Raw genomic sequence first — 55,793 nt, 5'->3', positions numbered from 1 at the left:
GCCGCCGGCACCAGCCCGGACGGGCGCACCATCAAGGGCGGTGTGGTGATGATCGAGGTGAGCTCCGGCCAGCCGAAGCCCGGCACCGGCACGGGCCCCGGCGGCCCGGCGGTCCCGCCGCCCGGCAACGGCAACGGCCGCGGACGACCGCGCGGCTGACCGGTCAACGACGAAGCGGGCGGGCACCCCACCAGGGTGCCCGCCCGCTTCGTCGTCCGTCAGAGACCGAGCTGCCGGCGTACCTCGGCGGCGACCCGGCCGCCCTCGGCCCGGCCGGCCACGGCCGCCTGGGCCGCCTTCATGGCCGGGCCCATCTGCGCCTTGCCGGTGAAGCCGCCCGCGGCGAGCGCCCCGGTGACCAGCTCGGTCAGCTCGGCGTCGGAGAGCTGCTTCGGCAGGTAGCGCTCCAGCACCTCACCCTCGGCGGTCTCCTTGCCGGCCTGCTCGGTACGGCCCGCGTCGGCGAAGGCCGCGGCCGCCTCGCGCCGCTTCTTCGCCTCCTTGGTCAGCACCGCGAGGACCTCGTCGTCGCTGAGCTCGCGCTTTTCCTTGCCGGCGACCTCGGCGTTGCCCACGGCCGCGAGGGCCATCCGCAGCGTGGAGGTGGTCAGCTCGTCGCGCGCCTTCAGGGCGGCGCGCATGTCGGCGGTGAGGCGATCCTTCAGCGTGCTCATGGACGGTCAAACTACCCTGAACGGCATGCGAAAGCGCACACTATTCCGGCTCGCCGCCGGGACCGTCGCCGCCGGCGCGGCCACCCTGGCGTACGCGTCCCTCGTCGAGCGCAACCTGTTCACCCTGCGGCGGTACGACGTACCGGTGCTTCCGACCGACGCCGAGCCGCTGCGCGTGCTGCACCTGTCGGACCTGCACATGATGCCCAACCAGCGGCGCAAGCAGGACTGGGTGGCCTCGCTGGCCGCCCTCGACCCCGACCTGGTGGTGGTCACCGGGGACAACATGGCGCATCCCGACGCCGTCCCCGGCGTGTTGCGGGCCCTGCAACCGCTGCTCGACCTGCCCGGTGCCTTCGTCTTCGGCTCCAACGACTACACCGGGCCGGTCTGGAAGAACCCGTTCACCTACTTCCTGCCCGACCGCGAGTACACCGAGGGCGTGCCGCTGCCGTACGAGGAACTGCGCGACGTGTTCACCGGCGCCGGCTGGGTGGACCTCAACAACGCGCGGACCACCCTGAAGGCGGGCGGCCGGGAGATCGAGCTGGCCGGCGTGGACGACCCGCACGTCGAGCGGGACGACTACGACGCGGTGGCCGGCCCGGTCAGCTCCGGGACGACGCTCTCCATCGCCCTCAGCCACTCCCCCGAGCCGGCCGTGCTCGACCGGATGGCCGCCGACGGCTTCGGGCTGCTGCTGGCCGGCCACACCCACGGCGGCCAGGTCTGCGTGCCCGGCTACGGCGCGCTGGTGACCAACTGCGGCCTGCCCCGCTCGATGGCCCGCGGGCTGCACCGCTGGCCCGGCTCGGACTCCTGGCTGCACGTCTCGGCGGGCCTCGGTACGCACCCCACCGCGCCGGTGCGGTTTGCCTGCCCGCCCGAGGCGAGCGTGCTCACGCTGATCTCCCGGTGATCGGCCCGCGCCCGGGGTGGGGGTACCGAGTTTGACCATCGGAGCGGGTGGGCTACTATTTGTCGGCACGCCTCGGGGTGTGGCGCAGTTTGGTAGCGCGCTTCGTTCGGGACGAAGAGGTCGTCGGTTCAAATCCGGCCACCCCGACCAGAGGTAAATGCATCAGGGCCCCTCCGTGGAGGGGCCCTGATGCGTATCTGTCATCGGCCCGGTGGCCGAGGACGCGATCCTGCCCACGGGCAGATGATCAATTTTCCTGGCAAGGTTGATGGCATGCCCGGCCTCATCCGCTCCCGCCTGACCGACTGGACCACCCTCGTACCCCTGATCGCGGTCCTGGTGCTCGCGGCCGCCTGGGGGCGCCAGCTGCCCGGCCCGTTGATCGCGGTGGTGGCCGCGCTGCTGGCCGGTGCGGTCCTGGCCGCCGTGCACCACGCGGAGGTCGTGGCGCACAAGGTCGGGGAGCCGTTGGGCTCGCTGCTCCTCGCCGTGGCGGTCACGGTGATCGAAGTCGGACTGATCGTCACCCTCATGATCAGCGGCGGGGACAAGACGGCGGCACTGGCCCGGGACACCGTCTTCGCCGCCGTAATGATCACCTGCAACGGGATCTTCGGCCTGTCGCTGCTGATCGGCGCGCTACGTCACCGGGTCGCGGTCTTCAACCCGGAGGGCACCGGTGGGGCGCTCGCCACCGTGGCCACGCTCGCCACCCTCAGCCTGGTGGTGCCCACCTTCACCACCAGCCGGCCGGGCCCGCAGTTCTCCCCCGCGCAGCTCACCTTCGCGGCGGTGGCGTCGCTCGCCCTCTACGGCCTCTTCGTGACGGTGCAGACCGGCCGGCACCGCGATTACTTCATCCCGGTCACCCACGAGGGAAGCGTCCTGGCCGTCGACGCCGACGGCGACGGGCACGCGGATCCCCCGTCGACCCGTACCGCTCTGGCCAGCCTGGCGCTGCTGCTGGTGGCGCTGGTAGCAGTGGTCGGCAACGCGAAGATAATCTCTCCGGCGATCGAGGCGGGTGTCTCGGCGGCCAACCTGCCGCAGGCGTTCGTCGGGGTGGTGATCGCCCTGCTGGTGCTGCTGCCGGAGACCCTCGCCGCGGCCCGGGCCGCCCGACGGGACCGGGTCCAGATCAGCCTCAATCTGGCCCTCGGCTCGGCGATGGCCAGCATCGGACTGACCATCCCGGCCATAGCGCTGGCCTCGATCTGGTTGGAGGGGCCGCTGCTGCTGGGCCTCGGCGGCACGCAGTTGACGCTGCTCGCGCTCACCGCCGTGACCGGCGTACTCACCGTGGTGCCGGGCCGGGCGACCGTGCTCCAGGGCGGGGTGCACCTGGTGCTGCTCGCCGCGTTCGTCTTCCTGGCGGCCAGCCCCTGAGCGGTCCGTCCCGCCGCCGTCAGTCGTGCAGCTCGGTACGCGCGACCTCGGCGAACGCGGCGGCCAGGTAATCCGCCAGCGGCCGGTCGGTGGCGGCCAGCAGGTCGGCGACGAGCAACGGCGCGTGCCGGGCGATCGCGGCCGGGTCGGGTGGCGCATCGTCGTCGCCGGGTTCATACACGCCGAGGGCGCTCGCCAGCAGGACCAGCAGCACGTGCGGGTCGACGTCGGGCCACCACGGCGCGGTGGACCGGACGCAGCGCTCCAGCACCTGGCGCACATCGTCCCCGTCCAGCCCGTCCGGGTGAGTCTGCTCCAGCAGCAGCCGGACCACCCCGCCGAGCACCAGGCCAGCCCGGTCGGCGGCGGCCAGCCGTTCCACCGCCGGCCGGTACGCCTCGGCGTCCCGCTCGCGGGCGGTGGCCACCGCCTCGGTGGCGGCCGCGGCGATCTCGCGGGCCGGTGCGGGCAGGTGGTGCCAGGTCACGGTCACCGGGCCAGCATGTCAGACAGCGTGTTCTTGCTCACCGACCGGCTCTGCCGAACGCGGAACCGGCCGAAATCCGCTCGCCGCCTGTCACACCCAGGCAACAGAATCCAGGCATGCTGCGCCGCGCCCTACCCGCCCGCCCGGAAGCCCGTCGGATCCTGCTCGGCACCCTGTTGTCGGCCATCGGGCGCGGTCTGACCCTGCCGTTCCTCTTCATCTACCTCACCGACGTACGCGGGCTCACCGACAACCAGGCCGGCCTGGTCATCGGTTGGTTCGGGGCGGTGACGCTCGCCCTGTCGCCGCTGGGCGGGACGCTGATCGACCGGTTCGGCGCCCGCCGGGTGGTGCTGCCCTGCCTGGCGATCGAAGCCGTCGGCACCGGCTCGCTCGCGTTGGTCGACTCGATCGGCACGGCCTTCGCGGTCAGCACCCTGATCGCAATCGGCGGCTCGGCACTCTGGGCCGGGCAGACGACCATCCTCGCCTCGTTGACCGGCGACGGTGAGCGGCAGCGGGTGTTCGGGCTCCAGTTCGCCCTGCTCAACCTCGGCATCGGGGTGGGTGGCCTGATCTCCGGCGCGGTCGTCGACATCGCCCGCCCGGTCACCTTCCAGGCCATCTACCTGCTGGACGCGCTGAGCTACCTGACGCCGGGCCTGATCCTGCTGACCCTGCCGCACGTCGGGCACCGGCTGGTGCAGGCCCCGACGGCGGCGGCACGGTCGGCCGGGGGCTACCTCACCGTGCTGCGGGACCGGCCGTTCCGGCGCCTGGTCATCTTCGGTCTGGTGCTCACCACCTGCGGCTACGCGCAGATCGAAGTGGGCTTCACCGCGTACTCGGTCCGGGTGGTGGAGGTGACGCCGCGGGTGGTGGCCTGGGCCCTCGCCTGCAACACCGTGATGATCGTCCTCTCCCAACTGCTGGTGATCCGCCGGATGGAGGGGCGCAGCCGGACCCGGGCGCTCGCCGGGGTGGGCGCGATCTTCGCGGCGGCCTGGCTGGTCCTCGGCGCGGCCGGCGTTGTCGGTACGGGCAACGCGCTGGTCGCGGCGCTCGGCGTGGTGGCCTGCTCGGCGATCTTCGGGTTCGGCGAGACCATGCTCTCGCCGGTGATGCCGGCGCTGACCAACGCGCTCGCCACCGACGAGCTGCGCGGCCGGTACAACGCGATGAGTTCGATGATCTTCGGAATCAGCGGGATCGTCGGCCCGGTCACTGCCGGCCCGCTGATCGGGGCGGCACACGGGCGGCTCTGGGTGGCCGTCGTGGTGGGCGGCTGCCTGGCCGCGTCGGCGCTGGCCCTGTCGTTGCGCCCGCTGCTGACCGCCGCCCAGGACGGTCGCACCGCCCCGGCCCCGGCGGCCCAGCCGCAGCCCGTCGTCGCCTGAGCGCACCCTCGGAAAGTGCGGCCTCGAGACCGCTGGAGTTGGCCCCGAAGTTGCCGCCCGCCGGCGGCCGCTTGAGGCGAGCGGAGGACCGGACGCGAACGGGCCCCGGAGCGGCTGCTCCGGGGCCCGTCGTGGTGCGGGTCGCCGTCAGGCGGCGGGAACCTCCGCGGTGGTCTGGATCCGGTCCAGCGCCGGCGGCGAGACCGGCGACTTCGCGGTCAGGTACGCGGTGAAGGCGTCCAGGTCGATCATGCCGGTGACCTGGTTCTTCCCACCCGGGAGGACGCTGAAGCCGTCGCCGCCACCGGAGAGGAAGTTGTTCACCGTGACCCGGTAGGTCGCGGTGTCAACGACCGGGGTGCCGTTGATGGTGAGGCTGCCCCGGACCACCCGGGTGCCGCTGCACGGCGCGCTGGCGGGCGCCGTGGTGCCGTTGACGTCGACGACGTAGTGCACCGTCGAGGACGCGTAGAGCACCCGGGCGACGGTGAACTGCTGCTCCAGCATGCAGTAGAGCTGCGCACCGGTCAGGTCCAGCGTCACCAGGTTGTTGGCGAACGGCTGGACGGTGAACGCGTCGGAGTAGGTGACCCGACCGGCACCGAGGTCGGCGCGGACCCCGCCCGGGTTCATGAACGCGGCCACCGCGTTCTGCTCGTTGTCGGTGGCGGCGAGCTGGGCGTCCGCGATCACGTTGCCGAGCGCCGACTCACCGGTCTGGTACGTCGGCTTGCCGTTGGCGTCGACCCCGGTCTGGTACAGGTTCTCCTGGCTCCGGGTGATCGCAGCGGTGGTCTCACCGACCACCTTGTCGGCGACCGGGCCGAGCGCGGTCTTGTAGTGGGTGATCAGGTCGGTGGTGGCGGTGTCCTTCGAGACGTCCCGGGTGACCACGACGTTGTTCGCCTTGGCGCTGATGACGTCCTTGGTACGCCGGTCGATCTTCAGGTCGATGTCGGTGACCAGGCGACCGAACGAGCTGGCGCTGGTGACCAGCTTGCCGTTGACGTTGCAGTTGTACGCGGCGTGGGTGTGCCCGCTGACGATCACGTCGATGGCCGGGTCCATCCGGTTGGCGAGGTCGACGATCGGGCCGCTGAACCCGGTGCAGTCGTTGATGCCGCCGCCGTTCTGCACGCCGCCCTCGTGCAGCAGCACGACGATGGCCTGCACACCCTGGGCCTGCAGGATGCGGGCGTACTTGTTGGCGGTGTCGGCCTCGTCGGCGAAGCTCAGGCCGGCGACACCCTGCTGGCTGACGATCTGCGGGGTGCCCTCCAGGGTCATCCCGATGAAGCCGACCTTGATGCCGTCGACCTTCTTGATGCCGTACGGCGGCAGCAGCGGCTGGCCGGTGGCGGTCTTGAAGGCGTTCGCCGAGAGGTACTGGAACTTGGCGCCGTTGAACGGGGTGCCGTCGGCGCAGCCGTCGACCGGGTGGCAGCCGCCGTTCTGCATGCGCAGCAGCTCGGTGGCGCCCTCGTCGAACTCGTGGTTGCCGACGCTGGTGAAGTCGAGGCCGGCCAGGTTCATCGTTTCGATGGTCGGCTCGTCGTGGAAGGCCGCGGAGAGCAGCGGCGAGGCGCCGATCAGGTCACCGGCGCCGACCGTGATGGTGCGCTCCCGCTCCTCCTCGGTGGTGCCGCGCAGCTTGTTCAGCTGGGTGGCCAGGTATTCGGCGCCACCCGCGGTCTTGCCATCGATGGTGCCGCTGGAGCCGGTCGGCGGCTCGAGGTTGCCGTGGAAGTCGTTGATGGCGAGCAGCTTGACATCAACCGGCTTCGGATCGGCCTCAGCCTGATTCGGTTGGACGGCGACCGCGGTGAACGCGGTCGCGGCGAGTGCGGCCAGGCCGACAGCGGCCCGGCGCATGCCGGGGACGGACATGGGACTCCTCGTGAGATACCGGCGCGTGGCGGGTCCGGACGATGGTTCGCCCGGCGACCCTGCTGTGTGCCGTGACAGGGGTCGGTCGGCGGACGGCGTGAATCGGGGGAAACGCCGCCCCGCCGGGGGCAAGCTTCTCATCCGCCGGGCGATCGGTCGACCGGGGCGGCACACCTGGATGCTGGACGGAGGCGGCGACGTGCACCGGTCTGCCCGAAGAGTCCGACATGACGGGCAGATGAATTCCTTCACGGCCCCCCGCAGTCCCGGGCCGGCAGTAGAAAGTAGCCATGACCTCGAACGGGACCACCTGGACGGTGGATACGGTGCGGTCCGCCGATGGCACCATGATCGCGTACGAGACCGCCGGGGAGGGACCGCCGATCATCCTGGTCGGCGGGGCCTTCAACGACCGCGGCACCACCCGTCCGCTGGCCGCCGCGCTGGCGTCCGACTTCACGGTGTACGGCTACGACCGGCGGGGGCGCGGCGCCAGCGGCGACACCGGGCCGTACGCGGTGCAGCGGGAGATCGAGGACCTGGCGGCGCTGATCGACCGGACGGGCGGCCGGTCCCACCTCTACGGCCTCTCCTCGGGGGCGATCCTCGCCGGGTACGCGGCCGCCGAGGGGCTGCCGGTCATCGCGCTGGCGCTGTTCGAGCCCCCGTTCCAGGCCGGGCCGCACGGCGGCCCCAAGCCGGGGCTGGCCGTACGCCTGGCCGAACTGGTGTCGGCGGGCCAACGCGACGACGCGGTCGGGCTGTTCCTGATCGAGGCGGTCGGGGTGCCGGCCGAGGCGGTCTCCGGCATGCGCGGCACGCCGGAGTGGGCCTGGATGGAAGGGCTGGCGCACACCCTGGCGTACGACACCACGGTGACCGGCGGCGGCGAACTGCCGGCCGCCCGGCTCGCCACGATCGCCGTACCGACGGTCGTGGTGGACAGCACGGGCAGCCCGGGCTGGCTGCGGGACGCGGCCGCCGCGACGGCCGGGGCGATCCCCGGCGCCACCCACCTCAGCCTGGCGGGTGGTTTCCACGAGGTGCCGCCGGAGACGCTGGCCCCGGCGCTGCGTGCCGCCCTGCTGCACTGAGCCGGCCGGCTCGTACCCGACGGACCAGGGCCGGTCCACGGCTTCAGAACCAGCAGGTCTGCCCGGCGGCGTGGCTGACCTGGACGGTGTGCGTGACACAGCCGCCGTCGGCCACCCGGTGCAGCAGGAAGGCGGTCGGCTCGGCGACCAGCCCGATCTCCTCGTCCTCGCTCATGGTCAGGCTGGCCTGCACCCAGGTGCTCGGCGCGGTGGTCAGCACCGTCCCGGCGAACGCGCTGGTCACCGCCCGGTGCAGGTGACCGGCGGTGACCCGGACGACATGGGGATGCCGCCCGATCACCGCGGCGAGCGCCTCGGCGTCGGCGAGCCGGATGGCGTCGGCGGCCGGGACGCCGACGGCGACCGGCGGATGGTGTAGACACACGACGGCGGGCGCGTCCGGCCGGCCGGCGAGCACCCCGTCGAGCCAGCCGAGTTGCTCCTCGCCGAGCCGCCCACCGCTGCCGCCGGGAGCGAGCGAGTCGAGCACCACCAGCGTCGCGTCCGGGTGGTCGACGTGGTAGTACGCCGAGAAGCCACCGCCCAGGCAGGGAGTGCCGCCGAAGGTGTCGAGCAGGGACTCCCGATCATCGTGGTTGCCGGTGGCGAGGTGCACCGGCAACGGGAAGCGCCCGATGATGTCGCGCAGCGCGACGTACTCGTCGGGGCGGCCGTTGCTGACCAGGTCACCGGTGATCACCACGCAGTCCGGCCGGGGTCGCAGGGCCAGGACCCGGCCGAGGGCGCGGTGCAGCCCGGACGCCTGCTCGGCGGCGAGCGGGCCGGTGGTCACGTGCGGGTCGCTGAGCTGGGCGATGAGCATCGACGCCTCCTCGGGCCCGGGACCCTCACGCTATCGTCGCGGGCCCCGCCGCGCGGCCCCGCCTTACCCACAGGCGGCGTCCACACCCTGTGGATAGCACATGTGTACGAAGGTCGGTGGACCGTCCGCTGAGTACCCTTGATCGCACCCCGGCCCCCCTTGACCAGGAACGACGTGGATCACGAGCGAGTCCTCCGAGACGTCACGGTCCGCCTCCCGATGGCGTCGACCGCCCTGGAGGCGTGCCGGTGGACGGTCACCGCGCTGGCCCGGCACACCCCGGCGGCCATCTCGATCCTGCTCCAGGTCCACGACCGGCTCCGCTGCGTCGCCGCGACCGGTGCCTGGCAGGTCTTCTCCACCGTGCCGCCGAAGACCGGAATCGTCGGCCGGGTGTACGCCTCCGGCGAGCCCGCCGTCGTCGCCGACGTCACCGCCGACCCCGACCACCTCCCGGTACGCCCCGATGTCACCGCCGAGGTCTGCGTGCCGCTGCGTGGCCCGACGGGCCGGCCGATCGGTGTGCTCGACCTGCAGTGGAGCGGTCCGGTCGAGCTGGACCGGTGGCGGGAGACCGCCGAGCGGCTGGCCGCCCGGCTGGGCGCCCGGATCGTGGCGCTGGACGGCCCGCCGGCCGAGAGCCGCAGCGAGAAGCTGCTCCGGCACGCCGCCGCGATGACCGCAGCGCCCACCGAGTGGGACCTGATGACCGCCGCGATCGCCGCGGCCCGGGACGTCTCGGGCCTCTCCGCCGCCGTGCTGGTTCTCGCCGACCGGCCGGAGCCGCGGCTGAGCGCGCCGACCGGCACGCCCGGGGAGCTGGAGTCCCGGCTCCGGGCCGAGCTGACCGAGGTCGAGCCCGCCGTGCTCGGCCGGCTGATCGCCGGGGCGCACCGGCAGGGCTCGGCGTACACGCTGGGCGAGGCGGGGCACCCGCCGACCGAGGACCACCTGCCGCTGGCCCGGGCCGGGGCGCGCACTCTGGTGACGGTGCCCGTCGGGCCGCCGGACGCCGGCGGGGTGCTGCTGGTCGCCGACGAGCGGCTGCTGCGCCCCGACCCGACCACGGTCAACCTGATGGAGCTGCTGGCCGGGCAGGCGTGGACCTGCCTCGACCGGTTGCGTACGCTCGCCCGGCTGCGCGAGCAGGCCAACTCCGACCCGCTCACCGGGCTGCGTCACACCGGGCCGTTCGGCCGGCGGATCGCGAGCGCCACGCCGGGGCGTACCGCCCTGCTGGCGATCGACGTGGACGGCTTTAAGGACGTCAACGACACCTACGGCCACCAGGCCGGGGACCGGCTGCTGGTCGGGCTGGCCCGGGCGCTGGAGGGGGCGTTGCGGCAGGGCGACGAGCTGTACCGGACCGGCGGCGACGAGTTCGTCGCGGTGATCGAGGTGAGCCGCCCCGAGGAGGCGGTCCGGATCGCCGAGCGGCTCACCGAGGCGGCCCGGCGGACCGGCCGTACGATCAGCGTCGGCGTCGCCCTGCCCCAGCCCGGCGAGTCCCCCGACCTGACCCTCCGCCGCGCCGACCAGGCCCTCTACGCGGTCAAGCGGCACGGCCGCGACGGCGTCCGCCTCGCCGCCGCCTGACCGCTCATGTCCGCCGCGCCCCGGCGCGATCCGCTCCACCTCGGCGAAGTGGCGGCATCCCCCGCCCCTGATCCACCCCCACTTCGGCGAGGTGGCCAGCGTCCGCTGCCGGCCGGTCGTCGCCCGCCAGGGCCGACGCTGGCGGCGCCCCGGGCCGGGTCAGGAGCGGGTGAGTTCGGCGGCGAGGAGCTCGGCGATCTGGGCAGTGTTGAGGGCGGCGCCCTTGCGCAGGTTGTCGCCGGTGACGAAGAGGTCCAGCGCCCGCGGATCGTCCACGGCGCGGCGGATCCGGCCGACCCAGGACGGGTCGGTGCCGACGGCGTCGATCGGCATCGGGAACTCGCCGGCGGCCGGGTCGTCGACCAGGATCACGCCGGGCGCGTTGCGCAGCGCCTCCCGGGCCCCCTCGGCATCCACCTCGGTGGCGAAGACCGCGTGCACGGCGATCGAGTGGCCGGTCACCACCGGCACCCGTACGCAGGTGGCGGATACCTTGAGGTCGGGCAGCCCGAGGATCTTGCGCGACTCGTTGCGCATCTTCAGCTCCTCGGACGACCAGCCGCCGTCGGCCAGCGAGCCGGCCCACGGCACTACGTTGAGCGCGAGCGGGGCCGGGAACGGGCCCAGCTCGTCGCCGACCGCCTGCCGCACGTCGCCCGGACGGGAGCCGAGCACCCGGTCGCCGGCGATCTTGCCGAGCTGGGCGTGCAGCGCGTCCACGCCGGCCTGCCCCGCCCCGGACACCGCCTGGTACGACGCGAGCACCAGTTCCCGCAGCCCGTACTCGCGGTGCAGCGGGGCGACCGCCACGATCATCGCCAGGGTGGTGCAGTTGGCGTTGCCGATGATCCCCTTGGGCCGGTTGCGGACCTGCTCGGGGTTGATCTCCGGGACCACCAGCGGGACGTCCCGGTCCATCCGGAACGCGCCGGAGTTGTCCACCGCGACCGCACCCCGGCTGACCGCGATCGGCGCCCACTCGGCCGAGACCTCGTCCGGGACGTCGAACATCGCCACGTCCACACCGTCGAACGCCTCGGGGCTGAGCGCCTGGACGGTGAGCAGCTCACCCCGGCACTGCACCTGCCGGCCGGCCGAACGCTCGGAGGCGAGGAGCCGGATCTCGCCCCAGACGTTGCGCCGGGAGGAGAGCAGCTGGCACATCACCGTGCCGACGGCACCGGTCGCCCCGACCACGGCGAGGGTGGGCAGCGACGGCATGGCCGGCTACCGCCCGGTGCCCGCGTAGACCACGGCCTCGGACTCGCCGCCCAGATCGAAGGCGTCGTGGATGGCCCGGACCGCCTTGTCGAGGTCGGTGTCCCGGCACACCACGGACACCCGGATCTCCGAGGTGGAGATCATCTCGATGTTCACGCCGGCCGCGCCGAGGGCCGCGAAGAAGCCGGCCGCGACGCCCGGGTGCGAGCGCATGCCGGCGCCGATCAGGGAGACCTTGCCGACGTGGTCGTCGTAGAGCAGGCCCTTGAACTTGACCACGTCCTGGATCTTGCTGAGCGCGGCCATCGCGGTCGGGCCGTCGGTCTTGGGCAGGGTGAACGAGATGTCGGTGCGGCCGGTGCCCTCGGTGGACACGTTCTGCACGATCATGTCGATGTTGATCTCGGCGCCGGCCACGGTGTCGAAGATCCGCGCGGCGGCACCCGGCTCGTCGGGCACCCCGACAATGGTGATCTTCGCTTCGCTGCGGTCGTGGGCGACCCCGGTGATCAGTGCCTGTTCCACAGGAAGGTCCTCCATCGATCCGGTGACCATCGTGCCGGTGTTGGTCGAGTATGACGAACGGACGTGGATCGGCAACCCCGCGCGCCGGGCGTACTCGACGCTGCGCAGGTGCAGCACCTTGGCGCCGCAGGCGGCCAGCTCCAGCATCTCCTCGTAGGTGATGTGCTTGATGTGCCGGGCGTTCGGCACGATCCGCGGGTCGGCGCTGAAGACGCCGTCCACGTCGGTGTAGATCTCGCAGACGTCCGCGTCGAGCGCGGCGGCGAGCGCCACGGCGGTCGTGTCCGATCCGCCTCGGCCCAGCGTGGTGACGTCCTTGGTGTCCTGCGAGACGCCCTGGAAGCCGGCCACGATGACCACCGCGCCCTCGTCCAGCGCGCCCTTGAGGCGGCCCGGGGTGACGTCGATGATCCGCGCCTTGCCGTGCACCGAGGTGGTGATCACGCCCGCCTGCGAGCCGGTGAACGAGCGGGCCTCGTACCCGAGGTTGTGGATGGCCATGGCGAGCAGTGCCATGGAGATCCGCTCCCCGGCGGTGAGCAGCATGTCCAGCTCGCGGCCGGGCGGCAGCGGGCTGACCTGGTTGGCCAGGTCGAGCAGCTCGTCGGTGGTGTCCCCCATCGCGGAGACCACCACGACCACGTCGTCGCCGGCCTTGCGGGCGGCCACGATGCGCTCGGCCACGCGCTTGATCCGCTCGGCGTTGGCGACGGAGGACCCGCCGTACTTCTGCACCACGAGTGCCACGACGGTGCACTCCCTCCCAGCGACGACCCTGAGCGTGCCGACGCCGCCGGATTCCGGTCCGGCGGCGTTTGTCAGACCTCCTCAGGGTATCGGGCGGCGCGCGTCACCGGGCCGGGTGATCCCACCATCCGGCCCGGCGTGGGGCGGCTCACCAGGGCCGGACACTCCGCCGGCGGGCCCCGCGACACGCCGGCGGAACAGCCGTACAGCGGGCTCCTCCGACCCGTCCGGCACCGCAGAATGTCCCGGTGCACGCTCACCTCCGCCCGGCCCGGCGGCTGACCGGTGCCCTGGCGATCGTCCTGCCAGCGCTGCTGGCCGCCTGCACCGCCGCCCCGCCGGAGCCGGTCCCACCCGGCGCCACCGACCCGCCCGCGGAGGTGGACGCGGCCCGTGACGAGCTGGCCGCCCTGGCGGCCGCCGCCCAGGACCGGCACCTCACCGCCACCTACACGTTGACCGGCACGGACGGCTCGGCCCGGACGGTCTCGGTGACCAGCGCGAACGACGGCACCTGGCGGGTGGACGTGCCCGGTTGGGGGCTTGGCGGCACAGTCGACGTGTCGCTCGCCGCCACCGCCGACGGGCTGTTCCAGTGCGCGCTGCCCTCGGCCGGCCGCCCGGAACCGGCGAGCTGCGTACGTCTTGGCGAGCCGGACGACGCCGTGCCCCGGAAGCAGGACGTCCGGGTGCAGCACCCGTTCACCGACTCGCTGGAGGTGCTCACCGACCGGCGGGCCCCGCTCGCGGTGTCACCGGCCACGCCGCCGGCCGGGGTCAGCGGCCAGTGCTACTCGGTCGAGTCGACCTCCGCGTCGCTGAACGCTCCGCTGGACGTGGGCATCTACTGCTACCGGCCGGACGGCACCCCGACCGCGGTCCGCGCCGCCTTCGGCACCCTGAAGCTGGCCGGCGAGCCCGGCCCGGCCCCGGCCACCGTGCGGTTGGCCGGCCCGGTCGCCGAGGGCGAGCCGATCGGCACCGACTCGCCCACCGTCGGCCCGAGCCCGGAAACGCCTTGACCCTATTGTCCGTTACGGGTGCTCTTGACCACATCTGACCGGCCCGGCCGGGGACAGCCAACACCCATCCGGAACGCTCTACCCCATGGCCGACCTCACACCGCTGCTCGCCTTCCGCTGGAGTCCCCGCGCCTTCGACCCGGAGGTCGAACTCGCCGGCGACGATGCCGCCTCGCTGCTGGAAGCCGCCCGCTGGGCGCCGTCGGCCGGGAACGCGCAGCCGTGGCGGTTCGCCCTGGGACACCGGCAGGACGAGACCTGGAAGCGGATCCTCGTCAACCTCCCCGAGCACGACCAGACCTGGGCCCGGCACGCCGCCGCGCTGGTGGTCGGCGCGCACACCGGCGGCGACCCGGAACGGGCCGCGTACGACCTGGGCCAGGCGGTCGCCCACCTGACCGTGCAGGCCAGCGCGCTCGGCCTGCACGTGCACCAGCTCACCCGCTTCGACCGGGCCGGCCTCGCCACCGAACTGGAGCTGGCGCCCGGGATCCGGCCGCTGGTGGTGGCGGCCGTCGGCCGCCTCGGTGACCCGTACGCGCTCCCCGCGGAGCTGCGCGCCCGGGAGACCGCGCTGCGCCGCCGCCACCCCCTCGCCGCGCTCCTCCTCCGGTGACCCGCGCCGCGCCGAAATCGTGCTCGACCCAGGAAGTAGTGCCCTCGGAGTGACCGGGATGCCACTCGATCCAGCATCGAGCACGATCTTGCAAAGCCGGGCGGGGGCGGTCAGCCGCCGCGGCTGGCGCGGAGCAGGGCCATGCCGGCCTCGGTGTTCCGGTAGAGGACGTGCCGGCCCTGCCGGGTCCGGGTGATCAGCCCCGCGGCGAGCAGCGCGGAGAGGTGCTGGGAGACATTCCCGCACGACATGCCCACCCGGCGGGCCAGATCGGTGGTGGTGGCCGCCGTGTCGAGGAGGTTGAGCAACGCGGCGCGGGCCGAGCCGACCACCCGGGCCAGCGGGTCGCCGGGTGGCACGGGGGACACCTCCCAGAGCGTCCCCACCGCCCGGACCGGGTACGTCCCGGCGGGCGGCGAGTCCTCCAACAGGTTCCACAGCACCCGGCGATCGGTGAAGATCCCCGGGTTGAGCACCAGCCCTCGCCCACCCAGGTCGAAGTCGAGCCGCCACGGATCGTCGCTGATCACGCGGTCGCCGAGCCAGCGCAGGGTCGGGTGGAGCTGGCCGAAGAACTGGCCCGCGCCGGCGTCGGCGAGCAGGGCGCCCGGTGGGCTATGTCCGCCTCCAGCAGCGCGCGGATCCGCGGCCAGTCCGGGGCGATCGCCTCGTCGTACCAGACCCGCAGGGCGGTGACGAGCTGCGGCAGCAGGGCACGGGGGTCGTTGAGCAGAGCCTGCCCGAACGGACTCAGCGGGCGCCTCGGCGCGGTGGCCAACAGGTCCCGGACCACCACATCCGGCGGGGTGGCGGCGATCTGTTCCAGCTGCTCCGCCAACTCGATGTCGGGGCGGGCCGCCGGTGGGGTGAGGAAGTCGGGCAGCCAGCGACGCGGCCGGGTCAGCTCGACCAGTGGCCGGACCCGGACCGCGACGTCCGGGCGGCGCAGCGCCGCCCGGGCCCGGTCGATCCAGGGCAGGTGCACCGCGTGCCGGACCGGGTCGTCCAACGCCCACATGCTGGAGACGGTCTCGCCGACCGGGGAGATGGCGAGGCGTACCCCCGCTACGTCGGCCGCACCGAACCGCAGCTGTGACATCACCACCCCCGTCGAGGATTCGGCTCAGCCTAAAAGGCTCGACCGGGCCGCGGGGGGCACGGTTTGCTCGACGCTCATGGGGGCCAGGGACACCATCCGCATCGCCGTCCGGCACGTCGTACCACCGGCCGGCCTGACCCGCGCCCTGGCCGTGCAGGCCATGGTGTACGCCGTCGGCCACGGCCTCTTCCAGGCCGGCAGCGCGGTCTTCTTCACCCGGGCGCTCGGGCTCAGCCCGACCCAGGTCGGACTCGGCCTCTCGCTGGCCGCCGGGGTGTCCCTGCTCGGCACGGTCCCGCTCGGCGCCGTCACCGACCGGTACGGCGCGCAGCGGGTGTGGCTGGTCGGCATGCTGGCGGAGGCGGCGCTCTTCGGGGCGTACCCGTTCGTGGGCGGCTTCGCCGGGTTCCTGGCCGTGGTGGTCGCGCTGGCCGTGGTGGACGCGACCACGGGGGTGGCCCGCCAGGTCTACTCGATCAACGTGCTCCGCCCGGAGGACCGGGTGACCGCGCTGGCCTACCAGCGCTCGGCGCTCAATGTCGGCTTCGGGCTGGGCGCGGTGATCAGCGGCGTGGTGCTGGCCGTGGACACGCTGGCCGCGTACCGGGGGATGGTCTGGTTCAACGCGGCGATGCTGCTGGTCACCGCGATCTTCGTGCACCGGTTGCCGCGGGTGCCGGTCGCGGCCGCACCGGCTGACGGGCCCAGTCGCTTCGCCGTGCTGCGCGACCGGCCGTTCATGGCGGTGTCCCTGCTGGCCGGGCTGCTCAGCGCGCACGGAACGCTCTACCTGGTGGTGCTGCCGCTCTGGGTGCTCAGCCACACCGACGCACCGCGCATCCTGATCGCGGCGCTGGTGCTGCTCAACACGATCCTCGCGGTGCTGCTCCAGGTACGCGCCAGCCGGGGCGCCGACACGGTGGCCGGCGCCGGCCGGGCCCTGCGCGTCGGCGGCCTGTTGATCGCCCTGTTCTGCCTGGTCCTGCCGATCTCGGCGGTGACCGGCGGGGCGCTGACGATCGTGGTGCTGGTGGTGGCGGCGGTGGTGCTCACCCTCGCCGAGCTGGTCCAGTCGGCTGGTGCCTGGGGGATCACCAGCACTCTTCCGCCCGCCGCGCACCGGGGCGCTTACGTCGGCGCGTTCCGGCTCGGCGGGCAGCTCCAGTACCTGGCCGGCCCGGCCGGGCTGACCGCGCTCGGGGTCACCACCGGCGGCTGGGGCTGGTTCCCGCTGGCCGCGCTCTTCGCCGGTGCCGCGGTCGCGGCGGTGCCACTGGTCGGCTGGGCGGCCCGCCGCCCCCGCCTCGGCGAGACCGCGCCGGTCGGGCCGGGCGCCCGTGCGGCGAGTGGACCAGAGGCCGACACGCCCACCCGCGTGCCGGGTTGATCAGGGGCCGGGCGGCGCGTCTGCGGTCGTCGAGCGATCCTGGATCCGTCCCCGAGCCCGCGCGCGGACGCTCTCCCGTGGCACGGCGGTGACTGGGATCCACGTCTCACATGGCGGACCCACCTACCACCGGGCCTCGTGATCACGTAGGGTCACCTTGTCATGTGGCAGGCGCACCTTCTCCTTGGCTGCCGCGACGAGGCCTGACCGGCCGGCACCTCGTCGCGGAGTTGAACCGCGCCGTCCAGCACATCCGAACTTCTTCTCGGCACCGCCCGGCAACGTCGCCCGGCATCTCGCCGACACCTTCCGATCTGCTGACGCCACATGCCCCCAGGGAGCATTCCGAGATGGCTGAATCCGCCACCGAAGCTGAGACCGATCCGATCGCCCGGCAGCGCCCCAGCCGGATGCCGTTCCACCGTTACCTGCCGTACCACCAGCAGTTCCGCCTCGACCTGCCGGACCGCACCTGGCCGACCCGCCGGGTCGAGGCCGCGCCGCGCTGGTGCGCGGTGGACCTCCGCGACGGCAACCAAGCACTGATCGACCCGATGTCGCCGGAGCGCAAGCGCCGGATGTTCCAGCTGCTCGTGCAGATGGGTTACAAGGAGATCGAGGTCGGTTTCCCCTCGGCCAGCCAGACCGACTACGACTTCGTGCGGCAGCTGATCGAGCAGGACCTGATCCCGGAGGACGTCACCATCCAGGTGCTCACCCAGTGCCGGGAGCACCTGATCGACCGGACCTTCGAGTCGCTGCGCGGCGCCCGCCGGGCCATCGTGCACTTCTACAACTCCACCTCGACGCTGCAGCGGCGAGTGGTCTTCGGCCTGGACCGGGACGGCATCACCGACATCGCCACCACCGGCGCCCGGCTCTGCCAGAAGTACGCGGAGATCCACACCCCGGACACCGACATCCACTACGAGTACTCGCCGGAGTCGTACACCGGCACCGAGCTGGAGTACGCGCTGGAGGTCTGCGCCAAGGTCATCGAGGTGGTCGACCCGACCCCGGACCGGAAGCTGATCGTCAACCTGCCGGCCACCGTCGAGATGGCCATGCCGAACGTGTACGCCGACTCGATCGAGTGGATGCACCGGCACCTGCCCCGCCGGGACAGCCTGGTGCTGAGCCTGCACCCGCACAACGACCGGGGCACCGGCGTGGCCGCCGCCGAGCTGGGCCTGCTGGCCGGCGCGGACCGGATCGAGGGCTGCCTGTTCGGCAACGGCGAGCGCACCGGCAACGTCGACCTGGTGACGCTCGGGTTGAACCTGTTCTCGCAGGGCATCGACCCGATGATCGACTTCTCGAACATCGACGAGGTCAAGCGGGCGGTTGAATACTGCAACCAGCTGCCCGTGCACGAGCGGCACCCGTACGCCGGCGACCTGGTCTACACCGCCTTCTCCGGTTCACACCAGGACGCGATCAAGAAGGGCTTCGACGCCCTGCACGTCGACGCCGCCGCGGCCGGCGTGCCGGTCGACGAGTTCACCTGGGCGGTGCCCTACCTGCCGATCGACCCGAAGGACCTGGGCCGCACCTACGAGGCGGTCATCCGGGTCAACTCGCAGTCCGGCAAGGGCGGCGTCGCGTACATCATGAAGAGCGAGCACCAGCTCGACCTGCCGCGCCGCCTCCAGATCGAGTTCTCCGGCGTGGTCCAGCAGGTCACCGACCACGACGGCGGCGAGGTCGAGCCGGCCACCATGTGGGAGATCTTCGCCCGCAACTACCTGGTCGACCACCAGGTCGACCCGGCGGTCGCCCTGACCAGCTACGCCATCGGCACCGCCGACGGCAAGGTCGAGATCGAGGCCCAGGTCGGCTTCGGCGGCGAGGTCCGCCCGCTCACCGCGGTCGGCAACGGCCCGATCGACGCGTACGTCAACGCGCTGCAGTCCCTGGGCGTGGCGGTGCGCGTGCTCGACTACCACGAGCACGCCCTCTCCTCGGGTGGGGACGCGCAGGCCGCCGCGTACGTGGAGTGTGAGGTGGACGGCCGCACGGTCTGGGGCGTCGGGGTGGACCCGAACATCGTGACCGCCTCGGTGAAGGCGGTCACCAGCGCGGTCAACCGCGCCCGCAACTGAGTGGCAGGGAAGGGTCCCCGGTTGGCGCCTCGGGCACCAGCGGGGGCCCTTCCCGTACGCCGGACCCGGCCGGCCGTTGACGCCCCCTTCCGCCATCGAAGACGTCGAGAAACGGTCCGTCCTTCACCGCTTGTCGGGCGGGGTGGAGGCGGGCAGCGACGGGCACGGCTGGGCGCCGGGCGCCTTCCTGGGCGGCCGGTGGATCAGCAGCCCGGCCATCGCGGCGCCGACCAGCAGCAGGCCGGCGCACCAGAACATCGCCGCCCGGAAGGCCCCGGTCAGCGCAGGCTTCTGCTCGTAGCCGGTGCCCGAGAGCCCGACCAACAGGGGCAGCGCGGCCACCGCCAGCAGGTTTCCCGCCCGGGAGGCGGCGTTGCTGAGCCCGCTCGCCACCCCGGCGAACCGGTCGGCCACCGAGGCCAGCACCGAGGCGGTGAGTGGGGCCACCACCAGGGTCAGCCCCGCCCCGAACAGGCCGACCCCGGGCAGCACATCGGTCCAGTACGACGCGCCCGGGCCGACCCGGCGCAACAGCAGCAGGCCGACCGCCGCCACCAACGGGCCGATGGTGAGCGGCAGCCGGGGACCGATCCGGGCGGAGAGCGCGCCGGCCCGGGGTGAGCCCACCAGCAGCAGCAGCGTCATCGGCACGGTGGCCAGGCCGGTGAGCAGCGCCGACCACCCGACGACGTTCTGCAGATACACGGCGAGGAAGAACGTGAAACCGCCGAGGGCCGCGTAGACCACCACGGTGAAGACGTTCAGCACCGAGAAGAGCCGGCTGGAGAAGAGGCCGGTGGGGAGCATCGCACTGTCCCCGCGCCGTCGTTCGGCCAGCACAAAGAGCACCGCCGCGACCACCCCGACCAGCGCCGTCGCGAGCACCGGCGGCGAGCCAGCGCCGCGCGCCGGGGCGTCGATCAGGGCGTACGTGACCCCGCCCAGGGCGAGCGCGCCGAGCAACGCGCCGGTCATGTCGAACCGCCGCCCGCCGCCGGTACGCGAGGCGGTCTCGTCCCGGCTCTCCGGCACCCAGCGCAGCGCGGCGAGCACGACACCGACCGCCAGTGGCAGGTTGATGAAGAAGATCCACCGCCAGGAGAGCGCGTCGATCAGCCAGCCGCCGAGGAGCGGGCCGAGCGTGGTGGAGACCCCGGAGAGCCCGGACCAGATGCCGATCGCCCGGCCCCGGTCGTCCGCGTGGAAGCTGGCCTGGAGCACGGAGAGCGAGCCCGGGGTCAGCAGCGCCCCGCCCGCGCCCTGGAGGACCCGGGCCACGATCAGCCAGCCGGTCCCCTGGGCCAGGCCACAGAGCACGGAGGCCGCGGCGAACCACGCCACCCCGAGCAGGAAGAGCCGCCGGCGGCCGAACCGATCGCCGAGCGCACCGCCGAGCAGGACGAACGAGGCCAGCATCAGCAGATAGCCGTTGACGGTCCACTGCAGATCGGCGACGGTCGCGTGCAGCGCGGAGCCGAGGTGGGGCAGCGCCACGTTGACCACGGTGCTGTCCAGAAAGACCATGCCGGAGGCCAGGATCGTGGCGAACAGGGTGCCCCGCCCGGCGGCGTTGCTGGTCCGGAGCGCGGGAGCAGGTGCCGTCATGGGTATCCACTCTGCCCGGCACCCCCACGCGACGCCACGAATCACAGAAACCGAGGCCGGGGTACTGTGCGGACTCGCCGGGAGCCCGCAAGCTGGAGAGGTGTCGTCTGTGCGTACGAGAGCATTGGTCCGTACCGGGTTGGCAGCCGCGCTCGCCGCGGCGCTCGCCCTCGTCTCGGCCGGTTGCGTGCCGCTGGTCGACGAGCCGGACGCGGCGCCGAGCGACGCCGGCAACGCCATCCAGCAACTCGACGAGCTGACCGTCGCCGCAGCCGGCTCGATGAAGGGCTACAGCCGGACCCGTTTTCCGCACTGGCGGGGTACGGGCAAGAACTGCGACGTGCGGGACAGCGTGCTGCAACGAGACGGGGGGAGCATCAAGCTCTCCGGGTGCAACGTGGTCGGCGGCCACTGGGAGAGCCGGTACGACGGGCTGGTCCTGACCGACCCGGCGGACGTGGACATCGACCACGTGGTGCCGCTGGCCAACGCCTGGCGCTCGGGCGCGGACGAGTGGGACGACTCGAAGCGCGGCGACTTCGCCAACGACCTGACCCGGCCGCAGCTCGTGGCGGTTTCCGCGCGCTCCAACCGGGCAAAGGGTGATCAGGACCCGTCCCAGTGGAAGCCGGCGAACCGGTCGTACTGGTGCCAATACGCCGCGGACTGGGTGACGGTCAAGCACTACTGGCGGCTGACGGTGACCACTGCCGAGAAGGCCGCCCTCACCGACATGTTGGAGGGCTGCAAATGAGCGAGCGGGGTGCCGGCATGAGCGAGCACGGGACGCCGACGGGGCCGGCCACGGCCGGGATGTCGGTGGACGGCGCTCCGCCCGCCCCCGCCGACGTGTCCGGTGCGGGCATGTCCGCGGACGCCGTTCCGGGAGCGCCTACCGGTGGCGCGCCGGCCGGGCCGCAGCAGCGGATCACCGACTTCACGGCCGGCCCGGGCGGGGTGATGACGGACGAGGTCGGTGTGGTGACCGGCGAGCTGACCCTACGTACCGAACTCGCCGGCGGTCAGGTCACCCTGTCCGTGCAGTACAAGGACGCCGACGAGTGGTACGCGGTGACCGGCGGCCGGGCACCGCTGGCCGACCCGGCTGGGCTGGACGCCGTGCACACCATCGCGGTGGCCCTGCTCAACCGGCCCGAGGGCTGACCCGAACTCGTCGCAGCTGGATAGCGGTCCGGTCGGGGCGGGTGCGGCCGATCCGCCATCTCGGGTCGCCGCTGCGGATCCAGTTGGCCGTACCCCCGAATGACGCGATCGGCGGGTGGGCCGGACGCTTGGTCCGGGCCCACCCGCCGGTTCGCGATGTGGCCGGTGGCCGACCCGGTGGGGATGCCCCGTCCGGGCCGGCCGACCAAATCGTCAGAGTGTCGGGATCAGCTCGCCGGGGTCGCCCGGCGCCGCGCCCTCGTCCGGCCGGACCAGCTCCGGCTCCACCTCGTGCGGCCGGATCCGGCCGGCCGCGATGTCCTCGGCGTAGTGGCAGGCCACCCGGTGTCCGCTGAGCACCTCGCGCAGCGCCGGCCGCTCGTCGGCGCAGCGGGTCGGCTGGGCCCACGGGCAGCGGGTGTGGAACCGGCAACCGGCCGGCGGGTTCGTCGGCGAGGGCAGGTCACCGGCGAGCAGGATCCGCTCCCGGCGGTCCTCCACCACCGGGTCCGGCACCGGCACCGCCGACATCAGCGCCTTGGTGTAGGGATGCATCGGCTCGCGGTAGAGGTCGTCGCTGGACGCCTCCTCCACCAGGCCACCGAGGTACATCACGCCCACCGTGTCGGCGATGTGCCGGACCACCGCGAGGTCGTGGGCGATGATCAGGTACGTCAGGCCGCGCTCGTTCTGCAGGTCCTCCAGCAGGTTGAGCACCTGGGCCTGGATCGACACGTCCAGCGCGGACACCGGCTCGTCGGCGACGATCAGGTCGGGGTCGAGCACCAGCGCCCGGGCGATGCCGATCCGCTGCCGCTGGCCGCCGGAGAACTCGTGCGGGTACTTGCTCAGCGCGGAGGCGGGCAGGCCGACCGCGGCCAGCGCCTCCCGCAGCTTCTTGGTGGTGGCCGCCTTGTCGCCGGCCAGGCCGTGCGCCTTGAGCCCCTCGACCAGCAGCGACTCCACCGACTGGCGGGGGTCGAGGCTGGACAGCGGGTCCTGGAAGATCATCTGCATCCGGCGGCGGGCCCGGCGCATCGACTCGCCCTTCAGCGAGCGGATGTCGGTGCCGTCGAAGACGATCTCGCCGGCGGTGGGCTCGACCAGCCGCAGCAGGCCCCGCCCGAGGGTGGACTTGCCACATCCCGACTCGCCCACCAGGCCGTACGTCTCACCCTTGTTGATCGACAGCGAGACGCCGTCGACGGCGTACACGTAGCCGACGGTGCGGTCGATGAACACGCCGCTCTTGATCGGGAAGTGGACCTTGACGTCGCGCAGTTCGACCAGTGGTCCGGTCCGCTCGGTCACGGCACCGCCACCTCCTCGGAAACGGGGTTGTTGCAGCGCAGGTCGCCGCCGGTGGCGGTGGGTTCGAGCGGAGGCGCGCCCTCCAGGCAGGCGTCCACCACGTTGTTGCAGCGGGGGGCGAAGGCGCACCCCTCGACCCACGGGATGTTGTCGGCGACGGAGCCGCGGATGGCGTGCAGGGGCTCACCCCGGGGCGAGTCCAGCCGCGGCACCGAGTTGAGCAGCCCGTGCGTGTACGGGTGCCGCGGCCGGGCGAACAGCTCGTGCCGGGCGGCCCGCTCGACCACCTTGCCGCCGTAGAGCACGTTGACCGTGTCGCAGAGGCCGGCCACCACGCCCAGGTCGTGCGTGATCATGATGAGCGCGGTGCCGGTCTCGTCGACGAGCTGCTTGAGCAGGGTCAGGATCTGCGCCTGGATGGTCACGTCCAACGCGGTGGTCGGCTCGTCGGCGATCAGCAGCCGCGGCTTGCAGGCCAGCGCGATGGCGATCAGGGCGCGCTGCCGCATGCCGCCGGAGATCTGGTGCGGGTATTCCTTGAGCCGCCGGTTCGGGTCGGGGATGCCGACCGCGTCGAGCAGCTCCCGGGCCTCCTTCAGCGCCACCTTGCGGTCCATGCCGCGGTGCCGCTCCAGCACCTCGGCGACCTGGACGCCGATCGGCACGACCGGGTTCAGCGAGGAGAGCGGGTCCTGGAAGATCATGCCGATGTCCCGGCCGCGCCGGTCCCGCATGTCGTTCGGGCGGAGCTGGAGCAGGTCGGTGCCGTCGAAGAGCACCTCGCCGGTGACCTTGTTGCCGCGCCGGGGCAGCAGGCCCATGATCGCCAGGCTGGTCACGCTCTTGCCGCAGCCGGACTCGCCGACCAGGCCCACGGTCTGCCCCGGCTCCACACTGAAGCTGACCTTGTCGACCGCGGTGAACGACTGCTCACCGCGACGCTGGAACACCACGCTCAGATCGCGTACGTCGAGCAGGCTCATCGGGTCACTTCCTCTCGCCGATCGGCGGCGGTCGTGCTGGTCTGACGCATCGCCGTCACCGCCGGTTCTTCGGGTCGATCGCATCGCGCATGCCCTCACCCAGCAGGGTGAAGCCGAGCGCGACCACGATGATCGCCAACGCCGGGTAGTAGGCCAGCTCGGGCCGGACCTCGAAGTAGCGGACGCCGTCCACACCGAGCATCAGGCCCCACTCGGCCCGGTTGATGTCCGGGTCGCCGAGCCCGAGGAAGGAGAGCGACGCGGCCTCCAGGATCGCGGTGGAGAGGGTCAGCGTGGCCTGCACGATCACCGCGGTCATCGCGTTGGGCAGCATGTGCCGCAGCACGATGGACCGTTGCTTCACGCCGAGCGCCCGGGCGGCCAGCACGTGGTCGCTCTCCCGCTGGGCCAGCATCGAGCCGCGCAGCAGCCGGGCGAAGATCGGCACGTTGACGATGGCCACCGCGAGGATCACGGTCCACTGGCTCGACCGGCTGGCCATGGCGACCAGGCTGATCGCCAGCAGCAGAGCCGGCAGGGCCAGCATCACGTCGGTGAGCCGCATCAGGATGTTGTCGACCCAGCCGCCGAACGCGCCGGCGACGGCGCCGATCAGCGCCCCGAGCGCCAGCCCGATCAGCGTGGCGAACACGCCGACGAAGAGGGTCTGCCGGCTGCCGTAGATCAGGCGGGACAGGAAGTCCCGGCCGAGCGGATCCGACCCGAGGGGGAAATCGCTGCTGGCCCCGGGAATGCTGTCGACGGTGAGGTTCTTGGTGAGCTCGTCGAAACGCTGCGCCGGGTCGTGCGGCGCGAGCAGCGGCGCGAAGATCGCCACCAGGACGAACACCGCGACGATGGCCGCGCCGAACATGGCGACCGGGTTGCGCCGCAGCCGGCGGAAGGCGTCCCGGACGAGGCTCACGCCGCCCTTGTCGGCGCTGGCGCGAGCCAGCTCGTCCAGCCGCGCCTTCTTCCGGTCGCCGAGCCGGCCGATGCCGCGCTCGGTCGCGTTCGCCGGCCGTTCGCCGGTGCCGGTTGGGTCGGCGCCGTCGCGGGGGGCGGCCACCCCGGGCCGGGTGATCGGGTCGCTCATCGCACACGCACCCTCGGGTCGATGACGGCGTAGGAGAGGTCGACCAGGAGGTTGACCACCACGAAGACCAGCGCGGCCAGCAGGATCAGCGCCTGCAGCACGGGGTAGTCGCGGCCGCCGCTGATCGAGTCGGTGATCAGCGTGCCCAGGCCGCCCCAGTTGTAGACCTTCTCGGTGAGCACCGCGCCGGAGAGCAGCGCGCCGGTCTGCAGGCCGATGGTGGTGACCACGGGCAGCAGGGCGTTGCGCAGGACGTGCCGGCCCCGGATGGTCTTGTGCCGCAGGCCCTTCGCCTCCGCGGTGCGGACGTAGTCCTCGTTGAGCACGTCCAGCACGCTGGCCCGGGTCATTCGAACGATCACCGCCAGCGGGATGGTGGCCAGGGTGAACGCGGGCAGGATCAGGTGCCACAGCGCGTCGGCGGTGACGTCGAACTCGCGGGTGAGCAAGCTGTCGAGGAGGAAGAACCCGGTGATGTTGGTGTTGTCCACGCCGGTGCTGATCCGCCCGGAGGGCGGGAACCAGTGGATGTTCTGGGTGAAGACGTCCTTGAGCAGGTAGCCCAGGAAGAAGATCGGGATCGAGATGCCGAGCAGAGTGCCGGCGATGCTCAGGTTGTCCAGCAGCCGGCCACGGAAGCGGGCGGCGAGGTAACCGAGCGGTACGCCCAACCCGATCGCGATGATCATGGCGGCCAGGGCCAGCTCGATGGTGGCCGGGAAGGCCCGCCCCATCACCTCCGTGACCGCGTCGCCGGTCCGGATCGAGTTGCCGAAGTCGCCGGTCAGCACCCGCTGCATGAACTTGGCGTACTGCACCAGGATCGGCTGGTCATAGCCGAGCGCCTTGGTCAGCAGGGCGCGCGTCTCGGGGGTGGCCCGCTCGCCGAGCAGCGCGTCGACCGGACCGCCCGGAAGGTTCCGCAGCCAGATGAAGATGAGCGCCGACAGCGCTATCAGGGTCACCACCAGCTGGAGCAGGCGGCGGACTATGACTCGCAACATCTCTCACACCAGATTCTCGATAACAGCGGGTCGGCCCGGGCCGGGGAAGCCCGGCCCGGGCCGATTCCGCGTACGGCGTCAGTGGCGGTGTCAGCCGACGCTGACGCTGTTGAACCGCTCGTCGGTCAGCGGGCTGGCCACCATGCCCTTGACGTCCTTGGTGACCACGATGGCCGGCGGGGCGTGCCAGACCGGCACGGCCGGCAGCCACTTGGCGGCGATGTCACGGTTGACCTGCTCCCACGCGGCCTTCTTGCCGGCCTCATCGACCGTGCCGTCGGCCTTGGTGATGGCGTCGAACATCTCGGTCATCGCCTGGTCGCCGAACTCGATCTTGCCGCGACCGAAGAACGTCCCGACGAAGTTGCCCGGGTCGTTGTAGTCACCGGTCCAGCCGAGGATGTGCAGGTCCTGTTTGCCGAAGGTCTGCACGTCGTCCTTGAAGCCACCGTTCCACGGGCGCGGCACACCGTTGACCTTGATGCCGACAGCCTGCAGGTCGTTGGCGAGGACGGTGAAGATCTCCTGCGGGTTCGGCATGTACGGCCGGGAGACGTCGGTCGGGTAGAAGAAGTTGAGCGTCAGACCCTCGGCGCCCGCCTCCTTGAGGAGCTGCTTGGCCTTCTCCGGGTTGTAGTCGTACTTCTGCACGTCCGGCGCGTAGCCGAGCACGGTGTCCGGCATGAACTCGTCGGCGACCTTGGTGCCACCCGGGCCCTTGGTCTGGACGAGCTGCTGACGGTTGAGGGCGTAGGCGATCGCCTGACGCACCCGCAGGTCCTTCAGCTTCGGGTTCTTCTGGTTGATGCCCAGGTAGAGGATGTTGAACGCCGGGCGGTTGATGACGTTGAAGCCCTCACCCTCCAGCGCCTTGCGGTCGGCCGGGGCCGGGAAGTCGATGCCCTGGACGGTGCCGGCCCGCAGCTCCTGCTTGCGGGTGTTCTCGTCCTTGATGATCTTGATGATCAGCTTGTCGACCTTGGCCTTGTCGCCGAAGTAGTCGGGGTTCCGGTTCAGGGTGATCTCGCCCTTGGCCTTGTCCCAGCCGCCGAAGGTGAACGGGCCGGTGCCGACCGGGTGCTCGTTGGCGAACGCGCCGTACTCGAAGGAGTCGCCGTTCTGCTTGACCGTGTCGGCGTCGTACTTCTTCAGCGCGTCCGGGCTGGCGATCGACAGCGAGGTCAGCGCGAAGGCACCGGGGAAGGCGCCCTTGTACTGGTTGAGGGTGAGGACGGCGGTGTTGTCGTCCTTGGCCTCGCACTTGTTGTAGAGCGCCTTGCCGGCGCCCTCAACCTCGTTGTTGGCGAAACCGCCGAAGACGTCCATGTAGTAGATCATGTTCGCCTGGGCCGCGGCGCCCTTCATGTTGTACCAGCGGTCGAAGTTGAAGCAGACCGCGGCGGCGTTGAAGGCGGTGCCGTCGTGGAACTTCACGCCCTTGCGGAGCTTGAAGGTCCAGACCTTGCCCTCGGCGTCGTGCTCCCAGCTCTCCGCCAGGCCGCCCACCAGGTCCGCCGTGCCCGGCTTGTGCGTGACCAGGGTGTCGAACATCTGCCGGATAGGACGGAAGGACTCGCCGTCGTCGTTGAAGATCGGGTCGAAGTTCTTCGGGTCACCGGCACCCGCGAAGACGAAGGTGCCGCCGGTCTTGGCCCCACCGCTCTCACCGTCGCGCTCGCTCTTGGCGCAGCCGGACGCCCCGACCGCCAGAGCGGCTGCGGCCGCGAGGGCCACGGCCGCTTTACGCCTGCTCGCCTGCATCTCTCACCTCTGTCATGCGCCTGTCCACGCCGAAGTTGTGGCTCAGTCCGTGTGCGGGAGGCTATGACACGACACACCGAAGCGGAACGCCCGTTAGGCAATCTCTATCAAGCCGACACCAAGCCGCCGGTCTGACAGAGACCTATCTCGCGACAAACAGGACTGTCACAGTCGTGAGCAGATGGTGGGATCGGGCCATCCCCGCAAATCGCCCCGGCCGGCCAGCGACGCGCCGAACGGCACTCATCCCACATTCCGGTTACGGCACCATCGCTGCCGTCAAGCGGGTCAGCGGCCCGAGCGGGGCGGGCCGGAGGCGTGGCACCGGCCGGGCAGGCGCCCGCCACCACCTCCGTGCCCGGAGCGGGCGCTCAGATCGCCCGACGCCCCTCGAACGCCCGGCCGAGGGTGATCTCGTCGGCGTACTCCAGGTCGCCGCCGACCGGCAGGCCGCTCGCCAGCCGGGTCACCGCGATGCCCATCGGCTTGACCATCAGCGCCAGGTACGTCGCGGTCGCCTCGCCCTCGGTGTTCGGGTCGGTGGCGAGGATCAGCTCGCGGACCGCGCCCCCGCCCAGCCGGGTCATCAGCTCGCGGATCCGCAGGTTGTCCGGGCCGATCCCCTCCAGCGGGTTGATCGCCCCGCCCAGCACGTGGTAACGGCCCCGGAACTCGCCGGTCCGCTCGATCGCCACCACGTCCTTCGGCTCCTCCACCACGCAGAGCACCTCATCGGTACGCCGCGGATCCCGGCAGATCCGGCACTGCTCCGACTCGGCCACGTTGAAGCAGGTGGTGCAGAACCGCACCAGCTCCTTGACCTTGCGCAGCGCACCGGCCAGCCGGTTCACGTCCGCCGGATCCGCCGACAGGACGTGGAACGCGATCCGCTGGGCGCTCTTCGGGCCCACGCCCGGCAGCCGGCCCAGCTCGTCGATCAGGTCCTGGATGGCACCCTCGTACATCTGCCGGCTCAGAACCCGGGCAGGCCGAGGCCGCCCATCCCGCCCGCGACCGGGCCCATCTTCTGCTCGGTCAGCTCCCGGGCCGCCTCGGCGGCGTTGTGCACCGCGGCGACGACCAGGTCCTCCAGCGTCTCCACGTCCTCCGGGTCGACCGCCTTGGGATCGATCTTGATCGCCTTCAGCTCACCGGTGCCGGCGACGGTGGCGGTGACCAGGCCACCGCCCGCGGTGCCGGTCAGCTCCGCCTCGGCCAGCTCGGCCTGAGCCTTGGCGATCTGCTGCTGCATCTTCTGCGCCTGCTTCAGCATCTGCTGCATGTTCGGCTGTCCACCTGGGCGCACGGATGGCTCCTTCTCGCACTCGTCTGTTCGGCCGCGCCCAGCCTAGTCGGGCGACGGCACTGCTCCTCGGCGGTCGACCCGCGCTCAGCGCGCGTCCACCTCATCGATCTTCTCGGCGCCGAACGCCTCCCGGAGCAGCTGCACCGCCTGCTCCTCGCTGGACTGCCGGGCGGTCCGCTCGTCGATCACGTCGTCCAGCGGCTCGTCGCCGGGGTCGAAGCCCTCGTAGACGGGGGCGGCGGTCGATGCGCGCACACCCGCCGGCCCGTCGTAGTCCGGGTCGTAGGGCGGCTCCCCCGCCCAGTCGGCATCCGCGGTCTTCGGGGCCGCCTGCGCCGCACGCGGTCCCTTCCCCGGCCCACCACCCGCCGCGGCCGCCGCGGCCGCCCGGGCCGCCGCGATCGCGCTGCTCGCCGGCGCGCCGCCGGCCGCACCCGCCGCGGGCTGCGGCGGCGTCGGCGGCGGACCGGCCGGCCTGGGTACGGCGGGAGCCGCCGGCACCGTGCTCGTGGCACCCCCCGGCCGGGCCGGCTCGGGCCAGTCGTCCGCACTGGCGGCGGTCGCGGCACCGCCGGGGCGGGCGGCCTCCGGCCAGTCCTCCTCGGCGCCGCCCGGCCGGGCCGGCTCGGGCCAGTCCTCGTCGTCGCCGCCCGCCTCGGTCGCGCCGCCCGCCCGGGCGCCCGCCTCGCGGGCCGCTCCGGCCGGGGCGGCACCGGCTCCGTTGCGCGCACCGCCCGCCGGGGCATCGCCGGCACTCGGACCGCCGCCGGACGGACCGGCAGCGGTCGAGGCACCCGGACCCGCCGGACCGGTGGACCGAGCCGCCGGACCACCACCCGGACCCGCCGAGCCGCCGGACCGGGTTGCCTGAGCACCGTCGGGCGCCGGTCGGGTGGCGGCGGGGCGCGCCGGGCCACCGAGCGAGGCGGCGCCCCGCTCACCGGCCACCTCGCAGCGGATCTGCCAGCGGCCGCCCAACTCCTCGTAGAGCGCGTCGGTGAGCACCGCGGCATGGTCGGCCATCATCCTGGCCAGCACCGTCGACTTCACCGTCAGCACCAGCGTGTCGCCGTCCAGCTCGCGGACCACCGCATCGCGCATCAGGGCCGCGATCCGCTTGTTGGTCCGGTTGACCTTGCCGACCACCTCGGGCCAGACCCGGCGCACGGCGACGGCGTCCAGCGCGCCGGCCGGGGCGGAGCCGGGCCGCGGCGGCTCGGGGGTGGCCGGGTCGGGCATCACCGCAGCAGTCGGCACCGGACGGCGGGCGGGGCCTCCGGACGCCGGAGCACCCGAGGCCGAGCCGCCGGATGACGGGCCGCCGGCAGCGGGGGCCGCCGGGGTGCCGGCAGCCGGGTCGGTCGCGCCCGGGGCGGTCGCGGACCGGGTACCGGCCGCCGCGGCAGCGGCCCGCGCGGCGGCCACCCCGGACGGGGCGCCGACAGCCGCCGGCGGGCCGGCGGCCTCCGGGTCGGGCGCGGCGGCAGCCGCGGCCGGGGCGGGAGGCTCGGGGCGTACCTCGGGGGCGGGGGCGACCGGCGCGGGGCCGGCGGCGGCCGGCGGCAGCTCGGTGCCACCCAGGGTGAGCCGCCGCTCCATCCGTTCCAGGCGCTGGAGCAGGCCACCGGTGGAGTCGTCCACGCCGGGCAGCAGCATCCGGGCACAGATCAGCTCCAGCACCAGCCGGGGCGCGGTGGTGCCGCGCATCTCGACCAGGCCGTTGTGCACGATGTCGGCGCACCGGGACAGGGTCGCCGGGCCGAGCCGCTGAGCCTGGGCGGCCATCCGCTCGATCTGATCCGACGGGCCGTCGATCAGGCCCTTGGCGGCGGCGTCCGGCACCTGCTGCATGACGATCAGGTCGCGCAGCCGTTCCAGCAGGTCCGAGGCGAACCGGCGCGGGTCGTGGCCGGCCTCCGCGACCCGGTCGACGGTGGCGTACGCGGCGGCGCCGTCGCCGGCGGCGAGCGCGTCGCACATCTCGTCGATCAACGCGGAGTCGGTGACGCCGAGCAGCGCGGCCGCCCGGGCGTAGCTGACCCCCTCGGGGCCGGCGCCCGCGATGAGCTGGTCGAGCACGGAGAGGCTGTCCCGGGCGCTGCCGCCACCGGCGCGCACCACCAGCGGGAAGACCGCCGGCTCGACCGTCACGCCTTCGGCCTCGCAGAGCTGCTCCAGATAGGGCCGCAGCACCTTGGGCGGCATCAGCCGGAACGGGTAGTGGTGGGTCCGCGACTTGATGGTGCCGAGGACCTTCTCCGGCTCGGTCGTGGCGAAGATGAACTTGACGTACTCCGGGGGCTCCTCGACCAGCTTGAGCAGGGCGTTGAAGCCGGCCGACGAGACCATGTGCGCCTCGTCGATGACATAGATCTTGAAGCGGCTGCGGGCCGGGGCGAAGAACGCCTTCTCCCGCAGCTCGCGGGCGTCGTCGACGCCACCGTGGCTGGCCGCGTCGATCTCGATGACGTCGATCGAGCCGGCGCCGTCGTTGGCCAGCGAGCGGCAGGACTCACACTGGCCGCAGGGCTCGGGCGTGGGGCCTTGCTCACAGTTGAGCGAGCGGGCCAGGATCCGGGCGCTGGAGGTCTTGCCGCAGCCTCGGGGGCCGGAGAAGAGGTACGCGTGGTTCAGCCGCCCGCTGCGCAGCGCCTGCGACAGCGGCTCGGTGACGTGCTCCTGGCCGATGATCTCGGCGAACGTACGGGGCCGGTATTTGCGGTAAAGGGCCAATGCCACCCGTCCCGCCTCCTCTCGACCGAGCCATTCTGCGCCGGTCGGGCGCGGGTGACCAACCACCACCCCGTGACCTGACCCGCAGGGACGTTACCGGCACCCGGAGACAGAAAGGCCTCCCGTGCACCCGGCAGAGCCCGCTTATCCTTGCTGCCTTCCGGCCCTGGGGAGGTTCACGAGGTACCGCCGCACGGGAGGTACCACCAAGCGTACCCGACTCCAGGTCGATCTTCAGGGGGTGGTGGGGTGGCCCGCCCGGCGGAGACCTGTATCCTGGCTCGCGGAGGATTCGCCTAGAGGCCTAGGGCGCACGCTTGGAAAGCGTGTTGGGTTCACACCCTCACGAGTTCGAATCTCGTATCCTCCGCTCTCTTGAGCAGGAAAACGACAGGGCCGGCCCCATCAGGGACCGGCCCTCCGTCGTCTCGAGCGCAGGAGGACGCCCGGGACGCCCCGGACGACTTCCCCACCTGATCGCCGTCAGTTGCCTCGGAACACCCCGGGCTTCCAGAGGAACCCGTACGTGCGTACCGACGCCTCGGCCGGCGCGTACCGGTGGTCCCCGGCGAAGCTCGCGCTGAACGTGACCCGTTGGTACGTCGGATACGTGGCCGTCAGCTTGCCGTTCGAATCCACCGTGCCGCAGGTGATCGTCCGGCGAGTGGACCCGTAGGGCTGGGCGTACAGGCAGACCGTGCGGTTGGTGTGGGTGGCGCCGAGCTGGGCGGTCACCGCCGCGCGGCGGCCGGCCGTCGCCTTCGCCGTGACGCTCAGCGCTGTGGCGGCGCGCGAGACCTGCACGGTGACCGACTGGGTCGTTCCCGGGCGCGTGGCGTCGCCGGGGAAGGTCACCGTGTAGGTGTTGGCCGCGCCGACCAGCGGCGTGTCGGAGAAGGAGAACGAGCCGTCTGCGGCAGTGGTGACGTCCGGCAGCGGGTGGCCGCCGGCGAGGTCCTGCTTCGCGACCCGCAGGGTCCACGGCGTCGACCCGTTCGCACCGGCGAACGCCAACTTCCCGTGGACGGTGAGTGGCGCGGCGCGGGTGCTCGTCGTCGGCGCGGACAGCAGGAGCGAGGATCCGGTGGTGCCGAAATCGGTCAGCACCCGCAGGGCCGGGTTCTTCCGGTCCTGATCGGTGGTGACGGCGTAGAGCGTGCGGTTGTCGGCGCCGACGGCGAGGCCCCGCACCTCGAGGTGGTTGCCGCGCGGGAGGTCGTACCGGCGGACCACGGTCCCGTCCGCTCGCTTGACGTGGATCGAATCACTCTCGCTGGCGCCGAGGACGACGAAGGCACCGTTGGGAGACGTCGTCACGGCCGTCGGCCAGGTCCCGGACGGGTACGCGCCCACGGGCGACAGGTCCGCCGTCGAGAACGCCACGTGCTCGGTCGCCACCAAGCGGGAGTTCGACTGTGGGTCCCACAGGTAGGAGCAGCCGAGGATCACCTTGTCGGCCGTCAACGCGGCGTCGTGCAGGCCGGTGCAGGTCTCCCCGGCCAGGGACGCGACATGCGACGGCGTCCCGGACGAGACGTCGTACAGACTCGGCTCGCCCGAGATGGGGAACGAGACGCGGGACTTGTTCACCAGCAGCAGCAGATTCGGGTTGGCCGGGGTGCTCCGGAGCAGCGGCGGGTAGTAGTACTGGCCGTTGAGGGGCAGGTCCAAGGTGACGATCGGCGTCGCCCCGCGTACGTCGATCGACCCCAGCTTGCCCTTCCCGGACTGGCATCCATAGCCGACGTAGATCTTCCCGCCGGCCGGCGCCAACCAGGTGGGACAGGTGCTCGCGCCGGTGCTGTAGCGACGCGTCTCGGTCAGCGTGGTGGTGTCGATCGCGGCGACCGCGCCCGCGTCGGCGAGGGCCACGTAGAGCGTCGAGCCGTCCGGGCTCAGCGCCATGCCGCTGGCGCCCGGCAGGTTCGGGATCGTCCGCTGCGAGCCGCCGGACAGGTCCGTCAACCGCACGCCCGAGCGCTCCCGCCCCTGGCTGAAGAACAGCCGACCGTGCGCCGAGTCGACCACCATCTCCGCGTACGTGTCGATGCCGAGCCCGACCGTGCCGTCGGCGTACGCCGCACCGGAACCGATCGGCGCCACCACGCCGAAAGCGGCGCCCAGCGCCGCGACCATCAGGCGTGCGATCGCTTTGACGCGCACCCGACCTCCCGCCCCCGTGACCAGGATCGGCGCTTTCGTGCCGAGGATTTGGGCACGAGCCTAGTGGGCGGGTCGCTTCGGGAGGAAGACGGCGCGGTCCGCTCGGCCACGGCGGCGGCCGGGGCCGCGGTCGGCGGGCCGGGTGCCGGGGGCGCCGGACGGCCACCGCCGCGCAGCGCCCAGCCGGCGACCAGCATCGCGCCGGCCGCCGCCCCCAGCAGGATCGCCCGGTGGTCGACCAGCACCAGCAGGCCGGCGGCGGCCAGGACGGCAATCGTGCCGGGGCCGAAGGTGAGCGTGTTGACCGTGGCGGCGACCCGGCCGACCAGCGCGCCCGGGGTCTCCCGCTGCACGGCGGTCCAGACGGTGATCAGCACCAGTGGCACCCCGATGCCGACGGCCAGGGTGCCGACGGCCACCGGGACGAGGGCGGGCACGGCGCGCAGCGCCAGACCGGCGGCGAACACCGCGACCGCCGTCGCGGTCAGCCGCCGGTCACCGAGGCGGCGTAGCAGCGCCCCGCCGGCCAGCCCGCCGACCAGCGACCCCACGCCCTGCACCATGGCGAGCACGCCGTTGAACTCCGGCGGTCGGTGCAGGCCGTCGTCCACCACGGCGTACGCGACGGTGCCGTTGATGCCCATCAGCAGCATGGTCGCGCCGGCGCAGGCGACGAGGTGCCGCAGTGGGGCGTGCCGGCGCAGGTGTCGCAGCCCGTCGGCGAGCTGCCGGTCCCAGCGCTCGGGCGGGGGCGGTGGCGCCTCGCGTACCCGGATCAGGGTGAGCGCGAGCGCGGCGAGGGCGAAGGTGGCCACGTCGAGCAGCACCACCGGGTGCCCGCCGTACGCGGCGAACAGGGCCGCGCCGATCAGCGGGGCGAGCAGCTTCATCCCCTCGTTGACGGTCATCCGCAGCCCGTTGAAGTCGCCCAGCAGCTCGTCGGGGACCACCGCGGGCACCAGCGCCGCCTCGGCGGAGTCGATCAGCACGAAGCTGACCCCGTACGCGAGCATCACCACGAAGATCAGCCAGACCCGGGCGGCGGAGTCGACCAGCAGCAGCACCGGCAGCAGCGCCGCCATCGCGACGTGCAGGGCGATCAGCAGGGGCCGGCGACGGAACCGGTCGACCAGCACGCCGATCAGCGGGCCGACCAGGGTGGGCCCCCAGAGGCCGAGGGTGACCAGGCCGGCCAGGCTGCTCGATCCGGTCAGGTCCTTCACCCAGATCGCGGCCACCAGCAGCATCGCCGCCGTGCCGAACCCGGAGACCAGCACGGCGCCCAGATACAGGCCGGCCGGACGGTTACGCAGCACCCCTGCCGTACCCCAGCTCATGCCACCACCTCGCGGCGCTCGGCGCCGGCCTGCGGCACCACCGCCCCGCACCGCCGATTCGCTCGCTGACGCTCACTCATGGCACCTCCCCCGGGCAGCCCGATCCTGGCCGCCCACCACCCCCAAGTCAATGCTTGGGGGTCGGCGCGGCCACCTGATGCGGTTCAATGGCGGCCGTGAGCAGCACCGATCCGCGCCTGCGCGCGCTGGCCCACCCGGTACGACTGCGGATGCTGTCGCTGATGTGGAGCGCGCCGCTCTCCGCCGCGGCGCTCGCCCGGGAACTGGCCATCTCGCACGCCCTGGCCAGCCAGCACCTGCGTCGGCTGGAGGCCGCCGGCCTGGTGGAACTGGCCGACGTCCGCAGCCGGCGCGGCGGCCGGGAGCGCCGCTACCGCGCGGTACGCGGCCCGTGGCTCACCGACCAGCGGGAGGGGCAGGCGCTGCTCGCCGAGTCGCTGGCCCGCAACCTGCTGGACCGGGTGGCACACCGGGCCCCGGACGCGGCCGGCGTGACCATCGACGCCGAACTCTGGGTCGACCCGGAGGAGTGGGAGGCGGCCCGGCGCCGGCTGCACGCGATCATGACCGAACTGCACGACGCGGCCCGCCCTCCGCACGCCCCCGGTACGGTCCGGGTGGGCGCCACGATGATGGCCTTCCCGATGACCGACGCCCCGCCACCCACGGCAGACTGACCACCCGTCGTACACATGTTCCATCCACAGCCTGTGGACGCCGAGAGGATCGGATGAGTTACCAGCTCAGCGCGGTCGTCGCCGATGTCGAGCTGCTCCGCGAGCAGACCGCCGACCTGGACCACGCGGTCCTCGCCGCGCTCCGCCAGGACTTCGCGCTGCTGCCGGTCACCCCGCAGCTCGTGACGGAGCTGACCGGCGAGCTGCCCGACTTCTGCACCGACGAGCCGTCCGCGGCGCAGCCGTTCCAGCTCGTCCTCTCGCCGCTCGTGTCCGACGACAGCTCCAGGTCGCGGCGCGGCGACAGACGCGCCGAGCTGGAGTTGTCGCAGCTGCTGGCGGGGTGGTCGCGGCAGGGACCGGTGGCGTACCTGGAGGCGGAGTTCGCCGGCGGCCTGGGTCACCAGTCGGCGGTGGTCTGGCTGGGCGGCGCGATCAGCTGGGGCCCGTGCTTCGACGGCACCCTCGACGGACCTCGCGCGCAGTGGCCGATCAACGCGGCGCTCGCCCGGCTGGGTGCCGAGCCGGGGCCCTGGATCGATCCGTTCGCCGAGCTGGGCCTGCACCTGGAGCGCGACACGGCCGGCTGGCTGGCGCACGGCCGGCGCGGCCTGTCCGCCGACTACTGGGACGACCTGGCCGAGGAGTGGGAACTGCGGCAATCCGAGCAGCACCAGCAACCTCCGCGCCCCGGTCCCGTTGGGGACTGGGGGAGTGCATGAGACTGCGACAGTTCGGATTCATCGCCGCGTTGATGGCGGCCGCCTCGATCGCCGGCAGCGGCGTCCGTCCACAGGGGCTGGATATGCCCGCCCGCCCCGTCGGGGCCGCCGAGGTGGTCGGGCTCGACGGGCTGCACAACGCGGAGTTCGGCGTCACCGAGCAGGAGCTGACCCGCCGCGGGGTGCTGCGTACCGACGTGGCAGCGTGCGGGCCGACGCTGGCCGGGCACGAGTCGGTCAGCCCGATCTTCGTCGACGACCGCCTGGTGCTGCTCTGGCTCGACGACCCGATGAGCACGCCCGAGGGCATCACCGCCGGCACGCCGGTCAGCGAGGTGCGCGACCGCTACCCGTCGGCGGTCGACCTCACCGCTCCACAGGGGACGCACCGGTTCGACGGGCTGCTCGCCCGCGACGGCGATCGGGCGTACCTCTTCCTCCACGACCGGACCGCCGTCCGGAAGATCATCGCCGGGTACGCGGACTGGGCCCGCCGCCTCTTCGACGAGGGCTACGGCCCCTGCTGACCGGCTGAGACGAACGACTGACAAGTCGGTTGTAGTTGATCGACCATCATGGAATTATCTCCTCGCCCGCGCAGGTCGCGCGGCATTTCACGGGGAGTTGACCATGCGAACAACCCTGCCCGGTTATCGGCGGAAGGGCCTGTCGCGGCTGGCAATGGCCGCCACCGTGACCACCGCCCTGGCGAGCGTCCTGATCGGACCGTCCGCCGCGGCCGCAGCAGCGTCGCCGGCGCCGTCGGCGACACCCACCACGAGTACGGCCCCGGCGCAGGCCGCCGCCGACCCGTCGACGGCGCCCACGGCCACGGCGACGCCCGGCACGAACCTGACATCCAGGCCCACGCCCACGCCCACGGCCGCTCCGGCGAAGGCGTCCACCACCGAGGGCAGCGCCAAGCCCTCGAAGATCGACGGCGGGTCGGGGAGCACCGGCTGCGGCGGCAAGCTCGACTTCGGCAAGGTCCAGCGCTGCACGTCGATCAAGGGCGAGGAGGAGAACCGCTGGACGGTCACCTCGACCGTCGCCCAGGACACCCTCTACGCCCGGCTCAAGAGCGTCTCGGGCGAGGGTGTCGGCGCGCGGGTCACCGACCAGAACGGCGACTTCGTCTGCTTCCTCTCGTTCTATCTGAACGAATGCGCCCTCGGCGCCGCCGGCACCTACACGGTGGCCGTGTCGCTCTTCTACGGGACCGGGGAGGGTGCCTACACGCTCTCCGCCGAGTCCATGCGTACCCCGTCGGAGTGCGACACCCTGCCGGAGAACTTCTTCTCCTTCGCCTCGGCCGGGCGCAGCGGCACGCTGCCGGCCGGCCTGGCCGCCCGCTGCTACAAGTTCAACCAGCCGACCGGCACGGTGCTGCACCTGGCCGACCCGGGCGGCGCCGGTGACGTGCAGGGCCAGATCCTGGACGGGCGGTACCAGCCGATGGGGTGCCCGGTGCGCTACCCCACCGAGTGCACGCTCAGCGAGCCCGGGCCGTACCGGCTCTTCCTCGAGGAGACCTACGGCAACGAGTCCGCGTACACCCTCAAGCTGCCGCGCCTCTCGCACGCGACGGGATGCCCGGCCCTGCCGCTGGCGTCCTTCGGCGACCCCGGCGCGGCTGTGGGCAGCGGAAGCGTGTCGTCCTACCAGGGGGTGTCCTGCCAGGCCCTGACCAGTGCGGCGGCCGGGCCGGTCGTGGTCCGCTTCAACCAGTTCGCGAACCAGCACCTCGACTGGCGGGTGTACGACGCCGACGGCCGGCAGGTCTGCACGGAGTACGAGTCGTGGCGCTCCTGCGCCCTCCCGACGGCGGGCTCCTACACCCTCCTGGCGCAGAACTCGTTCTGGGAGCCGGTGACCTACCAGGTGGCGGTGGCAGCGCTCGATCGCACCGCTGGCTGCGCCGCGGCCACGGGCACCGGGTGGGACCAGCCGACCCTGGTGGTGCACCAGACCTCGGCCGTGCAGACCAACTGCCAGCCGTTCCAGGGCCGGGCCGGCGACCGGATCGTGGTCTACCGCGCCCCGGACCGCTACAACGACCCCTACTCCTGGCTGGTCGACGCGGACGGGACGGTGCTCTGCACCGAGTGGTCGGAGGACGACGGGTGCGCCCTGCCGGCCGACGGCACCTACCGGGTGATCTCGTACCTGGCCAACTGGGACGTGGACAGCTCCGACCTGACGTACCGGATGCAGATGCGGTCGCTGACCGACCCGACCGGCTGCCCGACGGTCACGCCCGGCGCGTACAACGCCGCGCCGACGCTCGGCACCGTCCGCTGCCGGGTCCTCGACCTGCCGGCCGCCGGCACCTACCGGGTGAAGGCTGTCAGTGCCGACAACTACCGGCAGTGGGCGTCCGTCTACGACGCCACCGGTCACAAGGTCTGCACGGACATCTGGTGCCAGGTCCCGGCAGCCGGGAAGTACACGCTGGTCCTCGGCGGGGCGGCCCCCGACACGGTCCTCGACGAGAACCTCCGGTACGCGCTCGCCCTGCTGCCCTGGACCCCGTCGGACTGCCGGCCGGTGTCCGACACCGGCTGGCAGGGCACGCCGGTCGTGGGCATGTTCGCCGCCGCCGGCCAGTTCGACTGCCTCCAGCTCACCAGCCCGGCCGGGTCCCGGGTCGTGGCGCTGCTGCCCGGCGACGCCACCGGTGCCGCCGCTCCGGACATCACCGTCGTCGACTCGACCGGCGCCACCCAGTGCGACTGGTACTCGCTGCGCCAGTACGCCTGCGAGCTGACCGGCCAGGCGCCGTACTTCGCGGTGCTCAACTCCCGCGACGGCGCGCCCACCGGGGCGTACTCGCTGGCCTTCGCCCGGACCGACGGCCCGCCGGCCTGCCCGGTGCTGCCGGCGGACGCGACGGGGGCCACGGTGACCACGGGAGCGGACCGCTACGGAGTCTGCTTCACCATCCCGGCCGACCAGCGGGCCGCGCGGGAGTCGTTCACCTGGAAGCGGACCAGCGGCACCGGTGATGCCCGGATGTCCGTCTTCGACGGGTCCGGCATCCGCTACTGCGGGCCGACCGGCTACGCCGTGGAGCGGACGATCTCCTGCTCGCTCCCGGCCGGCGCGGTGACGGTGATCCTGGAGACGGACGCGGTCGACGCGACGTACCAGCTCACCCACCGGGACGCGAGCCTGCCGGCGGCGTGAGGCGCGGCGGGCCGGCCCTCCCCGGGGCCGGCCCGCCGTACCCGGTCGAAGAAGCGAAAACGCCCGGCTGGTCCAGGAGGACCGCCGGGCGTTTCCGTTGGCGGTGGCGGCGGGATTTGAACCCGCGGAGGGCGTAAACCCTCACACGCTTTCGAGGCGTGCTCCTTAGGCCACTCGGACACACCACCGCCGAGTAGGGTACAGGACCGCCGGTCCGGACGCCGAACCGGTATCCCCGGGCCCGGCCTGGCAGGATCTTTGCCATGAGTACGCACATCGGCGCTGAGCCGGGAGAGATCGCCGAGCGGGTCCTGATGCCGGGCGACCCGCTGCGGGCCAAGTGGATCGCGGAGACCTACCTCGAGGAGGCCCGCTGCTACACGACGGTCCGCGGCATGCTGGGCTTCACCGGCCGCTGGAACGGCGTCGAGGTCTCCGTCCAGGGCTCCGGCATGGGCATGCCCTCGGCCTCCATCTACGCCCATGAACTGATCAACGAGTACGGCGTGAAGACGCTGATCCGGGTCGGCTCCTGCGGTGCCCTCCGCGAGGACCTCCAGTTGCGGGACGTGGTCGCCGCCATCGGCTCGTCCACCGACTCGAACATGAACCGGATGCGCTTCGACGGGCTGATCGACTACGCCCCGGTCGCCGACTTCGGGCTGCTGCGTACCTCGGTCGAGGTGGCCGAGCGGCGCGGCATCACCATGCACGTGGGCCCAATCCTGGCGGCGGACGCGTTCTACACCGACCGCCCGGACCTCTACGACACGCTGGCCGACTACGGCGTGCTGGCGGTGGAGATGGAGTCCGCCGCGCTCTACACGATCGCGGCCCGGTTCAACGCACGCGCGCTGACCATCCTCACCGTGAGCGACCACATCAAGACCGGCGAGAAGACCACCTCCGCCGAGCGCGAGCAGACCTTCAGCCAGATGGTCGAGATCGCCCTCGACACCGCCATCGCCTGACGGTCCGGCATCCTGCGCCGCCCCGCCCGCCGACTCCGGCGGCGGGGCGGCGGCGTTCCAGGTCACAAAAATAAATACGACCGGTCGTGCTTTTTTCGGTACGCTGCCCGCATGACCTCCGACGGCCGGGTCGCCCGCGGCGACCGCACCCGCACCGCCGTGCTGGACACCGCCGTGGCCCTGGCCACCGAGGCCGGCCTCGACGGCCTCTCCCTCGGCCAGCTCGCCGAGACGCTCGGGGTGAGCAAGTCCGGCCTGTTCGCGCACTGGCGCTCCAAGGAGGCCCTCCAGCTCGCCACTGTCGACCGGGCGGTGGTGCAGTGGCAGGAGCGGATCATCGCCCCGGCGCTGCGTGCCCCCCGGGGCGTCCGCCGGATCTGGGCGCTGCACGACGCCCGGATCGACTTCTACGCCGCCCGGGTGCTCCCCGGCGGTTGCTTCTTCGCCACCACGGAGTTCGAGTACAACGCCCGCCCCGGCCCGGTACGGGACCGGATCGCCGAGGCGTTCCGCCGCTGGACCGCCTTCCTCGAACGCCTCGTCCAGGAGGCGGTCGACCTCGGCGAGCTGCCTGCCGACGTCGACGTCCCGCAGCTGGCCTACGAGATCGACGCGCTCGGCATCAGCGCCGTGATGCGGTCCCGGCTGCTGGACCCGGACGCCGCCTACCGGCACGCCCGCCAGGGCCTGCTGGCCCGCCTGCGGGCCCTGTGCCCCGAACCCACCCTGCTACCGGAAGGCCCCTGATGAGCGACCCCACCGCCGCGCCGTACGGCCACGTCGAGCACGTCCCGGTCCACTTCGACGACCTCGACGCCCTCGGCATCCTGCACAACGCCCGGTACGCGGTGCTGCTGGAACGCGCCCTCACCCCGTACTGGGCCGAGCGCGGCGTGTCCTTCCAGGGCGGGCCGCACAGCGCCCCCGACGTGTTCCACGCGGTACGCGAGTTCACCATCACCTACCGGGCCCCGATCAGCGGGACCGGGTCGGTGGCGGTGCACTTCTGGCTCGAACACTTCGGCACCACCAGCGCGCGGTACGCCTTCCAGTTCCGCTCGGTCGACGGCCACACCGTGTACGCCGAGGGCACCCGGGCCATCGTCCGGCTCGACCCGGCGACCATGCGCCCCACCGCGTGGACCGAGGCCGCGCGGACGATCGCCGCGACCCTCCTCCGTCCGGCGCCGGTGTCCGCCTGACGCCGGGGCAGCGGGACAGCGCAGGGCAGCGGACAGCGCGGGGCGGTCAGCGGAAGAAGGCGCGCAGCAGCGCGGCGCTCTCCGCCTCGAGCACCCCGCCGTACACCTCCGGGCGGTGGGTGAGCCGGCGGTCGCGCAGCACGTCCCAGAGCGAGCCGACCGCCCCCGTCTTCGGCTCCCAGGCGCCGAAGACCACCGTCGAGATCCGCGCCAGCGAGATCGCACCCGCGCACATCGTGCACGGCTCCAGCGTCACCACCAGGGTGCAGTCCGCCAGCCGCCAGCGGCCCAGCCGCTCGGCGGCCCGCCGCAGCGCCAGCACCTCGGCGTGCGCGGTCGGATCCCCGCTCAGCTCCCGCTCGTTACGCCCGACGGCCAGTTCGGCGCCGTCCGGGCCGTAGACGACCGCACCGACCGGGACGTCCTCGACCACGGCGTCGGCGCCCGCCGCGGGGCCGCTGTCGGGGCCGGTCACGGCGACCTCCAGGGCCCGGCGCATCCACAGCTCGTGCCGCTGCCGGCGGCCCCCGCCGCCGGGATCGGCCAGCCCCTCGTCCGCGCCTGGGCCGACCCGGCCCAGGCGGCCTGGGGTCGGCTGCCCGGGGCGTACGGTCTCCAGCGCCGGGTCGGTGGCGTCGGCCGGCTCCGCGGCACCGGGCACCACCGGCTCGGGCGGCTCAGACCTCACGCAGCTCCTCGACCTCGTCCGCGCAGCCCAGCACCTGGCAGATCTCGGCGGTGATGTCGGCCGGCATCATCCCCTCGTGGGCGCAGAGCGAGAGCAACTTCTGTGCCGAGATGCCCAGGTCGGCCAGGAGGTCCGCGTCGCCCACCGGGTCCGCCTCCGGGTCCACCGCCGGCTGCTCGTTCTCGTCGTCGCCGCCGGTGGCCGCCCGCGGTTCCTCGGTGTCCTCCAGGCCGGTGACCGAGGTCTTCAGGTCGCCGACCAGCAGGGCACCGAGCCGGGACTCCTCCGCGTACGCCGAGTCGGAGCCGAAGACGCGCAGGTCCTCACCCTCGTCGAGGCGCAGGATGACCAGGTAGGTGTCGTCGGCCTCGACGAAGAGCAGCGACAGGTCGGCGTCCGGCTCGACGTCGCGCAGCCGCTCGGCGACGTCGTCGATGTCGGTGACACCCCGCAGGTTCACCTCGTCGGCGGTCCATCCGCCGTCGACTCGTGCCACGGCAGCAGCGAAGTACGACACGGTCCCCCCAAATTGGCCTCGGCAGCACGCCGACTCGTCACGCGTGCACGTTAACCGGTCGGGTCGGCAGGCGACCGGTCAACGCCCCGAAGGGCCGGCCGTTCCTGGAGAAAGTCGGTCAGCCGGCGATGCGCCGGCGGGTGGCGATGAGCTGACGCAGGTGCTCGGTGCGGACCCGCTGCGGCCGCTCGCGCTGACGTGCCGTTCGGGCACCGGCCAACTCGGCGAGGAGTTGCAGGCGACGGCGGCTCCGGTCGGGGTCGAGCCGCGGCGGGGTGGTCCAGGCCATACCGCGAGGGTGGACCGTCACCACGCGTACGTCAAGCCGGTCTTCGCTGCGCAGCGAACCGTTCACCGCTGGTCACCAGAGCGGCCAGTCCCCGCTCTGCGCCCAGCGGACCGCGACGACGGCCGCCGCGATGCTCCACCCGCCCGCCGTGACGATCGCCACCCCGGCCGCCACCCCGCGGTCGCCGTAGCGGACCAGCACGGCGGCGGCCAGCCAGGCCAGCCCGCCGGCGACCAGGGTCCACCACGCGTAGCTGGGCACGTCGTGGCCGAGCAGGCCGAACAGGAGCAGCCAGGCGAAGGCGGTCACTGCGCCGGCCGAGACGCCGCCGCCGGTGATCGGGTACGGCTCGCGCCAGGTGGGCCGCATCGGCGCCCCGGCGGGGAAGAGCCCCGACGGGGTACGCGCCGGCGGATGGACCGGGCCCGGACCGGGCTGACCGGATACGGCGGGCCACCCGTTCATCGCCTCTGCTCCCTTCACGGTCCGTAGACCTACCGAGGTGCGGTGGCGCGACTCCGCTCGCCCCCGCACGGACGCGCGCCGGGTCTCGCCGTTCGTTCCTACCGTAGTGCTCTGTCAGGATGGCCGGATGCGCTCGCGATCGATCGGACGCCGGCCGGGGCCGGCGTACCCGATCCTGCTGCTGCTCGTACCGGCCCTGGTCGCCGGGTGCGGTCCCGCCGACCGCCCGACGCCGGCCGGCGGGACCGCGTGGCAGAGCCCGAGCGCCACCGCCCCGGCGCAGCCGTCCCCCGGGCTGACCACCCCCACGTCGGCCGCTCCCACGCCTTCCGCCCCGTCGGCCACGCCGACCCGCTCCGACCCGCGGCACGTCTTCCCGGTCCGCGCGGACAACGTCGCGTACCACCCGACCCACTCGACGTACCCGGGGACGGACATCTTCGCCGACTGCGGCGAGCCGGTCGTCGCGGTCACCGACGGCGTGATCCTCGAGGTGAGCCGGGTGGACCGGTTCGACAAGCGGGGTCCGCGCGGGCCGTACAACGGTGGCCTCTCGGTCGCGCTGCTCGGCGACGACGGCGTCCGCTACTACGGCTCACACCTGAGCGCCATCGCCGCCGGCGTCGACCCGGGTGTACGCGTCCGCGCCGGCCAGGCCCTCGGCAAGGTCGGGCGCACCGGCAACGCCAACAACGTGTGCCACCTGCACTTCGGCCTCTCGCCGAAGTGCCAGGGCCACGACGACTGGTGGATCCGGCGGGGCGTGATCTGGCCGGCCCCGTACCTGAACTCGTGGCGGAAGGGGGGCAACCGCGGGCCGGCCGCCGAGGTGGTCGCCTGGCAGCGCAAGCACGGCTGCCCGAAGGCGCCCACCACGACCGACGGTGCCGGGTGACCGACGTCCACTCCCGACACTCCGCGACCCACCCGGCGACCGGCGGCGCGGGCGCGTAGGTTGCAGGGCATGACTGCCCGGGATCCCATCGCCGACCTGCGCCGGATCGCGTTCCTGCTGGAGAGGGCGAACGAGGCCACCTACCGGGTCCGGGCGTTCCGGTCGGCGGCCAAGGCGCTCGGCGCCCTGCCCGCCGGGGAGGTGGCCGAACGCGCGCGCAGCGGCAAGCTCACCGAGCTGAGCGGGGTCGGCGACGTCACCGCCCGCTGCGTGGTCGAGTCGCTGGCCGGCGAGGAACCGGTCTATCTGCGGCGGCTGGTCGCCACCGAGGGGACCGACCTGGACGCGGCCGCCGCCGCGCTGCGGGACGCGCTGCGCGGCGACTGCCACACCCACTCCGACTGGTCCGACGGCGGTTCACCGATCGAGGAGATGGCCCTCGCCGCGGTCGAGCTGGGGCACGAATATCTGGTGCTGACCGACCACTCGCCCCGGCTGACGGTGGCCCGGGGACTCACCGCCGAGCGGCTGCGCCGGCAGCTCGACCACGTGGCCGCGGTGAACGAGGCGCTGCCGAAGGGCTTCCGCATCCTCACCGGCATCGAGGTGGACATCCTCGCGGACGGGTCGCTGGACCAGGACGAGGAGCTGCTGGCCCGCCTCGACGTGGTGGTCGGCTCGGTGCACAGCGGCCTCAACGACGACCGGGCGAAGATGACCCGGCGGATGCTCACCGCCATCGCCAACCCGCACCTGGACATCCTCGGTCACTGCACCGGGCGGATGGTGTCGTCCCGGCCGGCCGGGGTGACCGGGCCGGGCGACCGGGGGCACCGGGCGCGTACCCGCAAGGAGAGCGACTTCGACGCGGACGCCGTCTTCGCGGCCTGCGCGGAGCACGGTGTCGCCGTCGAGATCAACTCCCGGCCGGAGCGGCAGGACCCGCCCAAGCGGCTGATCCGCCGCGCCCTGGAGGCCGGCTGCTGGTTCGCCGTCAACACCGACGCGCACGCCCCCGGCCAGCTCGACTGGCAGCGGTTCGGCTGCGAGCGCGCGGCCCTCTGCGGCGTCCCGCCGAACCGGGTGGTCAACACCTGGAAGGCGGACCGCCTGGTCAAGTGGGCCCACACCCGCCGTTGACGCATCCCCGCATCCGGACGCCACCCGCATCGGCGACCCAGCGGCATCCTCCGTCCCCGCACACCACCACTTCGCCGACCTGCCGGCTCCCGGGGCGGCTCAGCGGCGGCCCCGGGCGCCGGCTCAGCGGTGAGCGGCGGCCTCGGCGGCCGGCGCGGCCGCGGCGCCGACCAGCGAGCGCGACCGGGGCCGGCCCAGCATCCCCTGCGCGACCGCCACACCGAGCAGCACGACCAGCGCACCCACCGGCTGGTGCCAGTTCATCCGCTCGCCGAGCACCAGCGCGCCGACCAGCACCGCGAAGACCGGGATCAGGTACGTGACGGTGGACGCGGTGCTCGCCCCGGCGAGCCGGATGTTGCGCAGGTTGATCACGAAGGCCAGCCCGGTGCCGAGCGCGCCGAGCGCCAGCACGCTGGCGACCACCCGGGCGGACAGGCCGGTCGGCACCGGCAGCGCCCCGGCCACCAGGGGCGCGACCACCGCGAGCTGCGCCGTCGCGACCAGCAGCTGCGCCGCCGACAGCGACACACCGGAGTACGCGCTCCCCGCGATGAACTTCTTCTGGTACGGGATGGCCACGCCGTAGCAGGCCGCCGCCCCGAGGCACATGAGCTGGCCGGTGAAGTGCGACCCGCCCACGCCCTCCCAGACGCCGAGCACCACCAGCACGCCGGCGAAGCCCAACCCCAGCCCGACGGCCCGCCGCACGGTCAGCCGCTCGGTACGGAACACCAGCACCGCCAGCGGCAGCACGATCAGCGGCGTGGTGGCGTTCCAGATGCCGGCGAGCATCGACTCCACCCGCTGCTCGCCGAAGCCGAACAGGGTGAACGGCAGGGCGACGCCGAAGGCGGCGACCACGAACAGATGCGCCCAGACCCGGGGCTCCCGGGGCAGCCGGTCGCGCAGCACGGCCAGCACGACCAGCAGGGTCGCCGCGCCGGTCGCGACCCGGTAGAGGGTGAGGTGCAGCGGGTGCAGCTCGCTCACCCCCACCTTGATGAAGAGGAAGCTGGAACCCCAGATCACGCCGAGCGCGAGGAAACCGGGCAGCCAGCTACGGAGTGCCGCCCGGTCAGGAGTCAAATGCGCTGTCACCCCTGACACTCTGCCGGAGGGGTACGACGAAGTCCCGCGAAAATCGGACCCCGTGTCGACCGTCACGGCAGCCCTCCGGCAACAGCCCCGCCGAACCGTAGTGAACACGGCAAACACCGTCGACAACCGGGTGCCACCGTCACGTAGGGTCGCAGCGTGGGACGAATCGATGACCTCGCCAACCGGTACGTGGCCGACTGGGCCCCGCTGACCCCGACCGGCGCCACCTACGTCGGCATCGCAGGCTACGACGACCAGCTCGACGACCTCACCCCGGAGGGGTACGCGGCCCGCGCCGACCTGGTCCGGCGCACCCTGGCAGATCTCGACGTGACCGAGCCGGACTCGGAGGCCGAGCGGACCGCCAAGGAGGCCATGCAGGAGCGGCTCGGGCTGGAACTCGCCCGCTACGAGGCGGGCGAGAGCAGCAGCGAGATCAACGTGATCGCCAGCGGGCTGCACGAGATCCGCATGGTCTTCGATCTCATGCCGACCGAGGGCGACGATGCCAAGGCCAACATCGCCGCCCGGCTCAACCGCTTCGCCGGCGCGCTCGAGGGTTACAAGCGCACGCTGCGCGAGGCGGCCGCGGCCGGCCACGTCAGCTCGCAGGTGCAGCTGGTCGAGGTCGCCAAGCAGTGCGACGTCTGGACCGACCCGAACGGCGACAACTTCTTCCACGGCCTGGCCGAGCGGCTCGGGGCCGACGGCACGCTCGGCGCCGAGCTGCGCAAGGGTGCCGCCGCGGCGACCGCCGCCACCGCCGAGTTCGGGCAGTTCCTCCGGAACGAACTGGCCCCGCAGGGCCGGCAGAAGCAGGCCGCCGGGCGGGAACGGTACGAGCTGGCCTCGCAGTACTTCCTCGGCGCCAAGGTCGACCTCGACGAGACGTACGCCTGGGGCTTCGCGGAGCTGGCCCGCCTGGAGTCCGAGATGCGGGCGGTGGCCGCCCGGATCGTCGGCCCGGGGGCGACCATCGACGACGCGGTGCAGGCGCTGGACTCAGACCCGGCGCGGACCATCAAGGGCAAGGAGGCCTTCCGGGACTGGATGCAGGCACTCGCCGACAAGGCGATCAGCGAGCTGCACGGCACCCATTTCGACATCCCCGAGCAGGTCCGCCGGATCGAGTGCTGCCTCGCCCCGACCAGCGACGGCGCCATCTACTACACCGGCCCGAGCGAGGACTTCTCCCGCCCTGGCCGCATGTGGTGGGCGGTGCCGCAGGGCATCACCGACTTCTCCACCTGGCGCGAGGTGACCACCGTCTTCCACGAGGGCGTGCCGGGCCACCACCTGCAGGTCGCCCAGACCGCCGTCCGCGCCGACCTGCTCAACCGCTGGCAGCGGCTGCTCTGCTGGGTCTCCGGGCACGGTGAGGGCTGGGCGCTCTACTCGGAGCGGCTGATGGACGAGCTGGGCTACCTGGAGGACCCGGGCGACAAGCTCGGCATGCTCGACGGGCAGGCGTTCCGCGCGGCCCGGGTGATCGTCGACATCGGCATGCACCTGGAACTGGAGATCCCGCGGGACAATCCGTTCGGCTTCCACCCGGGCGAGCGCTGGACCCCGGAGCTGGGCTGGGAGTTCATGCGGGCGCACTGCCGGGTGCCGGACGAGAACCTGCGCTTCGAGCTCAACCGCTACCTGGGCTGGCCGGGGCAGGCCCCGTCGTACAAGGTGGGCGAGCGGATCTGGCTCCAGGCCCGGGAGGAGGCGAAGGCCCGTAAGGGCGCCGACTTCGATCTCAAGGAGTTCCACCGGCAGGCGCTCGACCTGGGCGCGCTGGGGCTCGACCCGCTGCGCCGGGCGCTGGCCCGGCTCTGAGTGGACCGACGGCCGGGTGTCGGATGGGTTTCCTCCGGCGCCCGGCCGCTTCGCGTACTCGGCGGGCTCAGGCCAGGTCGAGCTTGAGGGTCGGCTTGGCGGTGAGCACGTTGCTGTCCACGAACGCCAGGTCGATCACCGGGTCGGTGAAGGTGATCGGCACCGGCGAGGTGATCGGGAGGCCGTCCGGGAGCGGCAGGTCCGGGGTGAGGGTGACCCGGATGCCGAGGAGCCGCCCGGAGAACCGGGTGGCGTAGAAGGCGACGTCACCCTCCACGGTCAGCCGGTCGGTGACGTACCGCAAGGTCTTGCCGGACGGCCCGTCGGCCTGGAGGACGAAGTCGTCCGTCACGCCCTTGTCCATGGTGAACTTCAGCGCCTTGAGCGTGCCGTCGTGGGTGGGCAGGTCGACGATCCCCTCGAAGCGCAGCCCGGTCATGGTCACCTGGGAGCCGGTGAGCTTGGACGGTTTGGCGGCGACGCGGGGCTGCCCCGGCTCGGCGGCGATTCGGGGCATCAGCTTGCCGGTCTCGACCGGCTTCGGCTTGGTCGGTGCCGGGCTGGCACACGGATCGGCGTCCGGCCTGGTGGGCGCGGCGGGCTTGGCCGAGGGGCTGCTGCTCGGCGTCGGCGCCGCGCTGGTGGTGCTCTCGGTGGGGGTGGGGCCGGTCGTGGTCTCGGTCGGCAGCGGCTCGGCGGCGGCCGCCGTGCTGGCCGGCTGCGGCGCGGGCAGGGGTTCCGTCCCGGCGGCACCGGGGTCTCCGCCGGTGAGGAGGCCGGTGATGCCGTCGATGATGTTGGTCAGCGGGTTGCCGTCCGACCTCTTCTTCGCCGCCAGGGGGCTCGGGCTGGCCGAGGCGGACGCGGAGGCCGTCGGGCTCGGCGCCGGCGAGCTGACGGTCGGGCAGGCGGCCGGCGCGGCCACCGCCGGCTGCTCGCCGCGGAGCGCGAGCAGGCCGACCGTGGAGACGGTGGCGAGCACCAGCAGGATTCCGTACAGCTTCGGGTCGCGGTGGCCGGAGCCGGGCGGCGGCCCCGCCGGGTCGACCACCGGCAGCACCCGATCCGCGCCCGCCCCGGCCTCCGGCTCCGCCGTGGTCGACTCGCGCAACGGGTTGTACGGCTGCGGAAGCGTGTCGGTGAGCGGCCCGGTGGTCTCCTCCTCCCGCTGCCGGGGCAGCAGCTCGTCAAGGAGGGCCCGCTCGTCCTCCACGTCGTCGGCGTCCTGCGGCTCGTCGTCTGCGGCCGGTCCGGGCTGCTCGGTGCCGGCCGCCGGGCGGCCGGGCACCCAGGCGAAGCCGAGCGCGGCACCCGAGATGCCGAGCAGCATGCCGAGGAAGAAGCCGCCGAGGTTGACCCCGATCAGCGAATAGACCGCCGTCACCGCCGCGACGACCGAGTAGAAGATCCGCTGCTGCGGGGTGAACCACATGAGCAGACCGCAGACCACCAGGATGGTGGGGATCAGCCAGGCGAGGAAGCCGGTCGGCCCCATCTTCAGCGTGAGGCCGGCCAGGTTCGCCTGGGTGGTGCCGAAGATCTCCGCTCCGGCGAGCACGGTGAACAGGCCGCCCCAGAAGGGCCGGCTCCGCCGCCAGCGCCGGAAGCTGCGCCAGGCCCGGGTGACCCGGCCGGGTCGGGCGTGCTGCGCGTCCGCGGTCGTCACGTACTCCTCCTACGAACGGTGCGGTGATACGAGGGGGTTGCCGAACATGACGGGAGGTCCGCGGAGGGCGCCCTCCGCGGACCTCCCGGTCCGATCAGGAGAAGCACTCCTTGCCAGCGGCGTCGCCGAACGCGTGCACCTTCAGCTTCAGGCCGGTCAGCTTGAAGGTGCCGGCCGTGGTGTAGCGGGCGACCTGCTGCAGCCCGTTGATGGTCACGTGCTCCGAACTCTGGCCGAACGAACCCGCCTGGGCGGCCGCGCTCAGGTCGGTGGCGTCCTGACCGATCTTGATCTTGGTGAACGTCGCATCGCCCGCGAGCGAGTCCATCGCGATCAGCATGCCGTCCGCAGTAGCGGGCTGCCTGCCACCGCCGGCCTCGATCCGGAGCACGACGGGCAGACCAGGCACGCTCGCGTTGACCGACTGGCAGAGGTTGTACAGATCCGCGTGGCCGATCTCGGAGATCGCGACCGGCTGCGGCACGGGGTTGCCCTTCTCGTACACGACGCCGCCGTACTGCTTGAAGCCGTCGCCTTCGAGCCGGGTCGCGCCAACCTTGAACGCGGTGCCGGACACGGTGATGTTGGCGGCGATGGCACCGTTGGCCATGCCGAAGACGATGCCGCCGGCGACGGCCGCGGCCGGGACCGCCATCGCGGCGAAGCGACGCCAGCGGGTGCCGCCGCGCAACTGGCGGTCTTCCGAATCCTTCACGGGGCCCTCCTCGAAGGGGATGACGTCACCGATCGCGGGACGCGACTCGGGACAAGGGAAAGCGTGGGGCGCTCGCGGGTGCCGTTGTGCCGACGGACGCGCGGTTACGCGGATGGATGCTCTCGCGAAGCGACAGAGCTCACAAGCACCTAGCTACTGATCGGTAACAGGGCGGCAGTATCAAGATCGCCTGTGGTTACCGGCGGTTAACATTCGGATGGCAATAAGCCGCGGGCAAACCATCGCGATTACGACACGACGGCAGCGAGGTCTCACCTGTGGTAGCGACCACTGGTCTTCGTCACAGTTCGGTAACGGACGGCTGGCAAACCGCTGAGGATGACAGGCCCATCACCCGTCCGGCGGGCGCCGACGGACCGTCCGGCGCACGGTCAGCTCCGCCCGTTCAGCCATGACTCCAACAGATGGTGGTCGATTGAGTCGATTCGGCCCAGCGGACGCCCCTGCGCCACTCGCGCCCGCAGTTCCTCCCGGCTGAACCAGCGGGCCGCCACCAACTCCTCGCCGTCGACCCGGACGTCGGTCGAGGCCGCCGTGGCCCGGAACCCGACCATCAGCCCCGCAGGGAACGGCCAGGCCTGCGACCCCTGGTAGGCCACGTCGACCACGCTCACCCCGGCCTCCTCGGCCAGTTCCCGGCGGACCGCGTCCTCCAGGCTCTCGCCGATCTCCACGAAGCCGGCCAGAGTCGACCAGGAGTCCTCCGCGGCGCCGCGGTGCCGGGCCAGCAGGCACCGATCGGGGTCGCCGGGCGCCTCCACCAGCACGATGACCGCCGGTTCGATCCGCGGAAAGAGCAGCCGACCACAGTCGGGGCCGGTGCAGGTGCGGACGTGCCCGCCGTCCCGGGCCGCAGCCGTCGCCCCGCAACCCCCGCAGTACCGCTGGCCCCGGTGCCAGTGCAGCAGCCCCTTGGCGTACGCCTGCACGGCCGCCTCGGCCAGCGTCAGGCCGCCCACCAGGGCCCGTACGTCCACCGTCTCGGCCGCCCCGGCCAGCTCCAGCGCCTCCGGCTCCGTCCGGCCGGAGAGGTCCACGGCGAAGACCGCCCGCCCCTCGTCCAGCCCGAGAAAGACCGTCTCGTCGGCGGCGGCGCACAGCCTTGCGGCGTCGACGGCGGCGCGCCGCACCAGCACCCGATCCGCCGAGACCAGGCAGCGGTCCCGCCAGAACGGCAACAGCACGCTCTCCCGGTCGGCCAGCCGCGCGTCGATCCACTCCGGGTCGGCCCGCAGCGCCCCCGCCCGATCCAGCCACCCGCCGCCGTACGCCAGAGCCTGCTCATCGGTCCGCACCCGCCCACCGTCCCACGGCCCGCCCCGGCATGGCACGCCGGGTGGGCGTGACCGCCGTGACACGCTTCCCCCGCGCCCCGCGACGGCGGACTCCCGACCGGCTCGGGCGTTGGTTACCGTAGGTGTCTTCCGGGTGGGGGAAGCGGCCCCCACGTGGTTTTCGTGATCGAGGTTCCTGTGACGCTGTACGGCGAAAAACTGCCGCCCGCCGACGACCGGCCAACCGTGCGGGTCACCGCGGTGAACTGGCCGGACGACGGGTCGGAACCCACTGTCGCGCCGACACCCGAGCCGCCCGGGGGCCGCCTGCGGTCCCGTCGGGGACGGCTGCTGCTGGCCGGCGGGATCATCGCGGCCGTGCTCGCCGCCGGCACCGGTCTCGGCGCCTACGCGTACGCCGGGGACGTGCCCCGGGGCACCACGGTCCTCGGCGCCGAGTTGGGTGGCCGGAGCCGCGCCGAGGCGGTCCGGGCGCTGCGGGCCGAGCTGGACCGCCGGTCGGCGGCACTGAACGCCCCGATCACCGTCACGATCGGCGAGAAGAGCGTCGAGGTGAAGCCGGCCGACGTCGGGCTCGCGATCGACGTGGACGCCACCGTGGCGGCGGCGGCCGCCGCCGAGGCGCACCCGGTGAGCCGGCTCGTCGGTTCCCGTACGGTCGACCCGGTGGTCACCGTCGACGCCGCCCGACTGGACGCCACGCTGCAGAAGGCGAAGGGGGACCAGGGCCGGGAGATGACCATGCCGGCCATCATCTTCACCGGCACCACCCCGAAGCCCGTCTACCCGAAGCCGGCGCTCACGGTGGACTCGGCCGGCGCGGCCGACGTGGTGAAGGCGGGCTGGCTCGCCGGCAAGCCGGTGACCGTGCCGCTGGTCGAGAAGTGGCCGGCGACCACCCGCGAGGAGGTCGACCGGCTCGTCGCCGAGCTGGCCAAGCCCGCGGTTGCCGCCCCCGTCACGCTCACCACCGGCCGGGGCTCGGTCACCATCCCGCCCGCCGCCATCGCCAGCGGCCTGCGCTTCTCGGCCGACGACGCGGGCAAGCTGACCCCGCGGGTGGACGTCAAGCGGCTGCGTGCCGCCCTCGGCGACCGGCTGGCGAAGATCGAGGTCGAGCCGAAGGACGCCGGCCTGACCATCAGCGGCGGCAAGCCGAAGGTGATACCCGGCCGGTCCGGGCAGCAGGTCGACTCGGCCACGCTCGGCCGGGAGCTGCTCGCCGTCCTACCGAAGGCCGACGGCCGTACGGTGACCGCCGAGCTGAAGCCCGCCGAGCCGGAGCTGACCGAGGCGAAGCTCGCCGAGCTGGGCATCAAGGAGCGGGTCTCCACCTTCACCACCCGGTTCCCCGGCGGCCTCTCCTCGCCGCGCAGCCAGAACATCGTCCAGGCGGCCAAGGACGTCGACGGCACGATCGTGAAGCCGGGCGAGACGTTCTCGCTCAACGGCCACACCGGCGAGCGCGGCTACGACCAGGGCTACCAGGACGCGCCGACCATCGTGAACGGCAAGCTGGTGCCGGGCGTCGGCGGCGGCGTATCGCAGTTCACCACGACCCTGTTCAACGCGACCTACTACGCCGGCCTGGAGGACGTCGAGCACAAGCCGCACTCGTTCTACTTCAGCCGGTACCCGGCGGTGATCGAGTCGACCATCTACTGGCCGCAGCTGGACTTCAAGTTCCGCAACAACACCCAGTACGGCGTCCTCATCGACACGTCCTACACCGCCAGCACGATCACCGTGTCGATCTGGAGCACCAAGATCTACGACAGCGTCACCACCGAGTACGGCCCCCGCCGCGACATCACCCAGCCTAAGACGGTCTACCTGGACCCCGGCCCCAAGTGCATCGCCGCCGCGGGCAGCGTGGGCTTCGCCCAGGACGCGTACCGGGTCATCAAGAAGGACGGCAAGGTCATCAAGCGGGAGAAGTTCAGCTGGCGCTACGACCCCGAGCCACGCTTCATCTGCGCCCCGAAGCCGGCCGACTGACGTCCGTCGAGGTCAGGCACGAGAATGCCCCGCCGGCTCGGTCGCCGGCGGGGCATTTCTGTTGAGTACGCGTCAGGGCCGTGCCTCGGCCAACCCCTGCCGTACGCCGTCCGCGTCCCGGTCGGTCCCGTAGACGGGGGAGCCGGGCTGCTGCCGCCAGCTCTCGTCGAGCGAGCCGGCATCGACCGGCTCGAAGCCCAACTCGTCGACCAGTTGCATGACCAGCCGCTTGGCGTCCGGGTCGTCCCCGGCCACCGGCAGGCCGATCCGGTCCGGTGAGCCGGCCGGCCGCCCGTTGTCCATCAGGTGCGCGGCCTGGATGTTGTTGAAGACCTTCACCACCCGGGCGCCCTTGAGGTGCTCGGCGGTCCACCGGCTGGAGCTGAGGCTCCGGTCGAGCAGCTCCGCGATGTCACCGTCCCGCTGGGGGTAGTAGTTGTTCGCGTCGGCGACCAGGGCACCGTCGAAGAGCTCCGCCGGCAGGTCCGGTACGACCTTGACCGGCACGGCAATGACGACGAGGTCCGCCCCCTGCACGGTCTCCTCCAGCGTGCCCGCCATGGCACCGGTCTCCGTCGCCAGGTCGGTCAGGCTCTGCGGCCCACGCGAATTGGTCACGACCACGTCGTGCCCCAGTGTCCGTAGGCGACGGGTGAGGGTGCCACCGATGTGGCCCGAGCCGACGATTCCGATCCGCATGACCACTCCTGCCCCTTCGCCAGCGTCCGGCGGTCAGTTTCCGGTCCCGTCCCGACGGTACGAGACCCGACCGCTGGTACGCGCGGATTCACCGAAGCTGTGTCGTGGCGAGCAGCGCCGGAAACGCAGTCAGGGTCACCCGATTTTCGGGTGACCCTGACTGGAAAGTTTGTCCGGCGGTGTCCTACTCTCCCACACCCTCCCGAGTGCAGTACCATCGGCGCTGGAGGGCTTAGCTTCCGGGTTCGGAATG

The 55,793-nt window shown here is 72.6% G+C and carries 51 protein-coding genes, 3 tRNA genes, 1 rRNA gene and 1 other RNA gene (1 of these 56 running past the window's edge); 25 read left to right on the top strand and 31 right to left on the bottom strand.

The window, feature by feature from the left end:
• Window positions 1-159: the final stretch of a transglycosylase domain-containing protein gene (locus ABZ783_RS18260; protein WP_357439401.1), read on the top strand. 2,274 nt of this gene lie to the left of the window's left edge; the window shows 159 of its 2,433 coding nt (coding positions 2,275-2,433); the start codon falls outside the window, past its left edge; the stop codon is at window positions 157-159.
• Window positions 160-218: 59 nt separating this feature from the next.
• Here the strand turns inward: ABZ783_RS18260 and ABZ783_RS18255 are convergent, their stop codons facing one another.
• Entirely contained in the window at window positions 219-674 is a 456-nt protein-coding gene (locus ABZ783_RS18255) for a GatB/YqeY domain-containing protein (RefSeq protein ID WP_357439398.1), read from the bottom strand.
• A gap of 25 nt (window positions 675-699) precedes the next feature.
• Between ABZ783_RS18255 and ABZ783_RS18250 the strand changes: the two genes are divergently transcribed.
• The 3 genes from ABZ783_RS18250 (at window position 700) to ABZ783_RS18240 (ending at window position 2,979) form a co-directional block, all read left to right on the top strand.
• Entirely contained in the window at window positions 700-1,593 is an 894-nt protein-coding gene (locus ABZ783_RS18250; protein WP_073837669.1) for a metallophosphoesterase, read from the top strand.
• Between the two features lie 73 nt (window positions 1,594-1,666).
• Window positions 1,667-1,743 (top strand) — tRNA-Pro (locus ABZ783_RS18245).
• 123 nt (window positions 1,744-1,866) lie between these two features.
• Window positions 1,867-2,979 (top strand): ionic transporter y4hA, encoded by a 1,113-nt coding sequence (locus tag ABZ783_RS18240; RefSeq protein ID WP_357439394.1) that lies wholly within the window; start codon window positions 1,867-1,869, stop codon window positions 2,977-2,979.
• 19 nt (window positions 2,980-2,998) lie between these two features.
• Here the strand turns inward: ABZ783_RS18240 and ABZ783_RS18235 are convergent, their stop codons facing one another.
• Window positions 2,999-3,472 carry a hypothetical protein gene (locus ABZ783_RS18235; protein WP_357439391.1) on the bottom strand — a complete coding sequence of 158 codons (474 nt, stop codon included), beginning with the start codon at window positions 3,470-3,472 and terminating at the stop codon, window positions 2,999-3,001.
• 110 nt (window positions 3,473-3,582) lie between these two features.
• On the opposite strand from ABZ783_RS18235, the gene ABZ783_RS18230 reads away from it, so the two are divergent.
• Entirely contained in the window at window positions 3,583-4,863 is a 1,281-nt protein-coding gene (locus ABZ783_RS18230; RefSeq protein WP_357439389.1) for an MFS transporter, read from the top strand.
• Between the two features lie 147 nt (window positions 4,864-5,010).
• Here the strand turns inward: ABZ783_RS18230 and ABZ783_RS18225 are convergent, their stop codons facing one another.
• Window positions 5,011-6,750 carry a bifunctional metallophosphatase/5'-nucleotidase gene (locus tag ABZ783_RS18225; protein WP_357439387.1) on the bottom strand — a complete coding sequence of 580 codons (1,740 nt, stop codon included), beginning with the start codon at window positions 6,748-6,750 and terminating at the stop codon, window positions 5,011-5,013.
• 290 nt (window positions 6,751-7,040) lie between these two features.
• On the opposite strand from ABZ783_RS18225, the gene ABZ783_RS18220 reads away from it, so the two are divergent.
• The gene (locus ABZ783_RS18220; RefSeq protein WP_357439384.1) at window positions 7,041-7,844 is read left to right on the top strand and encodes an alpha/beta hydrolase; all 804 of its coding nucleotides are present in this window, start codon (window positions 7,041-7,043) and stop codon (window positions 7,842-7,844) included.
• Window positions 7,845-7,887: 43 nt separating this feature from the next.
• On the opposite strand, the gene ABZ783_RS18215 is transcribed toward ABZ783_RS18220, so the two are convergent.
• Window positions 7,888-8,667 (bottom strand): phosphodiesterase, encoded by a 780-nt coding sequence (locus ABZ783_RS18215; RefSeq protein WP_357439381.1) that lies wholly within the window; start codon window positions 8,665-8,667, stop codon window positions 7,888-7,890.
• A 174-nt stretch (window positions 8,668-8,841) separates the two neighbouring features.
• Here ABZ783_RS18215 and ABZ783_RS18210 point away from each other — a divergent pair, with 174 nt between their 5' ends.
• Entirely contained in the window at window positions 8,842-10,263 is a 1,422-nt protein-coding gene (locus ABZ783_RS18210) for a diguanylate cyclase (protein ID WP_357439378.1), read from the top strand.
• Between the two features lie 159 nt (window positions 10,264-10,422).
• Here the strand turns inward: ABZ783_RS18210 and ABZ783_RS18205 are convergent, their stop codons facing one another.
• Together ABZ783_RS18205 and ABZ783_RS18200 are read right to left on the bottom strand one after the other, a co-directional pair.
• A complete protein-coding gene (locus ABZ783_RS18205) occupies window positions 10,423-11,484 on the bottom strand; it encodes an aspartate-semialdehyde dehydrogenase (protein ID WP_357439375.1) in 1,062 nt (353 codons plus the stop codon).
• Window positions 11,485-11,490: 6 nt separating this feature from the next.
• Window positions 11,491-12,756: an aspartate kinase gene (locus ABZ783_RS18200; protein WP_357439372.1), complete on the bottom strand. Its 1,266-nt coding sequence runs from the start codon at window positions 12,754-12,756 to the stop codon at window positions 11,491-11,493.
• 248 nt (window positions 12,757-13,004) lie between these two features.
• On the opposite strand from ABZ783_RS18200, the gene ABZ783_RS18195 reads away from it, so the two are divergent.
• Window positions 13,005-13,778, top strand: coding sequence for a hypothetical protein (locus ABZ783_RS18195; RefSeq protein WP_357439370.1), 774 nt, complete (start codon window positions 13,005-13,007; stop codon window positions 13,776-13,778).
• A gap of 85 nt (window positions 13,779-13,863) precedes the next feature.
• A complete protein-coding gene (locus ABZ783_RS18190; RefSeq protein ID WP_357439367.1) occupies window positions 13,864-14,394 on the top strand; it encodes a nitroreductase family protein in 531 nt (176 codons plus the stop codon).
• Window positions 14,395-14,504: 110 nt separating this feature from the next.
• Here ABZ783_RS18190 and ABZ783_RS18185 read toward each other — a convergent pair whose 3' ends face one another.
• Complete coding sequence (locus tag ABZ783_RS18185) at window positions 14,505-14,924, bottom strand: helix-turn-helix domain-containing protein (protein WP_357439364.1); 420 nt, start codon at window positions 14,922-14,924, stop codon at window positions 14,505-14,507.
• A complete protein-coding gene (locus ABZ783_RS18180; RefSeq protein ID WP_357439362.1) occupies window positions 14,921-15,493 on the bottom strand; it encodes a hypothetical protein in 573 nt (190 codons plus the stop codon). The genes ABZ783_RS18185 and ABZ783_RS18180 overlap by 4 nt, the downstream gene beginning before the upstream one ends.
• Window positions 15,494-15,569: 76 nt before the next feature.
• On the opposite strand from ABZ783_RS18180, the gene ABZ783_RS18175 reads away from it, so the two are divergent.
• Both ABZ783_RS18175 and leuA read left to right on the top strand, forming a co-directional pair.
• The gene (locus tag ABZ783_RS18175) at window positions 15,570-16,880 is read left to right on the top strand and encodes an MFS transporter (RefSeq protein WP_357439358.1); all 1,311 of its coding nucleotides are present in this window, start codon (window positions 15,570-15,572) and stop codon (window positions 16,878-16,880) included.
• Window positions 16,881-17,230: 350 nt separating this feature from the next.
• Window positions 17,231-18,982, top strand: a complete 1,752-nt coding sequence (gene leuA / locus ABZ783_RS18170) for a 2-isopropylmalate synthase (protein ID WP_357439355.1) — start codon at window positions 17,231-17,233, stop codon at window positions 18,980-18,982.
• Window positions 18,983-19,105: 123 nt separating this feature from the next.
• Here the strand turns inward: leuA and ABZ783_RS18165 are convergent, their stop codons facing one another.
• Entirely contained in the window at window positions 19,106-20,587 is a 1,482-nt protein-coding gene (locus ABZ783_RS18165) for an MFS transporter (protein WP_357439352.1), read from the bottom strand.
• Between the two features lie 109 nt (window positions 20,588-20,696).
• Here ABZ783_RS18165 and ABZ783_RS18160 point away from each other — a divergent pair, with 109 nt between their 5' ends.
• The gene (locus ABZ783_RS18160; protein WP_357439349.1) at window positions 20,697-21,341 is read left to right on the top strand and encodes an HNH endonuclease family protein; all 645 of its coding nucleotides are present in this window, start codon (window positions 20,697-20,699) and stop codon (window positions 21,339-21,341) included.
• 17 nt (window positions 21,342-21,358) lie between these two features.
• Window positions 21,359-21,751, top strand: coding sequence for a hypothetical protein (locus tag ABZ783_RS18155; RefSeq protein ID WP_357439347.1), 393 nt, complete (start codon window positions 21,359-21,361; stop codon window positions 21,749-21,751).
• 213 nt (window positions 21,752-21,964) lie between these two features.
• Here ABZ783_RS18155 and ABZ783_RS18150 read toward each other — a convergent pair whose 3' ends face one another.
• From ABZ783_RS18150 to ffs, 9 genes are all read right to left on the bottom strand, one after another.
• Window positions 21,965-23,062, bottom strand: coding sequence for an ABC transporter ATP-binding protein (locus ABZ783_RS18150; RefSeq protein WP_357439344.1), 1,098 nt, complete (start codon window positions 23,060-23,062; stop codon window positions 21,965-21,967).
• Window positions 23,059-24,045 carry an ABC transporter ATP-binding protein gene (locus ABZ783_RS18145; protein WP_357439342.1) on the bottom strand — a complete coding sequence of 329 codons (987 nt, stop codon included), beginning with the start codon at window positions 24,043-24,045 and terminating at the stop codon, window positions 23,059-23,061. Before ABZ783_RS18145 ends, ABZ783_RS18150 begins: the two co-directional genes overlap by 4 nt.
• A gap of 55 nt (window positions 24,046-24,100) precedes the next feature.
• Window positions 24,101-25,042, bottom strand: coding sequence for an ABC transporter permease (locus tag ABZ783_RS18140; RefSeq protein ID WP_073837894.1), 942 nt, complete (start codon window positions 25,040-25,042; stop codon window positions 24,101-24,103).
• A 95-nt stretch (window positions 25,043-25,137) separates the two neighbouring features.
• Window positions 25,138-26,145, bottom strand: coding sequence for an ABC transporter permease (locus ABZ783_RS18135; RefSeq protein WP_357439339.1), 1,008 nt, complete (start codon window positions 26,143-26,145; stop codon window positions 25,138-25,140).
• Between the two features lie 90 nt (window positions 26,146-26,235).
• Window positions 26,236-27,906 (bottom strand): ABC transporter substrate-binding protein, encoded by a 1,671-nt coding sequence (locus ABZ783_RS18130; RefSeq protein ID WP_357439337.1) that lies wholly within the window; start codon window positions 27,904-27,906, stop codon window positions 26,236-26,238.
• 371 nt (window positions 27,907-28,277) lie between these two features.
• A complete protein-coding gene (gene recR, locus ABZ783_RS18125) occupies window positions 28,278-28,871 on the bottom strand; it encodes a recombination mediator RecR (RefSeq protein WP_089004880.1) in 594 nt (197 codons plus the stop codon).
• An 8-nt stretch (window positions 28,872-28,879) separates the two neighbouring features.
• Entirely contained in the window at window positions 28,880-29,188 is a 309-nt protein-coding gene (locus ABZ783_RS18120) for a YbaB/EbfC family nucleoid-associated protein (RefSeq protein ID WP_018786541.1), read from the bottom strand.
• 108 nt (window positions 29,189-29,296) lie between these two features.
• The gene (locus ABZ783_RS18115; RefSeq protein WP_357439334.1) at window positions 29,297-31,951 is read right to left on the bottom strand and encodes a DNA polymerase III subunit gamma and tau; all 2,655 of its coding nucleotides are present in this window, start codon (window positions 31,949-31,951) and stop codon (window positions 29,297-29,299) included.
• A gap of 107 nt (window positions 31,952-32,058) precedes the next feature.
• Window positions 32,059-32,148: signal recognition particle sRNA small type (gene ffs, locus ABZ783_RS18110), an RNA gene on the bottom strand.
• An 82-nt stretch (window positions 32,149-32,230) separates the two neighbouring features.
• On the opposite strand from ffs, the gene ABZ783_RS18105 reads away from it, so the two are divergent.
• Window positions 32,231-32,315 (top strand) — tRNA-Ser (locus ABZ783_RS18105).
• Window positions 32,316-32,428: 113 nt separating this feature from the next.
• Here ABZ783_RS18105 and ABZ783_RS18100 read toward each other — a convergent pair.
• Complete coding sequence (locus tag ABZ783_RS18100; protein WP_357439331.1) at window positions 32,429-34,108, bottom strand: hypothetical protein; 1,680 nt, start codon at window positions 34,106-34,108, stop codon at window positions 32,429-32,431.
• Window positions 34,081-35,445: an MFS transporter gene (locus ABZ783_RS18095; protein WP_357439329.1), complete on the bottom strand. Its 1,365-nt coding sequence runs from the start codon at window positions 35,443-35,445 to the stop codon at window positions 34,081-34,083. The genes ABZ783_RS18100 and ABZ783_RS18095 overlap by 28 nt, the downstream gene beginning before the upstream one ends.
• Window positions 35,446-35,621: 176 nt before the next feature.
• Here ABZ783_RS18095 and ABZ783_RS18090 point away from each other — a divergent pair, with 176 nt between their 5' ends.
• The 4 genes from ABZ783_RS18090 (at window position 35,622) to ABZ783_RS18075 (ending at window position 40,051) form a co-directional block, all read left to right on the top strand.
• Window positions 35,622-36,143 (top strand): winged helix-turn-helix domain-containing protein, encoded by a 522-nt coding sequence (locus ABZ783_RS18090; protein ID WP_357439327.1) that lies wholly within the window; start codon window positions 35,622-35,624, stop codon window positions 36,141-36,143.
• A 53-nt stretch (window positions 36,144-36,196) separates the two neighbouring features.
• On the top strand, window positions 36,197-36,865 hold the full coding sequence (locus ABZ783_RS18085) for a hypothetical protein (protein WP_357439324.1): 669 nt from the start codon (window positions 36,197-36,199) through the stop codon (window positions 36,863-36,865).
• Window positions 36,866-36,948: 83 nt separating this feature from the next.
• Window positions 36,949-37,392, top strand: a complete 444-nt coding sequence (locus ABZ783_RS18080; protein ID WP_357439721.1) for a hypothetical protein — start codon at window positions 36,949-36,951, stop codon at window positions 37,390-37,392.
• A gap of 103 nt (window positions 37,393-37,495) precedes the next feature.
• Window positions 37,496-40,051 carry a hypothetical protein gene (locus tag ABZ783_RS18075; protein ID WP_357439321.1) on the top strand — a complete coding sequence of 852 codons (2,556 nt, stop codon included), beginning with the start codon at window positions 37,496-37,498 and terminating at the stop codon, window positions 40,049-40,051.
• A 98-nt stretch (window positions 40,052-40,149) separates the two neighbouring features.
• On the opposite strand, the gene ABZ783_RS18070 is transcribed toward ABZ783_RS18075, so the two are convergent.
• Window positions 40,150-40,239: transfer RNA gene (locus tag ABZ783_RS18070), tRNA-Ser, on the bottom strand.
• 75 nt (window positions 40,240-40,314) lie between these two features.
• Between ABZ783_RS18070 and deoD the strand changes: the two genes are divergently transcribed.
• The 3 genes from deoD (at window position 40,315) to ABZ783_RS18055 (ending at window position 42,224) form a co-directional block, all read left to right on the top strand.
• On the top strand, window positions 40,315-41,022 hold the full coding sequence (gene deoD, locus ABZ783_RS18065) for a purine-nucleoside phosphorylase (protein ID WP_357439319.1): 708 nt from the start codon (window positions 40,315-40,317) through the stop codon (window positions 41,020-41,022).
• A gap of 111 nt (window positions 41,023-41,133) precedes the next feature.
• Complete coding sequence (locus tag ABZ783_RS18060; protein ID WP_357439317.1) at window positions 41,134-41,769, top strand: TetR/AcrR family transcriptional regulator; 636 nt, start codon at window positions 41,134-41,136, stop codon at window positions 41,767-41,769.
• Complete coding sequence (locus ABZ783_RS18055; RefSeq protein ID WP_357439314.1) at window positions 41,769-42,224, top strand: hotdog domain-containing protein; 456 nt, start codon at window positions 41,769-41,771, stop codon at window positions 42,222-42,224. Before ABZ783_RS18060 ends, ABZ783_RS18055 begins: the two co-directional genes overlap by 1 nt.
• Before the next feature lie 46 nt (window positions 42,225-42,270).
• Here ABZ783_RS18055 and ABZ783_RS18050 read toward each other — a convergent pair whose 3' ends face one another.
• The 4 genes from ABZ783_RS18050 to ABZ783_RS18035 form a co-directional block, all read right to left on the bottom strand.
• Window positions 42,271-42,723 (bottom strand): nucleoside deaminase, encoded by a 453-nt coding sequence (locus ABZ783_RS18050; protein ID WP_357439718.1) that lies wholly within the window; start codon window positions 42,721-42,723, stop codon window positions 42,271-42,273.
• Between the two features lie 178 nt (window positions 42,724-42,901).
• Entirely contained in the window at window positions 42,902-43,429 is a 528-nt protein-coding gene (locus ABZ783_RS18045; protein WP_357439312.1) for a tRNA adenosine deaminase-associated protein, read from the bottom strand.
• A 118-nt stretch (window positions 43,430-43,547) separates the two neighbouring features.
• Complete coding sequence (locus ABZ783_RS18040) at window positions 43,548-43,718, bottom strand: hypothetical protein (RefSeq protein WP_357439310.1); 171 nt, start codon at window positions 43,716-43,718, stop codon at window positions 43,548-43,550.
• A gap of 72 nt (window positions 43,719-43,790) precedes the next feature.
• Window positions 43,791-44,087 carry a hypothetical protein gene (locus tag ABZ783_RS18035; RefSeq protein ID WP_357439716.1) on the bottom strand — a complete coding sequence of 99 codons (297 nt, stop codon included), beginning with the start codon at window positions 44,085-44,087 and terminating at the stop codon, window positions 43,791-43,793.
• A 223-nt stretch (window positions 44,088-44,310) separates the two neighbouring features.
• Here ABZ783_RS18035 and ABZ783_RS18030 point away from each other — a divergent pair, with 223 nt between their 5' ends.
• A complete protein-coding gene (locus ABZ783_RS18030; protein WP_357439308.1) occupies window positions 44,311-45,078 on the top strand; it encodes a peptidoglycan DD-metalloendopeptidase family protein in 768 nt (255 codons plus the stop codon).
• Window positions 45,079-45,147: 69 nt separating this feature from the next.
• Window positions 45,148-46,218, top strand: coding sequence for a PHP domain-containing protein (locus tag ABZ783_RS18025; RefSeq protein WP_357439305.1), 1,071 nt, complete (start codon window positions 45,148-45,150; stop codon window positions 46,216-46,218).
• Window positions 46,219-46,341: 123 nt separating this feature from the next.
• Here ABZ783_RS18025 and ABZ783_RS18020 read toward each other — a convergent pair whose 3' ends face one another.
• Window positions 46,342-47,319 carry a DMT family transporter gene (locus ABZ783_RS18020; RefSeq protein WP_357439303.1) on the bottom strand — a complete coding sequence of 326 codons (978 nt, stop codon included), beginning with the start codon at window positions 47,317-47,319 and terminating at the stop codon, window positions 46,342-46,344.
• Window positions 47,320-47,475: 156 nt separating this feature from the next.
• On the opposite strand from ABZ783_RS18020, the gene ABZ783_RS18015 reads away from it, so the two are divergent.
• On the top strand, window positions 47,476-49,146 hold the full coding sequence (locus ABZ783_RS18015; RefSeq protein ID WP_357439300.1) for a DUF885 domain-containing protein: 1,671 nt from the start codon (window positions 47,476-47,478) through the stop codon (window positions 49,144-49,146).
• 67 nt (window positions 49,147-49,213) lie between these two features.
• Here the strand turns inward: ABZ783_RS18015 and ABZ783_RS18010 are convergent, their stop codons facing one another.
• The 3 genes from ABZ783_RS18010 to nudC all read right to left on the bottom strand — a co-directional run bounded on the left by ABZ783_RS18010 (window position 49,214) and on the right by nudC (window position 52,843).
• A complete protein-coding gene (locus ABZ783_RS18010; protein WP_357439297.1) occupies window positions 49,214-50,812 on the bottom strand; it encodes a DUF6114 domain-containing protein in 1,599 nt (532 codons plus the stop codon).
• Window positions 50,813-50,906: 94 nt separating this feature from the next.
• Window positions 50,907-51,467 carry a DUF6230 family protein gene (locus ABZ783_RS18005; RefSeq protein WP_198940655.1) on the bottom strand — a complete coding sequence of 187 codons (561 nt, stop codon included), beginning with the start codon at window positions 51,465-51,467 and terminating at the stop codon, window positions 50,907-50,909.
• A gap of 452 nt (window positions 51,468-51,919) precedes the next feature.
• Window positions 51,920-52,843, bottom strand: a complete 924-nt coding sequence (gene nudC, locus ABZ783_RS18000) for an NAD(+) diphosphatase (protein ID WP_357439295.1) — start codon at window positions 52,841-52,843, stop codon at window positions 51,920-51,922.
• 177 nt (window positions 52,844-53,020) lie between these two features.
• Here nudC and ABZ783_RS17995 point away from each other — a divergent pair, with 177 nt between their 5' ends.
• Window positions 53,021-54,841, top strand: a complete 1,821-nt coding sequence (locus ABZ783_RS17995) for a VanW family protein (protein ID WP_357439713.1) — start codon at window positions 53,021-53,023, stop codon at window positions 54,839-54,841.
• Between the two features lie 72 nt (window positions 54,842-54,913).
• On the opposite strand, the gene ABZ783_RS17990 is transcribed toward ABZ783_RS17995, so the two are convergent.
• The gene (locus tag ABZ783_RS17990; RefSeq protein WP_357439292.1) at window positions 54,914-55,540 is read right to left on the bottom strand and encodes an NADPH-dependent F420 reductase; all 627 of its coding nucleotides are present in this window, start codon (window positions 55,538-55,540) and stop codon (window positions 54,914-54,916) included.
• A 171-nt stretch (window positions 55,541-55,711) separates the two neighbouring features.
• Window positions 55,712-55,793: ribosomal RNA gene (rrf, locus tag ABZ783_RS17985) — 5S ribosomal RNA — on the bottom strand; the annotation flags it as partial.

The organism is Micromonospora sp. NPDC047738, from assembly GCF_040642675.1.
Taxonomy (GTDB): domain Bacteria; phylum Actinomycetota; class Actinomycetes; order Mycobacteriales; family Micromonosporaceae; genus Micromonospora.
The sequence above is the reverse complement of the archived record's forward strand: the minus strand, read 5'-3'. Positions and strand labels throughout refer to the sequence as shown.

What these genes read in the sequence shown, in the direction of transcription:
- leuA (WP_357439355.1), top strand. Translation starts at nt 17,231, where the DNA reads ATGGCTGAATCCGCCACCGAAGCTGAGACCGATCCGATCGCCCGGCAG.
- ABZ783_RS18220 (WP_357439384.1), top strand. Translation starts at nt 7,041, where the DNA reads ATGACCTCGAACGGGACCACCTGGACGGTGGATACGGTGCGGTCCGCC.
- ABZ783_RS18145 (WP_357439342.1), bottom strand. Translation starts at nt 24,045, where the DNA reads ATGAGCCTGCTCGACGTACGCGATCTGAGCGTGGTGTTCCAGCGTCGC.
- ABZ783_RS18230 (WP_357439389.1), top strand. Translation starts at nt 3,583, where the DNA reads ATGCTGCGCCGCGCCCTACCCGCCCGCCCGGAAGCCCGTCGGATCCTG.
- deoD (WP_357439319.1), top strand. Translation starts at nt 40,315, where the DNA reads ATGAGTACGCACATCGGCGCTGAGCCGGGAGAGATCGCCGAGCGGGTC.
- recR (WP_089004880.1), bottom strand. Translation starts at nt 28,871, where the DNA reads ATGTACGAGGGTGCCATCCAGGACCTGATCGACGAGCTGGGCCGGCTG.
- ABZ783_RS18055 (WP_357439314.1), top strand. Translation starts at nt 41,769, where the DNA reads ATGAGCGACCCCACCGCCGCGCCGTACGGCCACGTCGAGCACGTCCCG.
- ABZ783_RS18025 (WP_357439305.1), top strand. Translation starts at nt 45,148, where the DNA reads ATGACTGCCCGGGATCCCATCGCCGACCTGCGCCGGATCGCGTTCCTG.
- ABZ783_RS18155 (WP_357439347.1), top strand. Translation starts at nt 21,359, where the DNA reads ATGAGCGAGCACGGGACGCCGACGGGGCCGGCCACGGCCGGGATGTCG.
- ABZ783_RS18080 (WP_357439721.1), top strand. Translation starts at nt 36,949, where the DNA reads ATGCCCGCCCGCCCCGTCGGGGCCGCCGAGGTGGTCGGGCTCGACGGG.
- ABZ783_RS18005 (WP_198940655.1), bottom strand. Translation starts at nt 51,467, where the DNA reads ATGGCGGTCCCGGCCGCGGCCGTCGCCGGCGGCATCGTCTTCGGCATG.
- ABZ783_RS18075 (WP_357439321.1), top strand. Translation starts at nt 37,496, where the DNA reads ATGCGAACAACCCTGCCCGGTTATCGGCGGAAGGGCCTGTCGCGGCTG.
- ABZ783_RS18035 (WP_357439716.1), bottom strand. Translation starts at nt 44,087, where the DNA reads ATGCGGCCCACCTGGCGCGAGCCGTACCCGATCACCGGCGGCGGCGTC.
- ABZ783_RS18085 (WP_357439324.1), top strand. Translation starts at nt 36,197, where the DNA reads ATGAGTTACCAGCTCAGCGCGGTCGTCGCCGATGTCGAGCTGCTCCGC.
- ABZ783_RS18165 (WP_357439352.1), bottom strand. Translation starts at nt 20,587, where the DNA reads ATGACGGCACCTGCTCCCGCGCTCCGGACCAGCAACGCCGCCGGGCGG.
- ABZ783_RS17990 (WP_357439292.1), bottom strand. Translation starts at nt 55,540, where the DNA reads ATGCGGATCGGAATCGTCGGCTCGGGCCACATCGGTGGCACCCTCACC.
- ABZ783_RS18050 (WP_357439718.1), bottom strand. Translation starts at nt 42,723, where the DNA reads ATGCGCCGGGCCCTGGAGGTCGCCGTGACCGGCCCCGACAGCGGCCCC.
- ABZ783_RS18095 (WP_357439329.1), bottom strand. Translation starts at nt 35,445, where the DNA reads ATGAGCTGGGGTACGGCAGGGGTGCTGCGTAACCGTCCGGCCGGCCTG.
- ABZ783_RS18030 (WP_357439308.1), top strand. Translation starts at nt 44,311, where the DNA reads ATGCGCTCGCGATCGATCGGACGCCGGCCGGGGCCGGCGTACCCGATC.
- ABZ783_RS18215 (WP_357439381.1), bottom strand. Translation starts at nt 8,667, where the DNA reads ATGCTCATCGCCCAGCTCAGCGACCCGCACGTGACCACCGGCCCGCTC.
- ABZ783_RS18135 (WP_357439339.1), bottom strand. Translation starts at nt 26,145, where the DNA reads ATGTTGCGAGTCATAGTCCGCCGCCTGCTCCAGCTGGTGGTGACCCTG.
- ABZ783_RS18205 (WP_357439375.1), bottom strand. Translation starts at nt 11,484, where the DNA reads ATGCCGTCGCTGCCCACCCTCGCCGTGGTCGGGGCGACCGGTGCCGTC.
- ABZ783_RS18130 (WP_357439337.1), bottom strand. Translation starts at nt 27,906, where the DNA reads ATGCAGGCGAGCAGGCGTAAAGCGGCCGTGGCCCTCGCGGCCGCAGCC.
- ABZ783_RS18240 (WP_357439394.1), top strand. Translation starts at nt 1,867, where the DNA reads ATGCCCGGCCTCATCCGCTCCCGCCTGACCGACTGGACCACCCTCGTA.
- ABZ783_RS18190 (WP_357439367.1), top strand. Translation starts at nt 13,864, where the DNA reads ATGGCCGACCTCACACCGCTGCTCGCCTTCCGCTGGAGTCCCCGCGCC.
- ABZ783_RS18180 (WP_357439362.1), bottom strand. Translation starts at nt 15,493, where the DNA reads ATGTCACAGCTGCGGTTCGGTGCGGCCGACGTAGCGGGGGTACGCCTC.
- ABZ783_RS18225 (WP_357439387.1), bottom strand. Translation starts at nt 6,750, where the DNA reads ATGTCCGTCCCCGGCATGCGCCGGGCCGCTGTCGGCCTGGCCGCACTC.
- ABZ783_RS18040 (WP_357439310.1), bottom strand. Translation starts at nt 43,718, where the DNA reads ATGGCCTGGACCACCCCGCCGCGGCTCGACCCCGACCGGAGCCGCCGT.
- ABZ783_RS18175 (WP_357439358.1), top strand. Translation starts at nt 15,570, where the DNA reads ATGGGGGCCAGGGACACCATCCGCATCGCCGTCCGGCACGTCGTACCA.
- ABZ783_RS18255 (WP_357439398.1), bottom strand. Translation starts at nt 674, where the DNA reads ATGAGCACGCTGAAGGATCGCCTCACCGCCGACATGCGCGCCGCCCTG.
- ABZ783_RS18250 (WP_073837669.1), top strand. Translation starts at nt 700, where the DNA reads ATGCGAAAGCGCACACTATTCCGGCTCGCCGCCGGGACCGTCGCCGCC.
- ABZ783_RS18120 (WP_018786541.1), bottom strand. Translation starts at nt 29,188, where the DNA reads ATGCAGCAGATGCTGAAGCAGGCGCAGAAGATGCAGCAGCAGATCGCC.
- ABZ783_RS18060 (WP_357439317.1), top strand. Translation starts at nt 41,134, where the DNA reads ATGACCTCCGACGGCCGGGTCGCCCGCGGCGACCGCACCCGCACCGCC.